Annotated in this window: 45 protein-coding genes and 1 pseudogene (2 of these 46 only partly in view); 37 read left to right on the top strand and 9 right to left on the bottom strand. The window is 67.1% G+C overall.

The genetic code is table 11. From position 1 onward, the window contains the following. Together F4558_RS14140 and F4558_RS14135 are read left to right on the top strand one after the other, a co-directional pair. Window positions 1-36: the final stretch of an exonuclease SbcCD subunit D gene (locus tag F4558_RS14140; protein ID WP_167944556.1), read on the top strand. 1,119 nt of this gene lie to the left of the window's left edge; 36 of the gene's 1,155 nt are visible here — the last part of the coding sequence; the start codon falls outside the window, past its left edge; the stop codon is at window positions 34-36. 31 nt (window positions 37-67) lie between these two features. Further along, a complete protein-coding gene (locus F4558_RS14135) occupies window positions 68-3,355 on the top strand; it encodes an AAA family ATPase (protein ID WP_209273290.1) in 3,288 nt (1,095 codons plus the stop codon). A gap of 557 nt (window positions 3,356-3,912) precedes the next feature. Here F4558_RS14135 and F4558_RS14130 read toward each other — a convergent pair. Next, window positions 3,913-5,040: a hypothetical protein gene (locus F4558_RS14130; RefSeq protein WP_167944538.1), complete on the bottom strand. Its 1,128-nt coding sequence runs from the start codon at window positions 5,038-5,040 to the stop codon at window positions 3,913-3,915. 628 nt (window positions 5,041-5,668) lie between these two features. Here F4558_RS14130 and F4558_RS14125 point away from each other — a divergent pair. The 11 genes from F4558_RS14125 to F4558_RS14075 all read left to right on the top strand — a co-directional run bounded on the left by F4558_RS14125 (window position 5,669) and on the right by F4558_RS14075 (window position 21,344). Next, window positions 5,669-6,616, top strand: a complete 948-nt coding sequence (locus F4558_RS14125) for a hypothetical protein (protein ID WP_245241326.1) — start codon at window positions 5,669-5,671, stop codon at window positions 6,614-6,616. Continuing rightward, window positions 6,613-7,152, top strand: coding sequence for a hypothetical protein (locus F4558_RS14120; protein WP_167944535.1), 540 nt, complete (start codon window positions 6,613-6,615; stop codon window positions 7,150-7,152). The genes F4558_RS14125 and F4558_RS14120 overlap by 4 nt, the downstream gene beginning before the upstream one ends. Continuing rightward, window positions 7,149-7,802, top strand: a complete 654-nt coding sequence (locus F4558_RS14115; protein ID WP_167944533.1) for a hypothetical protein — start codon at window positions 7,149-7,151, stop codon at window positions 7,800-7,802. The genes F4558_RS14120 and F4558_RS14115 overlap by 4 nt, the downstream gene beginning before the upstream one ends. Further along, a complete protein-coding gene (locus tag F4558_RS14110) occupies window positions 7,799-10,888 on the top strand; it encodes a coiled-coil domain-containing protein (RefSeq protein ID WP_245241325.1) in 3,090 nt (1,029 codons plus the stop codon). Before F4558_RS14115 ends, F4558_RS14110 begins: the two co-directional genes overlap by 4 nt. Next, window positions 10,885-12,177, top strand: coding sequence for a DUF2399 domain-containing protein (locus F4558_RS14105; protein ID WP_167944531.1), 1,293 nt, complete (start codon window positions 10,885-10,887; stop codon window positions 12,175-12,177). The genes F4558_RS14110 and F4558_RS14105 overlap by 4 nt, the downstream gene beginning before the upstream one ends. Window positions 12,178-12,650: 473 nt before the next feature. Further along, window positions 12,651-13,289, top strand: a complete 639-nt coding sequence (locus F4558_RS14100; protein WP_209273289.1) for a hypothetical protein — start codon at window positions 12,651-12,653, stop codon at window positions 13,287-13,289. A 66-nt stretch (window positions 13,290-13,355) separates the two neighbouring features. Continuing rightward, window positions 13,356-16,391 (top strand): TIR domain-containing protein, encoded by a 3,036-nt coding sequence (locus F4558_RS14095; protein ID WP_167944529.1) that lies wholly within the window; start codon window positions 13,356-13,358, stop codon window positions 16,389-16,391. Window positions 16,392-16,640: 249 nt separating this feature from the next. After that, window positions 16,641-17,237 (top strand): helix-turn-helix domain-containing protein, encoded by a 597-nt coding sequence (locus tag F4558_RS14090; protein WP_167944527.1) that lies wholly within the window; start codon window positions 16,641-16,643, stop codon window positions 17,235-17,237. 920 nt (window positions 17,238-18,157) lie between these two features. Continuing rightward, window positions 18,158-19,192, top strand: a complete 1,035-nt coding sequence (locus tag F4558_RS14085) for a CHAT domain-containing protein (RefSeq protein ID WP_167944525.1) — start codon at window positions 18,158-18,160, stop codon at window positions 19,190-19,192. Window positions 19,193-19,261: 69 nt separating this feature from the next. Next, a complete protein-coding gene (locus F4558_RS14080; RefSeq protein WP_167944523.1) occupies window positions 19,262-19,963 on the top strand; it encodes a TIGR02391 family protein in 702 nt (233 codons plus the stop codon). Window positions 19,964-20,669: 706 nt separating this feature from the next. Next, window positions 20,670-21,344 (top strand): HNH endonuclease family protein, encoded by a 675-nt coding sequence (locus tag F4558_RS14075; RefSeq protein WP_167944521.1) that lies wholly within the window; start codon window positions 20,670-20,672, stop codon window positions 21,342-21,344. Between the two features lie 57 nt (window positions 21,345-21,401). Here F4558_RS14075 and F4558_RS14070 read toward each other — a convergent pair whose 3' ends face one another. The 3 genes from F4558_RS14070 to F4558_RS14060 all read right to left on the bottom strand — a co-directional run bounded on the left by F4558_RS14070 (window position 21,402) and on the right by F4558_RS14060 (window position 22,175). Then, window positions 21,402-21,653, bottom strand: a complete 252-nt coding sequence (locus tag F4558_RS14070) for a hypothetical protein (protein WP_167944519.1) — start codon at window positions 21,651-21,653, stop codon at window positions 21,402-21,404. A gap of 130 nt (window positions 21,654-21,783) precedes the next feature. After that, entirely contained in the window at window positions 21,784-22,017 is a 234-nt protein-coding gene (locus F4558_RS14065) for a DUF8847 domain-containing protein (protein WP_167944517.1), read from the bottom strand. Further along, window positions 22,017-22,175: a hypothetical protein gene (locus F4558_RS14060; protein WP_167944515.1), complete on the bottom strand. Its 159-nt coding sequence runs from the start codon at window positions 22,173-22,175 to the stop codon at window positions 22,017-22,019. Before F4558_RS14060 ends, F4558_RS14065 begins: the two co-directional genes overlap by 1 nt. A 1,300-nt stretch (window positions 22,176-23,475) precedes the next feature. On the opposite strand from F4558_RS14060, the gene F4558_RS14055 reads away from it, so the two are divergent. The 3 genes from F4558_RS14055 to F4558_RS32350 all read left to right on the top strand — a co-directional run bounded on the left by F4558_RS14055 (window position 23,476) and on the right by F4558_RS32350 (window position 34,661). Further along, window positions 23,476-27,183 carry a LamG-like jellyroll fold domain-containing protein gene (locus F4558_RS14055; RefSeq protein WP_446685545.1) on the top strand — a complete coding sequence of 1,236 codons (3,708 nt, stop codon included), beginning with the start codon at window positions 23,476-23,478 and terminating at the stop codon, window positions 27,181-27,183. A gap of 231 nt (window positions 27,184-27,414) precedes the next feature. After that, entirely contained in the window at window positions 27,415-34,272 is a 6,858-nt protein-coding gene (locus tag F4558_RS14050) for an RHS repeat-associated core domain-containing protein (RefSeq protein WP_312877333.1), read from the top strand. Continuing rightward, window positions 34,269-34,661 (top strand): CPCC family cysteine-rich protein, encoded by a 393-nt coding sequence (locus F4558_RS32350; protein WP_167944509.1) that lies wholly within the window; start codon window positions 34,269-34,271, stop codon window positions 34,659-34,661. Before F4558_RS14050 ends, F4558_RS32350 begins: the two co-directional genes overlap by 4 nt. Window positions 34,662-35,054: 393 nt before the next feature. On the opposite strand, the pseudogene F4558_RS31635 reads toward F4558_RS32350, so the two are convergent. Further along, a pseudogene (locus tag F4558_RS31635) lies at window positions 35,055-35,258 on the bottom strand (copper chaperone PCu(A)C); the annotation flags it as partial. Between the two features lie 409 nt (window positions 35,259-35,667). After that, window positions 35,668-35,790: a DUF8832 domain-containing protein gene (locus F4558_RS32435; protein ID WP_512699262.1), complete on the bottom strand. Its 123-nt coding sequence runs from the start codon at window positions 35,788-35,790 to the stop codon at window positions 35,668-35,670. Between the two features lie 50 nt (window positions 35,791-35,840). Here F4558_RS32435 and F4558_RS14035 point away from each other — a divergent pair, with 50 nt between their 5' ends. Together F4558_RS14035 and F4558_RS31630 are read left to right on the top strand one after the other, a co-directional pair. Further along, window positions 35,841-36,323 (top strand): hypothetical protein, encoded by a 483-nt coding sequence (locus tag F4558_RS14035; protein WP_167944507.1) that lies wholly within the window; start codon window positions 35,841-35,843, stop codon window positions 36,321-36,323. A gap of 211 nt (window positions 36,324-36,534) precedes the next feature. Next, window positions 36,535-36,684 (top strand): hypothetical protein, encoded by a 150-nt coding sequence (locus F4558_RS31630; protein ID WP_245241323.1) that lies wholly within the window; start codon window positions 36,535-36,537, stop codon window positions 36,682-36,684. A 243-nt stretch (window positions 36,685-36,927) separates the two neighbouring features. On the opposite strand, the gene F4558_RS14025 is transcribed toward F4558_RS31630, so the two are convergent. Then, window positions 36,928-37,707 carry a transposase family protein gene (locus tag F4558_RS14025; RefSeq protein ID WP_167947446.1) on the bottom strand — a complete coding sequence of 260 codons (780 nt, stop codon included), beginning with the start codon at window positions 37,705-37,707 and terminating at the stop codon, window positions 36,928-36,930. Window positions 37,708-37,934: 227 nt separating this feature from the next. Then, entirely contained in the window at window positions 37,935-39,071 is a 1,137-nt protein-coding gene (locus tag F4558_RS14020) for an IS701 family transposase (RefSeq protein ID WP_167944506.1), read from the bottom strand. Between the two features lie 116 nt (window positions 39,072-39,187). Between F4558_RS14020 and F4558_RS14015 the strand changes: the two genes are divergently transcribed. Next, window positions 39,188-40,048 carry a class I SAM-dependent methyltransferase gene (locus tag F4558_RS14015; RefSeq protein ID WP_245241322.1) on the top strand — a complete coding sequence of 287 codons (861 nt, stop codon included), beginning with the start codon at window positions 39,188-39,190 and terminating at the stop codon, window positions 40,046-40,048. Between the two features lie 63 nt (window positions 40,049-40,111). After that, window positions 40,112-40,597, top strand: a complete 486-nt coding sequence (locus tag F4558_RS14010) for a YcxB family protein (RefSeq protein ID WP_167944505.1) — start codon at window positions 40,112-40,114, stop codon at window positions 40,595-40,597. Between the two features lie 12 nt (window positions 40,598-40,609). On the opposite strand, the gene F4558_RS14005 is transcribed toward F4558_RS14010, so the two are convergent. Beyond that, the gene (locus tag F4558_RS14005; RefSeq protein WP_167944504.1) at window positions 40,610-41,575 is read right to left on the bottom strand and encodes a LysR family transcriptional regulator; all 966 of its coding nucleotides are present in this window, start codon (window positions 41,573-41,575) and stop codon (window positions 40,610-40,612) included. Between the two features lie 70 nt (window positions 41,576-41,645). Here F4558_RS14005 and F4558_RS14000 point away from each other — a divergent pair, with 70 nt between their 5' ends. The 17 genes from F4558_RS14000 to F4558_RS32160 all read left to right on the top strand — a co-directional run. Next, window positions 41,646-42,677 (top strand): YeiH family protein, encoded by a 1,032-nt coding sequence (locus tag F4558_RS14000; protein WP_167944503.1) that lies wholly within the window; start codon window positions 41,646-41,648, stop codon window positions 42,675-42,677. A 340-nt stretch (window positions 42,678-43,017) separates the two neighbouring features. After that, window positions 43,018-44,178, top strand: a complete 1,161-nt coding sequence (locus F4558_RS13995) for an aconitase family protein (protein WP_167944502.1) — start codon at window positions 43,018-43,020, stop codon at window positions 44,176-44,178. A gap of 2 nt (window positions 44,179-44,180) precedes the next feature. Then, on the top strand, window positions 44,181-44,705 hold the full coding sequence (locus F4558_RS13990; RefSeq protein WP_167944501.1) for a LeuD/DmdB family oxidoreductase small subunit: 525 nt from the start codon (window positions 44,181-44,183) through the stop codon (window positions 44,703-44,705). A 190-nt stretch (window positions 44,706-44,895) separates the two neighbouring features. Further along, on the top strand, window positions 44,896-45,309 hold the full coding sequence (locus F4558_RS13985; protein WP_167944500.1) for a nuclear transport factor 2 family protein: 414 nt from the start codon (window positions 44,896-44,898) through the stop codon (window positions 45,307-45,309). Window positions 45,310-45,315: 6 nt separating this feature from the next. After that, window positions 45,316-46,041, top strand: coding sequence for an isochorismatase family protein (locus F4558_RS13980; RefSeq protein ID WP_167944499.1), 726 nt, complete (start codon window positions 45,316-45,318; stop codon window positions 46,039-46,041). Next, window positions 46,025-46,963 (top strand): polysaccharide deacetylase family protein, encoded by a 939-nt coding sequence (locus F4558_RS13975; protein ID WP_167944497.1) that lies wholly within the window; start codon window positions 46,025-46,027, stop codon window positions 46,961-46,963. The genes F4558_RS13980 and F4558_RS13975 overlap by 17 nt, the downstream gene beginning before the upstream one ends. A gap of 13 nt (window positions 46,964-46,976) precedes the next feature. Further along, window positions 46,977-47,849: a polysaccharide deacetylase family protein gene (locus F4558_RS13970; RefSeq protein ID WP_167944495.1), complete on the top strand. Its 873-nt coding sequence runs from the start codon at window positions 46,977-46,979 to the stop codon at window positions 47,847-47,849. Beyond that, on the top strand, window positions 47,846-48,589 hold the full coding sequence (locus F4558_RS13965) for a sulfite exporter TauE/SafE family protein (RefSeq protein ID WP_167944493.1): 744 nt from the start codon (window positions 47,846-47,848) through the stop codon (window positions 48,587-48,589). The genes F4558_RS13970 and F4558_RS13965 overlap by 4 nt, the downstream gene beginning before the upstream one ends. Before the next feature lie 167 nt (window positions 48,590-48,756). Next, window positions 48,757-49,617: an ABC transporter ATP-binding protein gene (locus F4558_RS13960; protein ID WP_167944491.1), complete on the top strand. Its 861-nt coding sequence runs from the start codon at window positions 48,757-48,759 to the stop codon at window positions 49,615-49,617. After that, complete coding sequence (locus tag F4558_RS13955; RefSeq protein ID WP_167944489.1) at window positions 49,614-50,471, top strand: ABC transporter permease; 858 nt, start codon at window positions 49,614-49,616, stop codon at window positions 50,469-50,471. Before F4558_RS13960 ends, F4558_RS13955 begins: the two co-directional genes overlap by 4 nt. 45 nt (window positions 50,472-50,516) lie before the next feature. Beyond that, window positions 50,517-51,416, top strand: a complete 900-nt coding sequence (locus F4558_RS13950; protein WP_167944488.1) for an isocitrate lyase/PEP mutase family protein — start codon at window positions 50,517-50,519, stop codon at window positions 51,414-51,416. Between the two features lie 13 nt (window positions 51,417-51,429). After that, window positions 51,430-52,806, top strand: a complete 1,377-nt coding sequence (locus F4558_RS13945; protein ID WP_167944487.1) for an FAD-dependent oxidoreductase — start codon at window positions 51,430-51,432, stop codon at window positions 52,804-52,806. A gap of 104 nt (window positions 52,807-52,910) precedes the next feature. Beyond that, window positions 52,911-53,954, top strand: a complete 1,044-nt coding sequence (locus tag F4558_RS13940) for an ABC transporter substrate-binding protein (RefSeq protein WP_167944486.1) — start codon at window positions 52,911-52,913, stop codon at window positions 53,952-53,954. Window positions 53,955-53,981: 27 nt separating this feature from the next. Then, window positions 53,982-55,691, top strand: coding sequence for a thiamine pyrophosphate-binding protein (locus F4558_RS13935; protein WP_167944485.1), 1,710 nt, complete (start codon window positions 53,982-53,984; stop codon window positions 55,689-55,691). A 1-nt stretch (window position 55,692) separates the two neighbouring features. Further along, window positions 55,693-56,619: an NAD(P)-dependent oxidoreductase gene (locus F4558_RS13930; protein WP_167944484.1), complete on the top strand. Its 927-nt coding sequence runs from the start codon at window positions 55,693-55,695 to the stop codon at window positions 56,617-56,619. Next, window positions 56,616-57,524 (top strand): NAD(P)-dependent oxidoreductase, encoded by a 909-nt coding sequence (locus F4558_RS13925; RefSeq protein ID WP_167944483.1) that lies wholly within the window; start codon window positions 56,616-56,618, stop codon window positions 57,522-57,524. The genes F4558_RS13930 and F4558_RS13925 overlap by 4 nt, the downstream gene beginning before the upstream one ends. A gap of 84 nt (window positions 57,525-57,608) precedes the next feature. Further along, a protein-coding gene (locus F4558_RS32160; RefSeq protein ID WP_167944482.1) for an IclR family transcriptional regulator crosses the window boundary here: on the top strand, window positions 57,609-57,671 show its 5' portion. 687 nt of this gene lie beyond the right edge of the window; only the first 63 of its 750 coding nucleotides appear in the window; it begins with the start codon at window positions 57,609-57,611; its stop codon lies off the right edge, out of view.

Below are 57,671 nucleotides of genomic sequence, written 5' to 3'. Positions count from 1 at the left end.
TTCGCACGCCTGCACGACGCAACCTCCGAGTCATAAGGGGCAAGCTATGCGGCCAGTGCTTCTGGAGATGACCGGCTTCGGATCGTTCCGTGAGCCGGCGACGGTCGACTTCACCGACGCGAACTTCTTCGCCCTCATCGGCCCAACCGGCGCCGGCAAATCAACCGTCATCGACGCGATGACCTTCGCACTGTACGGATCGGTGCCGCGCTGGGACGACCGGCGAACCGTCTCGCTGGCGCTGTCACCCGCGGTGAATAGGGGAGTCGTGCGCCTGGTCTTCGACGTGGGTGCCAGCCGGTACGTCGCCGCGCGCGAACTGCGGCGAACCCGCATGGGCGTCGGCATCCACAACGGCCGACTCGAGCGGTTGATCGATCCCACCCGGCTCGGGTCCACCGATGACGAGACCGAGTTGATCGCGGCCGACGGCAAGGTAAACGCCGCCGTCGAAGAACTCCTCGGGCTGTCGTTCGACCACTTCTGCTCCTGCGTCGTCCTGCCCCAAGGCGACTTCGCCGAGTTCCTCCACGCCAAGCCAGCCGACCGCCAAAAGATCCTCACACGCCTGCTCGGAATCGGCCTGTACGAAACCATCGGACAGCGCGCCAACGCCGAAGCAGCCGAGGCCAAGCAGCGAATCGGTTTCCTCGATGAGCAGATTGGCCGCCTCGCCACCGTCACGCCGGAGGCCGTGGGCGAGGCGAACCAACGAGTCCAGCACCTCACCACCCTGAAAAACCAGGTCGTCACGGTCCTGTCCGAACTGGCGACCGCTACAGCAGCGCTCGACGAAGCGCGGCGAAACACCGGACGGATCCGCGAGGAGACGCAAATACTCGGCGGCGTCGCACTCCCGTCCGACCTTGAGATACGCGCCGAGCGGCTGGCCGAAGCGACAGGCACCGCAGATCGGGCCACCGAGGCCTTCGCCGTAGCCGAGAAGGCTGACGACATCGCGAGGGCGACCTTCGAGACGGCGGCCGCGGAACGGGGTTTCCTCGAGCACGCGAAGCGCAACCACGCCGAGCGCTCACAACTCGAGCAACAGCTACCCGACGCGGAGAACGATCGCGCGGAGGCGGCTAAGACACTCGCCGCAGTCACCGCTGAACGCGATTCGGCGATACAGACGGCAGCCGCTGCCCAAGCGGCGTCAGAGACCGCGAAGACGGCGGCAAAGGCCGCGCGGGAACGCGTCGAAACGGCCCGGTCCCAGTACCAGAAGCTCAGCAGGCTGTCCGTCCCGACCGGAATAGATGAAATCCAGGAACGCGAGGCCTCCGCCAAAAGTGCGCTGGCGGCCGGCGGCCGACGCCTCGCCGAGGCGGAGAAGGCGGAATCTGACGCGCGGCGCGATGTTGAGGCGGCACCCACCCGTGGCGAACTGGACCAGGCCAAACACCACCACGCCGAGTTGACCAAGCTCGCGGCCGCGGAACCAGACCTGATAACCCACGTCGACCGCGCGCGAGCGGAGGTCACCGCGAGGCAGGCCGCACTCGACGAAGCGATCCGGACCGTTGATCAGGCTCGGCTGACCCGCAATGAAGCCGGGCGCGCCGAAGCCGCGTCAGTACTTCGGCCGTACCTCTTGGCCGGCGAGCCGTGCCCGGTCTGCGAACATCCGGTGGAGGAGCTGCCGGCACCCCTCGAACATGAGACCGTCGCCGCGACCGACAAGGCACTGGCAATCGCCGAACGGCACCGCGACACCGCAGCTCGGCAACACACTGCCGCTCTGGCACAGGGGCAGAAAGCCACCGACGCGCTTGCCGCAGCACAGGAAAGGACAGCCGAGCTCAGGCGAGCGCTCACCGGCAAATGGGCGGACGAGAGCGCCGTTGACGGCGAGCTGAGTCGTCTGGACGGCCTGAACGCCAGACTCAAAAATGCCGGCGTAACGCTCCGCGAGGCTCGAGCCGCTCACGAAACGGCCAGCCATGCGGTAGCGGCGCTTGCGAAGACGTACGCGGAGGCGCGGACAGCACTGACCGCCGCTCGGGATCCACTTGTCCCGCTCGGCGCGCCGTCCGTGGACGGCCTCGACCTAGCGGACGCCTGGCACACCTTGGCGAGCTGGTCCAGCCAAAAGGCCGAAGCCGACGCCAAACTCCTCCAACAAGCCGAAGCCGCGGCGCGCCAAGCCGACGCCGAGTCGTCGTCCATGGCGGGGCGTCTGAAGCAAGCGCACGGGGAGGTCGAACGCCTCGATACGGCGAGGGTAGCCGCGGAGCGTTCGGATCGAGAAACCGAACTGGCGCTTCGCACGAAGAATGACCGCCTGAGGACTCTGGCGGAAGCCCTGACCGCGGCGTCGAGCAGTGGGGAGGTTGCGGCCGAGCTGGCTCGGATCGACCAGCTAGAGGCGGAAGCCAAGGTCGCACAAGGGGAACTGAAGAAGGCCCGTGCCGGCCGCGACTCGGCCAATCAAGCGCTCACCTCCTTGAAAGCTCAGGAGCAGACGGCCTGGAAGGAACTTCGAGCGGCACGGGACTTGCTCGTTCCACTCGGGGCCCCGCCGGTTCAGGAGGAGGACCTGCGCACCGCCTGGGCCGAGCTCGTCGGCTGGGCCGAGCAGGAAGTCGGCAGGCGAGAGGTGACGTTCGCGACCGCCCGGGCTGCTCTTGCGGCGGCGGAGCACCACCGTGGCGAGAAGGAGCTGGCGCTTGGTCAGGCCCTCGGGCAGGCCGGAATCGCCGTCTCTCCTGCCTCCGCGGCGGACACGGTCTCCGCCGCCGTCGTTGCCGAGCTTGAGCGGGCGCGCGCCCACGTCCAAAGCCTCGAGGCGCAATTGTCGCAGCTGGCCGACCTGCGCTCCAGCCGGGAGAAGTCGCACGAGGAGCATGCCGTCGCCAGCACGCTGGGCGGCCTACTGCGGTCGAACGAGTTTCCCCGCTGGCTCGTGGCATCGGCTCTTGACGTCTTGGTCCAGGACGCCTCGGCGAGCCTCGCCGAACTGTCCGGTGGCCAGTTCAACCTCGCGCATGAGAACGGCGAGTTCGTGGTGATCGACCACAACAACGCCGACCTGCCTCGGCCAGTGAAAACCCTCTCCGGTGGCGAGACGTTTCAGGCGAGCTTGGCGCTGGCACTCGCCCTCTCGGCGCAGATCACCACGTTGGCCGCGGCCGGCTCCGCCCGGCTGGACTCGATCTTCCTGGACGAGGGGTTCGGAACACTCGACGAGGTGACCCTGGAGACAGTCGCCAGCACGCTGGAGAATCTCGCCAGCCAGGGCAATCGCATGGTCGGAGTAGTCACCCACGTGAGCGTCCTGGCCGACCGTGTCCCCGTGAAGTTCCGAGTAAGCCGCGATCAGTTCGGGTCAGCCATCATGAAGGACAACATCTGAATCAATCTTCGACCTTCTGATAATCGGTCGCCGCAGCGGTGTGAGCCGCATGCTAGGGGAGGGAACGTGCAGGACGCATTGCCAGGCGGGTCTTCGTTCAACGATGAGGATCGACGGTTTGACGTCGGTGTGACTGACTCGCGGCGGGCGATGGCGTACTTGGTGGCGCCTGGATCGGATGAATACATCCGAATCATGACCGAGGAGTCTGGAGCCCTGGAACCGGCAGCTATCGAAGTCGCAGGTCTCGGAGATGGCATGACCAGTTGAGCGCGTCTGCAAGGCGCCGCGCCTCGGGCATCGTCCGCGCTCCAGCGACCGCTGAGAACGTCGTCGAGGTCGATGGGGCACTGACCGAAGACCTGCCGATCCTGAACGCCTCCGAAGCTCTACTGCTCGCCCCGGGTCACGTGCTGGGGCCCTGACGGCCGGCGCGTCCTAAGTGATTCTCGGTCGACTCACCAACCCCGGCACGCCCGAGGCCGCTTCCGCGCCGAACGCCATCGACACGGTCATTAGTGAGTGCTCCGAGGGGCCGCGGTGATCGGCGGGACCGGCTACGCCTCCGGATCGGCTATGCCTCCGGGTTGGGCCCTGCTCGTGTTAAGCCGCTCGGGCCACGGGGCGACATGACAGTTGCCGGTGAGCACGCCGTTGACCGTCCAAGACTTGGTGACGTTCTCCAGGCAGCAGTACACCGGCTCGGCGAGGCCGGTCTTCTCGACCGCCACGACGGTGTCGCTTTCGAGTACGAAGCGCACCGGCTTGGCCTCGAACCGCTCGCGCTTTTCCAAGGTCAAAAGGTCGCGCGGGTCCATGCAGAACCGGCGCAGGCTTAGCCGGTAGAGCGGTGCCCGCTCGTCCGGCTTGAACGGGTTGTCCTGACGGTGCATTATGGCGACGCTCGTGATGACGCCTGCCTTGAGGAAGCCGGCGCGGGCGTCAGTTAGGACCGATTCGTTCTTGTTGAACAGCGTCACGACGCCCCGCTTGTCGACGTGCCCGTCGGCGGCGAGCCAGCCGGCCATGAAGCCGCGCCAAAACGATGCGGACTCCTCGATCGAAGGGAACTCGCGCTTCCAGGCCCGCGGCAGCCGGCCCACGTAGCCGACGCCGTCACCGTGAACCTGCACCCGGTGGCCGAACTTCTCGAAGATGGACAGCAACTCGCGCTTCTCATCGGCGTAGATCCGGATGTGCGCCTTGCCCGGCTCGCCGGTCGGAGTGTCGCCGGTGGTACCGCCGTCGCCATAGATGATGCCCCGCATGACGCCAACCCAGTAGTCGCCGTCCTCGGCCGGGCGCGGGGCCGCCATGACGGGGACCTTCTCGCCAACCAGGTCGAGGGTAGCCAACTTGGTGCGGCTGCGGACGGTGTACCAGAGGTGCTCCGCGGTCGAGATCACCTCACGGCCCGACTCGAACTTGACGCGGTAGGTGTCCTGCTCGCCGGCGCAGATGACCCTTGCAGGTCGCCAGGTACCGATCGACCTCCACTTGCGCTCGGCATAGTTGCAGGTGTCGGACATCGACAGCACCGCAACGTTCTGGCCGGCCAGGTCCTTGATCTCGCGCTCGCCTTCGCGGGTCGCGACCTTGGAACTGCCGACCACGGGATTAGACAGGAACCCGAGGCCCTTGACTCCGGTTTTCCACGAATGCCCGCCACCGGGGATGATCTTCATGCGAAGCATATAAACATAACGATGCTCGTACCCTCAGATCCACATGGGGGTCTGTCAAACGTTCGTTTTGTAGTCCCGGCGGAAGGCGGTAGGGCCCACGCGGAGCCGTTGGGCGGGCGGGGGGCGCCGGTAGGGGATGGGCAGAGTGCCAAGAAGTGGATGCCGCCCCGCTCGGCGCAGCTGCACGGGAAGGCTGAGAGCATCGCTATTGAGCCGCCCATGGCTATCCGTCACCGGGCGGCTCGAGGGCGAGGCGTCGTCCGATGATCTTGTCGTCGAAGGCCGGATGAACATCCGACAGCTTCGGCGTACGTAGGTTCTCCTGCTTGCTGGCTTACCGCGATATTGTCGACCTCCTATGAGCGATGCAGCGGCCTTGACGTTCGATGACTACGCTGCCGAATCGGCTGTTCTCGGGATCTACCGGCAGGTCTTCGCGGTGTTGGCGCGGAACGCCAATGCGATGGTGGATGACGCGGACTCGGTCGGAGTCGACGAGTCGATCTTGCAGGCGTTCGCTGACGCGGGGCCGGCCGGGATGACGATCGAACAGGCCGTGCTTGCATGTCCGGCGGTGCCGGCGGATGTGGTCCGGCGCCGGTTCGAGGTGCTGCGGTCGTACCGTGCGGTGACCCGGGTCAACGAGCGGCCGCACGAGATGTTCTACCAGGCGACGTTCGCGCCGTATGTGATGTTGCTTTTTCTGCGCCGGTTGTCGCAGACCGGGGGCCAGGCGGAGCTGCACCGGATGTTGTCGATGGCCCGGCTGGCGCTGGACGACGATGACACGACCCTGGAGGTGGTGCGCGAGCAGTTGCTGGAGATGACGACGGTTTTCCGGCTGCTGGCGAATCCGATCATGCAGTTGGCGAAGTCGGCGACGGTCGAGTCCTTGCGGACGCAGGCGCAGCCGCTGCTGGGTAACAGCGACCTGCTCGACAAGGCGCGGGTGTATCACAACGCGGCCGCGGACCGGCATCCGCAGTTGTTGCCGGAGTGCACGCAGCTCCGGATGGCGCTGGCGGCCTATCGCGACGCGTTGAACACCGCGGCCGGGCGGCTGCTGGCGCACGCTGGTAAGACGCGTGCACTGGGGTTGCTGCCGACCGAGCGGTGGCGCACCTTCGCGCGTGACAGCAGCACCGCGGGACTGGCCCGGGCCCTGGACGGTTTGCTGTTCGACGCGCCAGAGCCGTTTTTCACCGCCGACGATCTGCTGGACGCCGTGGAGGAAGGGCTGCAATCCGACACTGGCCGGGTGCCGCCGCCGCGACCGCGTGTCGACGACGAGCCTCCGCCGACGGAAGTCGACGTTGACCCGGAGGCGACGCTGCTGGCTCAGCGCGCGGAGGAGTTGCTTGCCGGGCGGGACGTGGTCACGGTGGCGCAGCTTCTCGCCGACGCGGGTGACTGGCCGACCGGTCGGCGAGTGTTGTCGGAGGTCACCGCGATCCATCTACGCCCGGAGCTGCCGTACATGGTGACCTGGGGTGATGGGTGGCGTGTCGATGTGACGTCCACGCGGACGTGGGTCTCCGACGGCTGGTTCCGCCGGGACCAGCAGGAGGCGGCGTGAACGAGCGTGATGCGGCCCTGTGGTGGGCGCGGATCCGGTCCGGCGGTCCGCAGCAGGTCTCCGCTGGCGGACCGACACCGGCCGGGCTGCGCCGTCTGGTGGAGGCTGACGCCCAGGCGGTATGGCTGATCCCGAACGTGCCTGACAGCGCGGGACCGGCTGTTCTGATCGAGTACGGGGTGCCGCGCACCTCGATGATGGACAGCAAGGGAACTCTGCGAGTACTGGCCGCGACTTTGCGGTGTTGCTGGCCCGATCCCGCGACGGATCCATGGCCCGGGCTGCCGGCTTCGACGACTCATGTCGGTCAGGTGTTGCAACGGCTGGTGCCGGGCCGTAACAAGGTGAGTCGTCAGCAACTGCTGTCCGCAGGGCTCCGGCGCCTATCGGTACCCGGTTGGGTCCTGCTGGAGGGAACGGACACGGTGCGGATCGGTCCGCGGATCGCGTCCTTCGGGTCGCTGGAGCTGAGCACTCTTCGGGAGCTGTGGCGGTTGATCCCCGACACCGCTGAGGACAGCTCGGAGGGGTCGTGAACCGCCCGAATTCGATCTTCGAAGAGGTGCTCGGGACGTTGCCCGATCGGCAGCGGGAGCTGGTCGAAGCCGCGTACGCGCTGCTGGAGCATGGCAGCGGTCCGGTTCATCGACAGTTCCTGCCCGCGCTGAGCGATGCGACGAGCCGCGAACGGCTGGAAGAGCTACTTCGCCGAACCGGCCGGACACTGGTGACGGTCGACCAGTTGCACTTCACGTCCGGGTTCGACGACGCCGTACGGACTGAGCTCACCGAGACGGGGTGGCAGCCGCTGTCGCTCGCCGACCGGGCCGTTCTGGTTCTGGTGCTGGTCCACTCGGTGGCGATTCCGCGCAGCGAGGAGCAGATCGCCGCGGACTCCTGGGAGAGCCCGTTCCCAACCAGGTTGCAGGACGTCACCCGTGACAGCAAGGTGCCGGTCGGCGAGGTCAGAGCGGCCCTGGGCCGGTTGACCGCATGTGGGCTGCTCCGAACGGTTCGCGGCGGCGACCACGACAGCGGATACGTCCCGGGCCCACAGTTGTCACGGCTGACGCCGGCCGCCCGCGAGCAGTTGCAGGACCAGTTGATTCTCGCCGCGGCACCCGACCATCCGCTGGCCGCAGCGATCCGGGAACGCCGGCACAACCGCGTGGGAGGGCAGCGTTGACGTCTGTAGCCGTGCCGTCGGACGGAGTCGTCGAGGACATCGTCGGAGCGCGCGTCCTCGCTGGCATCCAGATGGTCAACATCTCGCGGCTGTCGACTCACCCGGTGCCGATCACCGCTCGTGGACTGATCACCGTGGCAGGACAGGGGCCCTCGGATTCCAACGGTGCCGGCAAGTCGTCGTTCATCGCCGGACTGAGCCTGCTGCACGCCGACGAGCAGTGGCGGTTGCAGTCTGGGGCGCAGGCAGCGGCCGAGTTGCTGTTCACCGCCGAGCTCGCCGGCCAGGAGGCGATGCACGCCAACGCCGACCGGGGCTACCTGATCGGCGTGTTCGTGCCGCCGCAGGCCACCACGGCGGAGGAGCTGGATGCGTCGGCGTTGACGGTGTGGCTGCGGATCAACCGGCAGAGTCCGCACGTGGAGTTGCGGTGGGCCCATCGGCTGCACGTGCCGTTCGGTGACACGGAGGACGAGCGGGCCGGCGGCGCCGACGGCTTGTGGGACGCGCTGCCGCGCAGCAACGGCCGCACCGACATCCGCGCCAACCGGCTCGCCCGCACCCTGTACGGCTCGACGGTCAGGTGCGTGTCCTTCCTGTCGACCTCGGTACGGGCCAGCCCGACCGCGAACCTGCTCGCCCAGCCGCTCAACGAGCTGACCCCGGAACGGATCTTCGAGGCCATCGGTGCGCTGACCGGCCTGACCGCCGAGATCGAACAGGAACAGAAGTCCCGGGCCGAGGAGTACGAACATGCCGGGCGGGCCGCGCGGGCCGAGGAGGAGTACGAGCTGTGGGACGACCGGATGAAGGTGGTGGAGGACGGCATCGCCTCACGGGAGCGTGCCCGGACGTTGCTGGCCGAGGCGCGTGACAGCTGGCGAAGCCGTTGCGCCCGGCACCTGGTCGACGGCTTCCACGAATCCGAGCGGATCACCGTGGACATCGAGGCGAAGGAGCGTCGGCGCGAGGAACTGGACGCGCAGATCGGAACAGCCGGTGAGAAGGTCAGTCGGCTGTCCGACGACAAGGCGTTCGACGAGAGCTGCCGAACCCGGATCAAGACGTACGAGGATCAGAAGGCCGTCGAGAGCGCGCTGAAGGTCGAGCAGAATCAGAACGTCGGCTCGATCGAAACCCTCGGTGGACAGCTGCGGACCCTTCAAGCCGTCGCGGCCGTCGCTGACGGGCGCACCGTTGAACAGGCCGAGGAGGAGATCGCCGAAGCCGAGAGGATGGTCCAGGCAGCGGAGCGGATCAAAGGCCGTACCGAGCACGCGCTGCGGGTTGCCAAGTCGGCGCTGTCGGCGGCCGAGAAGGGCGAGGATGTCGCGGTCGCCCAGGTCCGGCTGCTACGGGCGAACGACATCACCGCTGCGCCGCTGGTCGACACGATCTCCTTAACCGAACAGCAGCGGCCCGTTTGGGAAGCTCGGCTGCTGCCCTATCGGCACGCGGTCGCCGTCGCTCATCACCAAGCGCAAGAAGCCGTCCAACTACTGGCCGCGTTACCTGGAAGCTTGCTGGTCGAGGCAGACCCGGCCGACCACCTGCTCGGGCCAGGCCTGCCGTCCGCCGCGAATCCCGACCTACCGGTGGGTCGATTCCTAGCGGCGTTGGCAGAGCGAGCCGGTGCTCCCGGGCATATCGATCCTGTGGCTGGTGTGCACGGGATCGCCGGTCTCCCGGAGGCCCTGACCGGTCGTGCTGGCCGAATCCGAGCCGCCCAGGATCAACTGGCGAGAGCCGCCGGCGAGGACGACGACGCTGACGAGGGGATCCGTGAGGCCGAACGGACCAAGAGCCGCGCCGACACACACCTGCGTGGCGCGAAAGCCGAGGCCGATGCTGGTGCGGTTCGCGACAAGGTGACCAAGCTCCGTAATCGCAACTCCGCCATTGAAGTGGAGCTGAGCAAACTCGACGGACCGTTGCGGCAGGCGAAGATCGGCTACGAGGCCGCTCTCGGTGAGAAAGCCGCCCGGGCCCAGCAGATCGACACGGCGAACCGCACTCTGGCCACCCTGAAGAAGGAACTCGAAGAGAACCGCACACAGTGGACCGCACTGCTCCAGCAGCGTACAGATCTCGATCTTCCCCGCCTGAACGCTCAATGGACCGGAACGGTGGGTACCGCCGAGCAGCACCTGCTCACGCTCGACGAGAGCGAGGCGATGCGGCCGCCGGCGGAGTGGGACGAGGTGTGCGCGCGGCTGGCAAACGAGGTGCGCGCCGCGTGCTTTCCGCCCGGTGACCCGGAGCAGAACCGGCCGGAGGAACTGCGCGTCGTCGACGAGCAACGCGCCGACCGGCGCACCGGAGGTGCATATGTGCGGCTGATCCCCGATGTGTTGCGGATCGTTGGGAACTTCCTGACCGATCATGAGCGTGTCGACCGGGAGAACGCCTCCCAGATCCAGCGGGAGCGGCAGGCGAAGACGATCACCCTGACTGGAGCGAAGGCCGCGCTCGACGAGGCTCGGCGAACGTCGGAGGCGTTGCGGTCGACTACCGCCAAAGCGATCAAGGCGAAGCTGCGGCAGGTATCCGACGAGTTCGACCGGCTCGACCAGACCTACGGCGGCTACGGCGGCAACCTCGACTTCCCGGAACCGGAGGCCCCCGCCGACCCGGAGAAGCCGTGGCAGTGGACGATCACCCCACGTTGGCGGCGCGGCGAGGGCAAGCCGCCGTCGTCGTACCGGCTGCGCGGCAACACCGCCCAGATGGACGACAAAGCCGTGAAGCTCGTCTGCGCGGCGGCACTCGCTGGCGCCCAGGACCGGCCGCTGCTGTTGGTCCTCGACGAACTCGGCCGCAACCTCGGCGCGGCACACCGCCGTGACGCCGTCGCCCTGTTCGAGAACATCGGCCGCGACCGGGCGATCAGCGTCGTCGGCGCCCTGCAGGACGACATGGAGAGGTACGCGATCGGCGCGTCCAGCCTCTACATCAAGCTGCGCCGCCCGTCCGACGTCATGCCGTACAACCAGGCACCGATCGTCATCGGCAGCGAAGCCGACACCGCCCGGGTGCAACTGCTCTCCGACTGGATGACCTCGTTCCGGCCGGAGCCGCAGACATGACCGACACCGACGGCACCACTGACGGGGAGCCGGATCCCGAGATCACCCTGAGCTGGATCCGCGACTATCCGGGCCTGGTCGCCTACGCACCACTGCCTCCCAGCGGCCGCTACCCCCGCGACAGCCGAGGCCGACCGAGACCGCGCTCGGCCCGGCTCCGCACCGCAGAACCGAGCGAGGCCCCCCGCCGACCGGAGGGCCTGCTCAGCGACAGCGACTGGAGCTGGGTCATCCGCAGCGAGCACAGCTGGGCCGGTGTCAGCAGCAGGTTAGGCACCGACGCGCTGCGCATCATGCTGGAACTCGCCGAATCCGGCTGCGTCACGATCGGCTACACCCTCAACGGCAACGCCCTGGCCCAGCCGCCACGCCGGGTGTACCCGCACCCCGACCTCACGGCAGCCGAGCAAAAGCGCCGAAGCCGCCGTCGCGACGACACCAGCACCCTTCGCGCCAGGGCGGAGCAGATCGCGTCGGCGCTCGCCGACGACTGGCCGGATGCCAGCCGGGCACTCCGTGATACCGATCATCCCGACCGGTTGCTGTGGGCGGTGCGCGCCGCCACCGACCTGGCCGAGGGCCGCAGCCACGATTCGCTTCGCGCCTTCGTGCAGAGTCACGCCAAGGACACGAAAGCCCGCGACGACGTGAACCATCTGCTCGCCTCGATGGGCTTCGACCACGAGACACTCATCGCACTCGGCGTGGCCCGCAACCCGTACATCGGGTGCGGCGGCCCGATCCTGCTGCACACGACCGACGGCTCCATCCTCGACCTGTCGGCGATGCCCGGGCCGCACGACATCCGGCTGAGCCCTCACATGCTGCCGCGACTGACCGTCACCGGGCCGGGCGATGTCCTGCTGGTCGTGGAGAACCGGCAGGCGGCCGAAACGGTCTGTGACACCCGGGCCGACCTGCCGGTCATCTGGTGCCACGGGCAGCCGCCCGACGCCGTCGTGTCGATGATCGTCCAGGCGACGCAGCAGACCTCCGCGGTCGTCATTTGCGCGGACGCCGACCTCGGCGGCGTCCGCATCACCGCCCGCATCCACGACAACCTGCCACCGGATACCACCATCCACGTCGTAGACGTCGGCACCGTGCCGCACGACGAAGGCCGGCCCTTCAACACCCACAGCCGCAGCCGCCTCCAGCAGCTCGCACAACGCCCGGATGAGGTCGGTGCCTTCGCGCAACGCTGCCTGCACCGGGGCTACGCGATCGAGCAAGAAGCCACTGCACGGGCCGCCCTTCAGGCTGTCTTGAATAGCCACCCACCTGCGTAAACTCTTCGACCAGATATGCCTCCGCGTCGGCCGTAGAGTGGAGATGGCGAATTCCACCGGAGCAGAGCCGCGAGACGTTTCAGAGCGCCGCCCGCCCTGAGTTGGGCAGCGGCAGCAAGCCACCGAGAGCCAGAAAGACTAATCGCACGTCGGCACGACAGGCACTGCGCCTGGCAGGGGTCAACGCGCGGACAGCGGCACAAAAGTAAATCGATCTTGAGTGGCGGTCCAGGACCTGGCATCTACGGCGAACCTGCTCGCCGTGACGTCGCTCTATTTTTTTGGCAGAAGTCGATGCCAGTCGCCAGCGGTACAAATGGACTATTCCTACACGGTTCGATCTGCTGGAGCGATTTCCCCACCGGCAGCGACGTGCATCTCGTCGGCGTGTGGACCCAGCCGCCGGACCGCGCCACCCTCGCGCATCCCCCGCTCGCCCCGGTCTGGTCGCTCCTTGGTCGGATCGACAGGCGGTGAAGCGGCGATTGACCGGCGATTCGCCGTTCGGCGACGATCAAGTCATGGCCGCCGCCGCGATACAGAGCATCGAACCAGCCGTCATTACCGCCTCGGCGAGTGTCGTGATCGCGGTGATCGTCTTCGTCGCGAACCAGCTCGCGTCTGTGCGCAACGACCGGCGCAAAGCGCGCCTGAGCCGGGTCGGCGATCAATTGCGCGAGCTGTACGGGCCGCTGCACGCACTCGTGTCGGTGAACGAGCACCTGTGGCGCACCATGCGAACATCACACCTGCCGGAGCGGGAAAAGCGGCACGCCAGCGCGATGACGGTCGACGAGTCCGAAGAGTGGATCCGTTGGCTCCAGCAAGGGTTGATGCCGGCGAACAAGCAGATGCGTGACCTGATCGTCAAGCACGCCGACCTGATCGCCGAGGATGACATGCCCGTACCGTTACATGACTTCTGCGCGCACGTGGCGTCGTATGAGGTGCATCTGGCCCGGCCGGCGGGGTCGCTGCCGCGGCAGGCGTTGATCGCGCACCCGGGCGAGCCGTTCGTTACGTACGTGCGGGACGGCTTCGCGACGCTCAAGAAGGAGCAGGCTCGCCTGCTCGGCGGCAAGGCCGGCGGGACCACGCCATCGGTGTCTTGACCCTGCCATGGTCGCACTGCGAGACTGCCTGAGCACAGGAAGTGATTCCGGCGTGGGGAGGTCGCCGTGTCCCCACCGGTCGACCACCTGAAGGTCTTCGTCTCATTCTCCAGCGGCGACGGCAAGCCGCACGCCGTCCGGCTGGCGCATTGGCTGCGCACCACGATGAACGCGAGCCCGTTCCTCTTCACTGAGCGGCCGCCGGGCGAGCACTTTCCCACCGTCATTCAGCGGGCGATCCGCGAGTGCAACGTCCTGCTCGCTTTGATGACTCCGGGCTATGCGGCGGATACCAGCGTCGTCTGCGCGCAGGAGGTCGGCAAGGCCCGGGAGCTGGACCGGCCGGTCATCCCCCTGCGGATGACGCCGAAGGCGGAGACGCCGTTGCAACTGAGTCAGATCACTCGGCTCGACCTCTTCACACCGCGCGCACCCGACTGGGCCGCTCTGCGCAAGCGGCTGCTGCAGCTCTCATCGCCGGAGTATCAGCGCACCCGGCTTCTGAGGGAACGCGAACTCTGGGCGCGGCACCACCCCGGCGACGACGAGTTCTTCGATCTCGCCGACCGGCAGATCGCCGACGAGCAGCGCCGTCTCGAGCTCGACGCCGACGACGACGCCGAACTCGAGACCGAGCTGGCCGTCCAACGCGCGGTCCGGCGCCGGCCACGCAGCACATCTGGACCGGGCACCCGCTTCCTGAGCAGGCCGCCGGCCGTGCCGCCGACCGAGTTCCAAGATCGCGTGACCGAGCGTGCCGCCCTGCTGGACGCCGTCCGAGACGCCAAGAGCCCGCTCGTCGTCCTGCTCACAGGTGAGGCCGGCAGCGGCAAGACGGCGATGCTGTCCAAGCTGGCGGACGCTCTGGACGGTTCGAACGACGAGGTGCGTTGGTTCGCCTACCTGCCGGCGTTCGGTCAGCTGGAGGTGTCGCCCGCGACGGTGCTGGGTGCGCTCGCCCGGATGGCTGACGACGACCGTGAGGACGGCCGCTGTCAGGAGATGCTGCGGGACGGTGACGTCAGCTGGCGCAGCGCGGCCAGCGAGATTCTGGACCGCCTCCGGCCCGGCCGCGTGGTGCTGGCACTCGATAACGTGGAGCGGATCGTCGACACGGAGGGACGGCTGACCGACACCGAGCTCGGACGACTCATCGAGACGATCCACCGCCGCGAACAGCAGTCCATCGTCCTGGTGCTCGCCTCGTCGTCGCCGATCGAGCTGCCGCTCCGGCGGTCGTCGGCCACCCGGATTGAGCTCGGTGCCGGCCTGGACGACAGCTTCGGCGCGGAACTCCTCAGGGCGATGGACGCGCGGGACCGCCGCGGGCTCGGCACCGCCACGAACGCCGATCGCCGATTCCTCTCCCACCTCGCGCAGGGTCACCCACGCACGCTGGAGCTCGTGACCGCCCTGCTGCACAGTGATGCCCGTTGCACGGTCACGACGCTGATCGAGTCGCTGGAGACCGAGCTGGGCGACGCGACGCCCGCGGCGTACCTGATGGACCGGATCCTCGACGTCCTGCCGGACCTGGACCGCTCGGTCCTTACCGCGCTGGCCGTCTTCGGCCAGCCGGTCCCCGCGGTGGCGGTTGACTTCCTGCTCGGCCCTTATCGTCCCAAGGTCCGCAGCGCCAGCACCTTGCAGCTGCTCAGTGCGCGACGCGTCATCCGTGCCGACGGCGACCGGTACTTCATCCCATCCGCGGACGACGCCGCTATCGTGCTGGGCGGCGTTCCGGCCGGGGACATTGACGATTACGACGAGGAGTCGTTCCACTGGACTTTGCTCGATCTCAGCGTCTGGGCAGCCGAGTATCAAATCTCGGTGGCGCGGGAGGATCCGCAGCGCGTCGAGGACCTTGGACCGCAGTTCAGCGAGGTCGAGCTGCGGATCCAGGCCGGTGACCTGAGCGGCGCGGTGCAGTCGGTCGAGGCCATGGACGACGGATGGCTCTTCGGATGGGGGCAAACCTACCTGCTCGCACCGTGGCTGCGCCGACTAGAAGGAGAGTTCACCAAGCCCGAGATGCAGGTGCCAGTGCTGTCCATGCTGGCTAACGGACACCTTCAGCTGGGCGAGTTCGCCGAGGCGGCGAGCCGCATCGGCACCGCGGCCGAGTTGGTGCAGTCGTTGCCGGTCGATCGCGTCGTCGAGTTCCACCTCCAGGCCGGCAGCGTCAACTATCAGTACAAGAGAGTTGAGGCGGCCGCCGGTCACTATGCCGACGCGTTTGCCCACACCACCCGCGACGACCAATGGCACGAGGCTGTCAAGGCGCGGTCGGGACTCGCCATCTGCGCCACTCGCACGGGAGACCTGCCGGGTGCCGAAAGTCACATCCGGGCTGCCCGCGACCTGCTGATCAAGCACCATGACAACAAGTCCCTGATGTCCGGGGAGCTGTGGCTGAACGAGGCTTGGCTGCGGGGATTCGAGGGCGACACCGACGCCGCCGAGAGCTGCTACATGGCCGCCCGGAAGATCAGCCGCGACCGGCGGCATCGCGACACGACTCTGGAAGGTTGGACCTATTGCGCCCAGTCCGCCCGAGACCTTGACCTTCGCCGATTCGACGACGCTCACATTGCAGCCCAGCGGGCGATCGACTGCGCGGCGCTGCGCAACGACAATCGCGTGCTGCGTGAGGCGAAAAACCGCATCGTTCTCGCGCTGCTCTGCCGCAACGAGTTGGCACCCGCCCTCGAGGAGGCGCGCTTCGCCACCACGGTCGAGCAGCGGCACACCGGGCTGCCGGCGTTCACGCTGCGGGGACTGGTCGAGTACCGCCTGGGTGACCCGAACGCCGGCGCCAGCTTTGACAAGGCCTATCGGTTGGCGGACGACTACCTGCGCCTTGAGAAGCAGAGCTTCGAGGTCTACGACCTCCTCGGCGTCGTGCTGCTGGTGCGCGCGATTGACGATCCGCTCACCTACGAGGAACGCATGATCGAGGCCTTCCAGAACGCGCGTCGCCTGACCGGCGCATCCGGGGCGGTGGGCCGGGTGCAGCTCCTGATCGACCAGGTTGCGTCGGTGTTGTCGTCGCCGGTGGTGGATCGCGCCAGGGCAGCGGCCGCCTCACTTCTTGCCGACTGAGGTGCCCTTCTTCTTGCGGCTCCGTAGTCGCTTGCGCAACTTCTTGATCGTTTTGGGCAGGCGGACCTTGGATTTCGGCGGGATGTTGGTCTCGTCGGTCATCGGCCCACCTCCGACCCGACGGTAAACAGGCGGTTCGCATGCGGTCCATGACGCATCGGCACCGTGCCGGGCCGGCCGTGGCAGGGCCTGACGCCAGATCAGGCGCGCCTGCGCGACGACCGTCGATGACTGCGGCACAGTTTGCCGATGATGGTGCGGGCAGCAATCTCCGATCCGCTTCCACTGCTGCGTACCGGCATCGCAGCCGCCCTGCGCCGGGACGGCCATCCGGTCGACGAGCCCGCCGACGTGCTGGCCTGGTGCTCCGACGAGGCACCGGTCCTGATCGTTATCGGCCTGACCACTCCGGCGCAGTGGGAGTTGCTCAGCGACCTCGGCCGGTCCCGTCCGGCGGCGCGGATCGTTGCCCTGCTGCCGGATGCGGCCGCCGCCACACGCGCCGTCCGGGCCGGTGCCACCGCAGTGCTTCCCCGTGACGTGACCGCTGAGCGTCTGCTCGAAGCCTGCCGGGCGGTCCGCCGCGATGAATCCGTACTGCCCGCCGCGACCGTCCGCGAGCTGCTGCGCCGCGCCGCCCGCTGGGACGACGACGTGCGCCTCGATGATCGCGAGCTGGGCTGGCTGCGGATGCTCGCGGGCGGAGCGACGGTGGCAAGGGTGGCGGCCCAATCCGGCTATTCCGAACGGATGATGTTCCGACTGCTGCGGGACCTCTATGCAAGGCTCGGCGTTGGCGGGCGCACCGAGGCGATGCTGCTCGCGCGGGAACAAGGCTGGGTGTAGGTCGCAGGATTCAGCATGATGGCGCCGTGACCGAGTGGGATCCGATCGTCGAGTCGTGCGACATCGCGGCGTCGCTTCCCGTCGGCGCCGTAGGAGGCGCTGACCGGCAGCGTGGCGCTCCTTTGCGGACGCCCCGGGATCGACCTTGCGGCTCGTCTCTTCACCGGCCGCGCTGCGACTTGCTGCTGGGTTCGACGACAGCCGCGCCGTGCTGATCAACGCTTCGAACTGCAGGTGTCCCAGCCCGAGCGTGGGCGAATCGACCGGCGCCGGTGGCTGGCGTACGTAGTCGGCCGGTGGGTACGGCAGGACTTGGCCGATGACGCAGACTCGGTAAAGCCGACGACGACCGACAACCGGCGAGTGACGGCTCGAGGCTGTTAGCAGCGGATCTCCTGCAACCAGCGCACATTCAGCTCAATATCGACGCGGCCCGCGCGAACCGGGTCAGGAAGATCTTGAGACTCGACCCGATGTGCAAGCGGGCCTGACCGCGGTGGCGGCCCAGGTAGGTGGCCATCGAGGCACGGAGAACACCCTCGTCGAAGGTGGTAGCGGCTTGATCGGAAGCATGCAAAGGCAGTCATGCCCAACGGTCCGCCACCCGTCGAGCCGAGCACCAGCGCGCTTGGCGCGGCAGATCAGTACGCGCGGTTCGGGGCGATGTTCGCGGATCCAGTGGTCGACATTGTCGGTTGTCCGGACGTTTTTGTGTGCGAGGTCGGCGTCGGGTCGGGTGAAGTCGGCATGCGGACGCATGGGCGCCGGATTCGTCTCAGCAGCCTTGCCCACAAGATCTTGTGGGCAAGGCGTCACTGCTGCCCCACATGTGTCGGCGTGTCGTACGCGTGTTCGCCTGTGTGGGCGCTTCAATGATCTATCCGTGGGGGAGATCGGATCGCCGTGACGAGGAGGGCAGCGTGCCGACGCCTGACTACCTGAAGGATCAGCTGGCGAAGCTGAAGAAGGAAGAAGCGGATCTGTCGAAGAAGCAGGGCGCGGAACGCACCGCCGCCGCCAAGCTCCGGGAGAAGGCTGCTACTAAGGCCGGCCAGGCGCAGCGAACCAAGGTCGCGTCGTCTATCCAGCGGTTAATCAAAGAGGCCAACCGGGCCGAGCAGGATGCTGTAAAGCACGACGATAAGGCTGCCGACTACGGCAAGAAGTTGGCCGCCGTGGCAAAGACGATCGCGACGACCTCGAAGGCGCTCACCCAGGCCGAGACCACCGCGACGAAGGCGCGCGACCGCGACGACCAGCGCCGGCGGCGTCGCGAACTAGCGCACGCTCGCGAGGTGGCGGCGGCATCCCGCCCGCGGTCTTCGGAGCCCGCGCAGCCAAAGGAAGAACCGCTGCGGGTCGCGTACCTCACCGCGAGCCCCGATGGCGAGGATCGGCTACGGGTCGACCGGGAGGTACGCGAGGTCAGGGAAGCGGTCAAGCGGGCCATCCACCGGGACCAGGTGACGATTGACCACTGGCCCGCGGCGACGTTCGACGACCTGTTCAACGCCCTCAACGACCAGCGGCCGCACGTCATGCACTTCTCGGGGCACGGGTCTGCCGGAGGGCTGTTCTTCGACGGCACTGACACGGACAACCCCGACGGTGTGGACGTCGGTTTCGCACTGTTGGGGCGGCTGTTGAAGGGTACGGATCACCCGCCGACGCTGCTCGTGCTCAACGCATGCGATTCGTATGATGGCGCGGAAACATTGCTGGAGGCCGTGCCGGTGATCGTGGCGATGGTTGACGAGATCAGCGACGCCGCCGCGAAGGCATTCGCGATCAAGTTCTACGCCGCTATCGCGAGCGGCCAATCCCTCGCCTCGGCGCTCGCTCAAGGTCAGGCCGCGAGCGAGTTCCTGACCGGCGAAGGGAACACTCCGGAGGTGCTCACGCAGCCGGGTCTGCGCCCGGCGGACGTGCTCCTGGTGACCGCCCCGCCTGCATGACACCGCCAGAGCCGGGGCGGTTCGTATTTCGTCGAACCGTCCGCGCTCCGATGAGGCAAGGAGAACAAGATGAGTACCCCCGCAGGGGAGATGCGTGCCGCCCGGCTGAGCGGACCACTCGGGCGTCACATGGAAGAAGTCGCCATCGTCCGCCGCAGCTCCGAGGGTGAGACACGTGTCGATGTCTTTGCTCTGATGTCAGCCAAGACGGCTACATTCCCGCTCGACACCGACCTTGAGGAGGGGGATCTCATCGAGCAGCGCCTTCCCTCGGGGAAGGCCAAGCTGTATCGAGCGACACGGGTGACCTACCACAGCCGGCGCGGACTTCCGGCATCCGCCCAACGCGTAACGGCCGAAATCGAGCCCGTTACAACTCGGCCCGCACCCGCTGACCGGCGGGTAGAAATCCCCGGGATGCACCCCACCGTGTCCCAGGCGGCAGGCGCGTTGTTCGCAGACGGTCACTACAGCAAGGCCGTATTGGCCGCTTTTCAAGCCGTGGAGCTGCAGGTCCAGACGAAATCCGGCCTGACCGAAACCGGTGTCCCGCTCATGCACCGCGCCTTCAACCCCCAGAGCCCGATCATCGACGTCGCCCGACACGACGGCCGCAACGCGCAGGACGAACGCGAGGGATTCCGATTCCTATTCGCTGGGGCGATGGCTGGCCTTCGTAATCCCCGGGCGCATGGTGCGGACCTGCCCGACTCCGAAGCGGAAGCGATCGAGTACCTGGCGTTGGCGAGTGCGCTGCTGCGCCGAATCTGATTTCGGATCAGAGCCCCGCCATCGGAGGCGATCCCGCCTCACGGTGTCTGGCCGGGTTGCCTGCCATCGCTGCGGCTCGGGCTTCGGCATACTCATCTCGGCTATGAGCGTGCGCGGGATCGGCTCGCTGAGGCGCGTGCGGCCGAGGCCGCTCTCGTGCCGAGATGGGTCCCGGGCGGAGGCTCGGGACCAATCAAGGTAGGTAATTTTCAGGCGAGCGGGATAGCCCCGACAAGGCGCAATCCGCGTTGGGTATCGGTTCGTGTCGATCCACGGAGTTGAACACCCACGCCACCAGTGCCCGAGGTGCCTGAGGACTGTCCGCGTCGCAGGCGGCGATAGCAACATAGTGACCCTTATGGTCGCTGTGCTCCAGCCCTGTAACGATCTTCGCGATTTCAGCGGCGTAAGCCCAGGCACTCTTGCCGGCTGCCCTGCCGGCGCAGCCGGTGCTCCGCCAGCCGTCCGGGACCTTCGCTGAAGAACTGGTCCTGACCGTCGAGGCCTTGCGATGTGCTGACTCGGCATCTGCTTCCCCGCCCCGACATCGCCGTCGGCCGCATCCCGCTCGACCGTGTGCCGGGGAACCAACGAAATGTCGGCCCTCAAAGTTTGTGACTGCGTCCTCACCTCTTCACAAACATGGCCTTCGATGGACATGATCCTCAGGGACGGTTGCCGTCCACCCCGTGTCGAGGAGGCCCCCATGCGGGTAACCCGAGTCTCTGCCCGTTTTTCACGCGCCACGCGCCACGCCGCCGCAGTCGTTCTCGCCGCGCTGGCCGGCGCCGGCCTGGTCGGCGTCAGCGCGCAGCCCGCGTCGGCCGCACCTCCCGGGATCCCGTCGAAGGCGACGGCCCAGTCGCAACTCAACGCCCTGACCGTGGCGGCGCAAGGCTCGACCAGCGGCTACTCCCGTGACCTGTTCCCACACTGGATCACCATCAGCGGGAGCTGCAACACCCGCGAGCAGGTCCTCAAGCGCGACGGCACCTCCGTCGTCGTCAACAGCTCCTGCGCGGCCACCTCCGGCCGCTGGTACAGCCCGTACGACGGGGCGACCTGGACGGCGGCCTCCGACGTCGACATCGACCACGTCGTGCCGCTGGCCGAGGCGTGGCGCTCCGGCGCCAACTCGTGGACGACCAGCCGCCGGCAGAGCTTCGCCAACGACCTCACCCGCCCACAGCTGATCGCTGTGACGGACAACGTCAACCAGTCCAAGGGCGACCAGGATCCCTCGACCTGGCAGCCGCCTCTGTCGTCGTACCGGTGCACCTACAGCAAAATGTGGATCACCGTGAAGTACAACTGGGGCCTGACCCTGCAGTCGTCGGAGAAATCCGCACTGCAAAGCATGCTCAACACCTGCAGCTCCTGACCTCGACCTTGGCCTGCGGTCTGCGGCCCCCCAGGGCTGCGGACCGCAGGTCGGACGCTATGCCTGCTGTGGCGGCTGGCTGTCGCCGGACTGCGTGCGCCACTGGCCGCCCGCGTCGGCGGCGAGCAGACGCTTGACCATGGCGAGCGCCTCGTCCTCGGTGTCGAACTCCCACCGCAGCACCCGGCCGGTCTCGCTGTCGCCGGCTCGGGCGGTGACCTTCCACCGGACCTCGCGGACGAGCCACACATCTCGGCGGCCCAGGCGCCCCCAGATCCCGTTCCACCAGCGTGCCGCCACATCCTCCACCAGCGAATCGTACAAGTGTTCGACCAGCGGATGGTGTTGGGTAGCGAGGTGGCCGGGCTGGGGTGGTGTCGTTCCCTGGTCGGAACACAGGCCGCTTTGGCTTTCGGTCGGTCGGCAGCCCATGCTGACGTCACTGGTCCTGGGGGAGAGGGCCGTCGTACTGGAAGGTTGGCGGGTCGACCTCGCCGGCGCAGCGGAGGTAGCGGTGCTGCACCGGCTGGCTGGGATGATCTCGGGCACCGAGGTAGGCGCCGCTCTGCGTCAGGAAGATGGCCTGTGGAAGGGAGCCGTCGTCGTCAACTTCAATGTGGGTGATGCGGCCGTCGGCGGGTCCGCCGAGCAGCCATACCTCGACGGCGGGCATCAGCGACTCACCGTCAGTGTGGCGGCGGCTGTCAGCAGCCTGGCGACGGCGGCGATGAGGGCGGCCGTCGCGCCGATGGGGCCGGTGACACCGGTGAGGTGCTCCAGTGGTGTGGGCCTTTCCGTGCGCCGTGATCGGCTGCGTTGATCCCGGGTCATAGCTGCGCTCCTTCGTCGTTGGATGGGACGTGGCGTCGTCCCCGCGCAGGTACTTCAGCAGTAGTGGCCCAGCCGATCAATGCCTGATCGCATCAGCTGTGGACAACTCAGGTCCCTGCGGATAGGCGGACGATCACTGCGGCCTTCTGAAATCATGCGCCGCTCGTTGTCGACCCCGAGCGAGGTGGGCCGATGAGAACGCCGTCATGGGCCCTCACGTGGTGACCGTCGCGCCATTGGCTTGAAGGTGGGCCGACAGGTCGAGGCGAACCGGTCTAGCTGCCGCTGAGCTGGGCACACACCGAAACAGCAAGCCATCTGCACCAATTTGGCCGGAATGATGGGAGCCGCGGCAGCGGCACTTGTCGGGCCCGAGGATCGGCTCGCATGGTGATCTGGCCGTCGCTCGCGGCGGCCGGATCGGGCCGGACGGCGCAGGACTGCCTGGGTGAGTGCCGCGCCGTCGCGGTAGTCGATATGCGCAGGAGGAGTAAAAGGGAGGAGCCTGGGATTGGATTCCCCGGCAGGCTCCCGGCGTGGTCAAAGGTTCCGAGCTGCCGGGGGAACCTCAGCCGGGCACAGCGAGCGCATGAGCCTCGGTCTCGCGAGAGCTCGACGATGGGCCGTAGATCTCGGGGCAGGGCTGGGGCCCCAAGTGTCGGCCTGACGGTGCCCCGCCAGTCGTTGTTGTTGCTGCCGCTCCAGCACGCAGGCTGCGTTCGAGCCTCCGCTCGTGCGCCGACGTGGTACGCCAGGTGCGGCGTCCACCCTCCGGCCAAGGAGCCAGTCTGCCCCTTCCGCGAGTGAGGGCAGCGCGGAGGGACGGGATCCTCGACCGGTCCTGCCCCGCTGCGCGGGGGTGCCGTGCGGCATTTAGGCAACGACAACGCGTACTTCGCATCAAGCAGTGACTGTGATGGAAGTCACTCAATAAATAAGGTTAACTGTCGTCGGTCACCTTCGGTAATGCAACCTGCTCACGGGCGTGTCGACCAGCCGGCGGTAGCCGCCGCCTCAGTCCGATGTGGACGGAAGGGGCGGTGGGCGGGCCTACGGGTCAGACCGTAGGGATGGGTAGCCCTATCGTCTCTGCCACTGCTTCTTGATCGATTGGACGTGTGGCATGGGCCGTCGGTGCCGTCGTGGGCTGGCTGTGTGGGTAGCGGCTGCGGTTACCGGCAGCGTGCTCGCCGTCCCTGCTGAGGTCAGTGCCGCTGCGGCGGCTCCGGCGTGTACGGGTGTCGCGCCTTCGGAGGCTGAGGCATCCGCCCTTGCTGTGGCGTGCGACGAGCAAGTTTTCGTGGACAGTTCCCGCACGGAGCTCGCTCAGGTGGTGGCGCAGCCGGATGGTCGACTTCGGTTTGAGTCGGCGGTGGTGCCACAACGAACCCGTAGGACTGGCCGCTGGGCGGAGATAGACCTCCAGCTCGCCGCCGGCTCGGACAACAGGTGGCGGCCGGCGATGTCTGTGGCTGACGTCGCTTTTTCCGGCGGTGGCGCTGGCCCGCTGGTGACGCTCAGGCGTGACGGCAAGGCGATGATGATGTCGTGGTCGGAGGGAGCCTTACCCGCTCCGGAGGTGGCGGCCGACTCCGCCACCTACCGCAACGTGTTGACCGACGTGGACCTAGTCGTGCGGGCGACGCGTACCGGGTTTAGCCACGCCTTGATCGTGAAGTCGGCGGCTGCGGCGGCGAACCCGGCGGTGCGCCAGATTCGATTCGCGTTGAGCGGCGATGTTGAGGTTAGCCCCGGGCCGGGAGGTGGTCTGCGCGCGACGGCCGGTAGCTCCGTCTTCGCCACTGCGGAGCCGGCGGTGATGTGGGATTCACGGACTGGGGCGGCAGCAGGAACATCTGCCCGTGGCCTGATGTCGGGGGCGGAGTCGACGCCGGCGGGTGCGGGTGATGCCGCTCGGGTGGCGCCGGTGGAAGTGGAACTGTCGGGTACCGATCTTGTGCTGCGCCCGGACGTGGCGTTGCTGCAGGCACCCGAGGCCGTTTTCCCGCTGTTCATCGATCCGGCGTGGTCGGTGTACAAGTCGAAGTGGGCCTATGCCACCAACAACGGCTCGTCGAACACCGACTACTCCACCGCTCGGGTGGGCTTGAGCCCGGAAACCGGGGCTCTGTACAGGTCCTTCTTCGAATTCCCAACGACTGCCAATGGCGTGTCACTGAAGGGCAAGCACGTCGAGTCGGCCCGCGTTCAGATGACCCTCACGCACTCCCACTCCTGCGACGACACGGTCTCGTCGATGTACTTCTCGTCAGCGATCAACGCGACGATGAAGGCCAACTGGGAGAAGATGTTGATTCCGACCTTCCTGGACGACGCCTCGGGGCATGCGAACGAGGCCGGTGGCTGCCAGACGATTCAACCGAACATGACGATGAACTTCTCGGGTTCAACGGTGACCGCCCAGTTGCAGACTGCCGCCACAAAGAGCTGGAACAACATCACAGTCGGGTTCACGGCGCGCGCCGCGAACGGCTCAGGCGAGTCCACGCAGGGACGGTGGAAGAAGTTCCTCCCGAACGACGCCAAGCTGTACGTGGACTACGACTCCAAGCCAGGTGCCCCTAATGGTCTGCAAGTGGCCGGTGTGGCCTGCCCTGCTTCCAGTGCTCTGACGATCGGCACACTGACCCCGAGCTTCTCGGCGATGTTTCCCGACGCCGACGGCGCGGACTCCCTGACCGGAACTTTCGAATGGATCGAAGTTCCCGCCGGCGGCATGGGCACAGTGACGGACGCGTCGCCCACCCGAAAGACGCCGCCGCCAAACAAGACCGGTATCACCCCGAACTCGCGTGCGACCAGCAACACGGTGACCGTTACCACTGGGCCCACGTACGCCTTCCGCGCCAAGGCCACCGACAGGGCCCCCTACTCCCTGACGGGCGACTGGTCGGGATGGTGCCAGTTCAGGGCGGACACGACCAAGCCACCGGTCACGGCGCGGGTCGTGACACTGCCAGCCGGACCCGGCCTGACGGGCAAAGTCAGGATCGAATCCACTGCCACGGACGTGGTCCGCTTCATGTATGGCTGGGACGCGGCTACGAGGGTGGTCACCGCGCAGGGCACGAACCCTAGGTTCGCCGAGGTGGAGGTGACGGCGGCGAGTTTCGGGCGCAACGTTCTGCTGGTCAAAGCCGTGGACGCCACATTGAACGAGGGTTACGGATCCGTCGAGTTCACCGTCGCACGCCCGTCGTCGGCCACCGCCAAATGGGGCTTGGAGACCTACCCAGGGATGAGTCAGGCCGCCGCGCTGGCCGATGGACAACCAGCTCCCACTAACTCTGCGCTTACGGCCACCAACGTGACGTGGTCCGACGACGTTCGCCTAGCCGGTGGCCAGACCGCGACCTTCAACGGGACGTCGTCGTACGCGCAAACCTCCGGACAGGTTCTGGACACCTCGAAGTCGTTCAGCGTGGCGGCATGGGTGCGACTGACAGACAGATCAGCGGACCGGACGGTGGTGACCAAGGATGCCACCGGATCCGCATCGCTGTATTTCCAGTACCAGAAGAGCACCGACCGGTGGTTGGCCCAGATGCCATCGGCGACCTCGGGCACGATCACGTGGTGGAACGCGACGTCCAGCTCGGTGCCCCAGAGCAGCGTCTGGACCCACCTGACCTGCGTGTATGACGCTGTAGATGACACGCTCAAGCTGTATGTCAACGGAAGACTGGAGTCGACCGTCAACGGCGTCGTGGGGTTCAATGACGCGACCCAGCCGTTCTGGATCGGTAGGTCGGGGTCCACGTGGTGGCAGGGCAACCTTGCCGATGTGCAGGTGTTTGACCGGGTCCTGGTGCCCCACGACTTCAGCGGCCAGTTGGCCGCCGATCCGCTGTCGGGCGGATTCAACGAGCCCGGGATACTGACGCCCATCCCCGTCGGCAACTGGGATTTCGAGAACGCCCAGTCTTGCTATGTCACTGACTTTCTGGATTCGTGCGAGGCGCCCGATTCGGTTACGGCATGGGACCGATGGTTGGCGCTGACTAAGGGCTCCGAGGTCGCAGCGGGTTACGGTGGCGGACAGGGCCTGTGGCTGGACTACCGGTACTTCCCCGATGACGGATTCGACGAGAACACGCAGGAGTATGCACGCAGCGCTATCAAGCTCGCTCCCCATACCGATGCCGACGGCAATGAGCTGAACGCGTGGCAAGAGAAACCCGTACTGCGTACCGATGATTCATTTACGGTGTCGGCCTGGGTTATGCTCAGCAGCCCGGTCGGAATGCGGACTGCGGTGTCGCAGCGTGGTACGCACGAAAGTGCCTTCTGGTTGAAGTATCAGTCCGATGTCGGCAAGTGGCAGTTCGCGCTGAGCGATGAGGACGTGACAACAACCTCCACGATAAGCGTGCGCTCAACCAACGCCGCCGAAAGCGAGGTCTGGACGCACCTCACCGGCGTGTACGACGCAGGGCGTAAGGAGATCCGACTCTACGTCAATGGTGTCCTCGAAGGCGTCCAGGCTGTGCCTTTCACTCCGATGACTTCAAATGGGCCGCTGCTGGTCGGTCGTGCATTGTGGCACGACCAGGTGATTGACCAATGGACCGGTGGCATCGACGACGTCGCCGTGTTCCAAGGCGCTATGACGGACACCGCCGTGGTCAACCTCTACAACTCCCGAATTCCAGCCACCCCAGGCACGAACCTGCTGGTCGAAAACGAAAGTCTGACCGCCGGTCAATATCTGCGCTCGGATGTCGGCAATTACCAACTACTCATGCAGGACGACGGCAACCTTGTGCTCAGTCAGGCGGGTTCTCCCATTTGGGACACTGAAACGTGGGGCAATTCCGGTGCCTACGCGACTTTGCAGACAGACGGCAACCTGGTGGTCTACCGCAGTGATGGCACAGCCTTGTGGGACACCTCGACTGCAGGCACAGCCGTGAGTCAACTGGTCCTGCGTGATAACGGTGATTTGGTACTCCTCGACCCCGGCGGAACGGTTCTTTGGCACCGGTGACTCGGCACTAGAGCATCCACCTGTCGACCGACGTGATTCGGATCGACCATGAAATCGAGCGCCGCCGGGGCGGTGACACCCGGTCGCTCCTATTCGAATGTCCCAGGCTTCGGTAGTGGTTGTGGAGAGGAACAGCTCATGTCGGCACGTTCTGCGGGCGGCCAACGGCGGTTGCGTCGGAGTGATCACGGTAAGAGCGGTCGGCGGTTGACGTTGGTCGGGTCGGTGGTCGTGTCTCTGGTGCTGTCTCTGGTGCCGTACGTGCCGGCGCAGGCGGCTGCACCTCGACAGCCGTCGAAGCCGCCGGCGGAGAAGCTTGACCGTGATGGCGGCCCGGTTGCCGGTGGTAAGGCCTGGCAGCAGAAGAGGGTGACCTCTGCCCCTGCGCCGGCCCCCAAGTGGCCTGCTCCCGCGGCCGCACGGGTCGAGCTCGCTGCGTCGTCGGCGCGTACGGCCGGCGGCCGCGGCGTGCAGGCAGGCTCCCTGCCGGTCTGGGTCGATCGGGGCGCCGGTAAGGCTGGTGAGCCGCTCGCTCAGCTTGACGTGAAGATCGTGGACCGGGCAACCCTCCCGCAGGCCCGGCGCGATGGTCTGATGCTGCAGGTGACCGCTCCGCAGGGCGCCCCGGCCGGCGTGGCGAAGGTGTCGGTCAACTACGACTCCTTCCGGTACGCGGCCGGCGGGTCCTGGGCGTCACGCCTACGCTTGTGGCAGGTGCCGCAGTGCGCAATGAGCACCCCCGTCAGCCCGAGCTGCCGGTCAGTACCGCTGCGCACCTCCAACGACACCGCCGCGGGTATCGCCACGGCCGACGTGAGCGTCACGTCGGCCACGGCCCTGTCCGCGCCTCTTCTGATGCTGGCCGCCACGTCTTCCGGGTCCGACGGCGACTTTGGCGCGACAGGCCTCGCCCCCTCGTCCACGTGGTCGAGCGGCGGGAATGCCGGTGACTTCTCCTGGAACTATCCATTGGGTGTCCCACCGGCGACTGGCCCGTCCCCGGCGGTTGGTCTGAGCTACTCGTCGGCGGCGGTAGATGGTCGGTCCGAGGTCACGAACAACCAGCCGTCGTGGATCGGTGAGGGTTTCGACTACTCCTCCGGCTACATCGAGCGGCGGTACGTGCCCTGCGCCGACGACATGAAGAACGGCGCGACCAACACGACGAGGACCGGTGACCGGTGCTGGCGGTCCGACAACGCGACGATGAGCCTCAACGGCCGCGGCGGCGAACTCATCTACCAGGCTGGTAAGGGCTGGCACTCCCGCGGGGAGGACGGCTCGAGGATCGAGAAGCTGACGGGTGCGACCAACGGCGACTCCGGCGACACTACTTACGGTGACGTCGGTGAGTACTGGAAGGTGACCACCACCGACGGCACCCAGTACTTCTTCGGCCGGCACAACCTGCCAGGCCAGTCGACCGGGACGAACTCCACCCTGACGGTGCCGGTGTTCGGCAACCACTCCGGCGAGCCGTGCGCAAGGAGCACCTTCACCGGGTCGGACTGCGTACAGGCGTGGCGGTGGAACCTCGACTACGTCGTCGACGTGCGCGGCAACACCATGTCCTTCTGGTACGGCAAAGAAACCAACAAGTACGCCCGTAACGACTCCGACTCCGACGACGTGACCTACGACCGCGCTGGTTACCTCACCCGCATCGACTACGGCACGTATGACCGAATCGCCGGGACGCACGGTGTCACCGAGCGCAGCACCACTCCGTACGCGCAGGTCCTGTTCGAGACGGACATGCGCTGCTTTTCCAACTGTGGCACCGAGGCCGCCCCGGTGGTAGCGAGTTGGAAGGACACCCCGTGGGACCAGGAGTGCAAGGCATCGGCCACTTCCTGCCCTCAGCAGTACTCGCCGACGTTTTGGACTGCCAAGCGGTTGAAGTCGGTTACTACGCGAGTGTGGGACAGTTGGGATACCACCAAGCCGGCCCCGGCCTGGCAGCCGGTCGAGTCCTGGACTCTGTCGCACACGTTCTCGGCGACGGCTGACTCCACACATGAAGGGCTGTGGCTGGACCGAATCGACCACGCGGGCCTGGTCGGCGGCACCATCAACCTGCCGCCGGTGACGTTCGAGGCGGAGTCACTACCGAACCGGGTCTACACCGAGCACGGCACCACCGACAACTGGCTGCGGATATCCAGCATCGTCACCGAAACCGGCGCGCGCATCAAGGTCGACTACTCCCGACCCGAATGCACCGCCGCCATCGTCGACACACTGGCACCGCACAGCAACACGAGGCGCTGCTACCCCGTTAAGGTGCCAGACCCGAACGACCCGTCTGGAAACAAGCTCATCACCGAGTGGTGGCACAAGTATCGGGTCGAGCACGTGGCCGAGGACGACGTGCAGCTCAAAGATGGACATCAATCGCCGACCAGGCACACCTGGTACGACTATCCAGGCTCCCCAGCGTGGCACTTCGACGACGATGACGGCCTGACCAGGCCGGACCGTAAGACGTGGGGGCAATGGCGCGGCTACGGCCAAGTCAACACCCGAGTCGGCGACGACGGAAGCCCACAGACGCTGACCAAGACGACGTTCCTGCGCGGCATGCACGACGACAAGCTCAACCCGTCAGGCGGCACCCGCAGCGTGACCGTGCCAGCATCACTGGGCTCAGAGACCGTGTACGACGAGGATCAGTTCGCCGGGCAGGTCCGCGAGGAGGTCCTTTACAACGGCGTCGACACCAAACCGGTATCGAAGACGGTGAACGTGCCATGGCGGTCGAATCCCACCGCGAGTCGCACCATCAACGGCGACCTCGTGGAAGCACGCTTCGTCAACACCCAGACGACCTACATCGGAACCGCCCTAGGCGTTGACGGTTCCCGAGGGTGGCGCACGTCCCGCAGCACCAGCAGCTACGACCAGACGTACGGCACCATCAACTGGTCACAGGACGACGGCGAGTTCCCGAAGGTCGGCGACGAGAAGTGCGTCAGCTACGCATACAACCGCAACGTGGGCAAGAACCTCACGCAACTGGTCAAGCAGACCACGACCACCGCGTTGGCCTGCGGCACAAGCCCCTCTAGCGTCGACGACATCATCTCCGACGCCCGCACCTACTACGACGGCGCGACCAGCGTCGACGCCGCACCCACCTTCGGATCGACGACCAAGAGCGAGCAACTCAAGGACTGGATCTCCGGCACGGGAACGATCTGGCAGACGACCTCCCAGGCCACCTACGACTTCGCCGGCAAGCAGCAGTCCTCCACGGACATCCGAGGCAACCTCACCACCACCACGTACACCCCACCCGTGGGCGGACCAATCACCCAGGTCACCAGCACCAACCATCTGAACTGGTCGTCGAAGGTAGAAACGAACCCCTACTGGGGCTCAAAGACGAAAATTACCGACCCCAACGCAAAGATCACCTCGGAGGTCAAGTACGACGCGCTCGGCCGCGTCGCCAAGGTATGGACGCAAGGATGGACGAGCGCCGCCAACCCGAACACCCCGTCCGCGCAGTACACCTACACGTTCGCTCCTGGACGCGATAGCTACCCCTACGTGACGTCGCAGACCCTGAACGCTGACGGCAACCACACCACCTCGTACCAGATCCTCGACGGTCTGCTGCGCCCACGCCAAACCCAGATGCCATCGCTGGGCGGTAGCGGCGACCGAGTCGTCACCGACACGATCTATGACGAGATTGGACGTCAGGCGGCGACCTACGCCGCCCACGCCGAGCCCGGCGCGCCGGCAGGCACCCTCTGGTGGGAACCGGACTGGTCCCTGCCCGCAGTGTCCAGAACTGTCTACGACCAAGCGTCACGTCCCACCAACAGCATCTTCCTCGCCGGCGACGACACCACGAACCTCGTCGAGCAATGGCGCACCGTCACCAGCCACGAGGGCGACCTGACCAAGGTCACACCGCCGGAAGGCGGAACCCCCACCACCACAGTCACCGACATCGAGGGCAGGACCGTTGCGCTGCGGCAACACACCACAGCCTCCGGAGTCAACGGCGCCTACCTCGAAACGACATACGCTTTCAACCGCAAGGGTCAGGCGACCAAGCACACCGACTCCGCCAAGAACGAATGGACCAACGAGTACGACGCCAAGGGCCGCCTCTGGCGCACCACCGATCCGGACAAGGGCACGGCGACCAGCACCTTCAACGACGACGACACTCTGCGGAAGACCGTCGACGCCCGTGGTGAGGCGCTGTGGTACGTCTACGACCAGCTGGGCCGCAAAACACAGCTTCGCGACGACTCAGCAACCGGACGACTGCGCGCCGAATGGAAGTACGACACCCTCTACACCGGACAGCCCGGATTTAAAGGGCAACTGACCCAAAGTATCCGCTACGACTACAACTCATCCGGCACAGCAAGCGCCTACAAATGGCAGGCGCGCGGATTCACCGAGCGCTACCAACCGACCGGGGCCAACTACGTGATCCCGCCGGTCGAGACCGGCCTCGACGCAACCTATCTCTATGGCTACGGGTATTCCCAGTTCACCGGCGCCCCGACAACCATCTCTTACCCGGCGGGCGGGGGCCTGGTCACCGAGCAGCTGACCACCGACTACGACGCCACGACCGGCATGCCCGTTCGACTGGACACCAGCCTGACCGGCTCCGTTGGCACCATGGCAACCGCCACGTACACCGCCTACGGCGAGCGTAAGAGCTCGATCTACAAGGTCCCAGGGAACAGTGATTCTTTCACCCAGGACATCGTCTACCGCGAGGAAGCTACCCGCCGGGTCGAACGAACCACCGTCGAGCGATCATCAAGCGCCGGCACTGTCACCGACCGTCACTACTTCTACAAAGACGCCGGCAACTTCGAATCAATCACTGACACCCCAGAGGTCGGTCAGGCAGACGTTCAGTGCTTCCGTGAGGACACCCTGGGCCGGTTGACGACGGCGTGGACTCCAAAGCCCGAGGTCTCCTGCAAGACGGATCCCACCGTCGGCAACTTGGGAGGGCCGGCGCCCTACTGGCATAACTGGACGGTCAACGACACCGGCAGCCGGCTTAATGAGACCAGCCGTACCAGCAGCGAGACCACCACCCGCGACTATGTTGTGCCCGATGGCGGTCAAGGCGTCGTGCGACCACACGCCGTTACCCAGATGACTACCGAAGCTCCCGGGCAGCCAGCGGTTGCCACCAGGTACGGCTACGACGGTGCGGGCAACACCACCTGCCGGCCCGCCGCCACCGTCGCGAACGACTGCGTCACGGGCGCCAACAGCCAAACACTCGGCTGGGACGCCGAGGGCAAACTCGCCACCGTCACGTCCGGCGGCGAGACTATCGAGACCAATGTCTACGACGTCAATGGTGTCCGGCTCATCCGCCGCGACACCACCGGAACCACCCTGTACCTACCCGGACAGGAGATCCGCCGCCAAGGCGGCGTCAACACAGGTACCCGCTACTACGACTTCGCCGGTGTGACCTGCGCCAGCCGTACCGCAGGCTCGGCGGTCACAGACCTGACCTGGCTCTACAGCGACCACCAAGGCACCCAACAAATCGCCATCAATGCCGGTACCCAGAAGGTGGACATCCGTAGACAGACCCCCTACGGGACCCCGCGCGGGTCGAACCCCCCCTGGGTCAACGGCAAGGGCTTCGTCGGCGGCGACAACGACCCCACCAACCTCGTCAACATTGGCGCCAGGCAGTACGACCAATCGCTGGGCCGATTCATCTCAGTCGACCCAATTATGAACCTCTCTGACCCTCAACAGTGGAACGGCTACTCATACGCCAACAACTCACCGGTCACTTCCAGCGATCCAAGCGGCCTAATCCCGGCCGACTGCGCCAAATACGGCTGCCCTGACTACCGAATGGGCGACGAAAAGGGAAACCGCCAAAACAAGCAGAAGAGCCCTGGCTGTTGGCCGCAATGCTCCAGCGCTGGGGCTCCGAAAAAGAGCACAGCACCAACGATCAACGACATCCGCGCCGGCAGTTTCCCCATCCCTGACAAGTACAAGACGATCCTCAAGGCCAAAGGCTACGAAGGCTCCGACAGGTACACGGTGGGCGACGTAACCGACTGGGCAGCTCAGAGCCGCGAAAACTACGTACTCGTATGCTCGGAAATCCTGGGCGGCGACCCCCTCGTCTGCGACGTACAAAACCCGTTGCTGCCGAAGAGAAGCGCCGTTCAGGACCTCATCCTCGGAGCCCTGATCGTCGGCGCGGTCGTTTGCCCTCTCTGCCTGGCTGAGGCGGCCCTCGAAGAGGGCCAGCTGGCAGCAACCGGTGCGATGATCGGGGGAAGCGGGCTGGGAGCCGTTCGGCAGTTCATCGGCATCAAGGCCGCCGCTGGGGTCGGTGCCCTCTGCAGCTTCAGCGGAGACACCGAAGTACTCATGGCTGATGACACCTCCAAGCCAATCAGCGAGATCGAAATCGGCGATGAGGTCAAGGCAGCCGACCCCGAGACTGACGAAGAAGCCGCCAAGCCTGTCACCCACCTATGGATTCACCAGGACACCCTCCAAAATCTGCTCATCGACGGCAGGATTCTCACCACCACCGAGGACCACCCGTTCTGGAACGCCACCGACCGCAGGTGGGAACGCGCCGACGAGCTAGACCCGGGCGACCTACTCGAAACCCCGGAGGACTCAAGAGCCGCCGTAGGCAGGTTCATTCCCAACACCGCCCGCGAAGACACGGCCTACAACCTGACCGTCGCCGACATCCACACGTACTATGTGCTAGCCGGCAACACGCCGGTACTGGTCCACAACACGAATGGCTGCGGAGTTCACAAGTGGACGAGCCAAACAAATCTCGACGATCATTTTGGTCGGCACGGTGATGAAATGGGGTTCTCCACGCAAGCCGAATATCGCTATGCCGCAGAGGACCTGATGTGCACGTGTGGTGGTCGTCGGCCTGGTGTGCAAATCAAGCAGGATGGAAACACGCGGTATTTCCTCGACCCGGAAACAGGGGAGTTCGGAGTCGCGAGCGACCGGGGAATTGTTACCTATTACGTGCCGGAGAATCCATTATCTCACTTTAACAATCAGCCCGGAGTGTCGATCCCATGACGCGGAAAGCCTATCGATCACCGTGCCCATGCTGTGGCCATCTCGTACACGATGACCGGCCAGGATCGTCCCTGATTTGCCCTGTCTGCTTCTGGGAGGACGACCAGGTGCAACTTCGCTGGCCGTTCTATCGGGGTGGCGCAAACAAGGTGTCCCTTGTAGAAGCTCAGCGAAATTATGGGAACCTCGGCGTCAGCGAGACGCGATTCGCGGATAAGGTCCGATCCCCAAGTCGGGATGAGGCACTAGATCGAGGATTTCGCCCTATCGACATTTCCGTTGATTCCTTCGAGGAAACGTCGGTCCAAGAGGAGTCCTGGCCGGAGGATCGAAGCGTCCTCTATTGGTGGCGACCGACTTTCTGGAGACGGCCAAAAGGCGAGGTGTAATAGGCGGCCCAACGCGAGATGGCGCCATTACGTTTCGTGCTGGCGCCACCTCGTTGTGCACTGCTGGTCGTGGCTGTTTTCGTGGGTTGTTGTCAACGTTGCTGTCAAGCAAATGCATCGATAATTATCGTCCGACCCCGCTGACGGGCAGGTAGTCCGGTGCCTCGGCGCGTAGCGTCGATCCCCGGAAGCCACAGCGGTGCTTGCTCGGTGAAGGGATCGTCATGGCCCGGTGCCCCGATGGCAGATCCCTGCCGCGCTTGAAGGATCGTTACGTCTGGCGGATACAGGTGGTCTATTACGTGGGCGCGTGCGCGCGGGCCGGAACGGCTGTAGCGCGTGCGCGCGCGGCCCGGCGTATGCCGGGCCGTACTTGATCCGGTGAAGCAATTCTAGCCCCTTGTCCGCGGCCTTCACCCACGGGTCACGAACCGTCAGCACGCCAGCAGCAGCGCTTGCCGACACCGACGGGCTCGGCTGCGCGGCCGACGACGAGTCCGACGAACCGCATCCGGCGGCACCGACCGCCACGAGCGCGGCGGCGACGAGGGCAAGGGCCGAGCGTCGGCGCGACCCGAAGCGGCTGGTGGTACGCATGAGTTCTTCCTCCGATGGTTGCGGCTGCATCGTTGGTCGGTCGCCGCAACACGAAAGTTCCGGGCTGACGGGGAATCGCCCGTACGTGGTGGCGGTCGACACGACGGACGCGCTGGCGTGGTGGTGGGACTTCTGGCCGGTTGGGCTGCTGATCGCTGGCGGACCTGTGCGGTGCCCGGGTGGGGTGGTGGCTGCCCAGGTCGGCAACCAGGATTGGGGCCAGCACCGATATCGCGTACAGCGCCGTCATCGATGTGGCCATCGACGCTGTCGCCACGCTCGTCGGAGCGCCGACACCGCGCAGCCGTGATCACACACTTCGTTCGGGTCTGGCAATACGTCCGTCGAGTATCAGTCGCGACGAAGTCGCCAGTTCCCGTAACGGGAGCAGTGAATAGCCAACCTTCGATCAGGGCACGTTGATCGTGTATTCGGCGGTGTGCACCTTCCCGTCGACTTGAAAGTCGAAGAAGGCCCGGTAGCGGCCGGAACTCGGGCTGGTCAGCCAGAACTGGACGGTCCCGTCGACCAGCTCCTGCCAACCTGGCGATCCGTGACGACCTGACGGTCCAAGCCCGATACATGTCCCTGCCTGAGGCCAGGCAGATCGGTGCGCTCGCCCTGTTCGGCGAGACCTATGACGAGACTGTCCGGGTCGTCGAGATCGGCGGCGAATGGTCCCGCGAACTCTGCGGTGGCACCCACGTCGACCGGTCGGCCCAGATCGGGGCGCTCGCCATCACCTCCGAGTCCTCCGTCGGCGCCGGACAGCGCCGGGTCGAGGCTGTGACCGGAATCGAGGCCTTCCGCTACCTGGCCCGCGAGCGGGATCTGGTCAACAGCCTCGCCGACCGACTCCGTACCCCGCGCGAAGAACTGCCCGACCGGATCACTGCCCTGATCGGCCGGGCGAATGCCGCCGAGCGCCGGGCCGAGCAACTGCAACTGCAGCTCACCCGAGAGCAGGCCCGGACCGTGGCCGGCAGCGCCGAGGACATCGCCGGAATCGCGTACGCCACCAGCACCGACCCCGTCGGCGCCGACCCCCGCCAACTCGCCATGTAGCTCGCCTCAGGTCGGTCAGGTGGGTCAGCACGCGGTGCGCCGCCGTCAGGTCGACGCGCAGCGCAGCCCTCGCCCGGGCAGCCGGGCCAGTGCCGCCGCCACCCGATCCGATGCTTCTGTGATCAATCACGTCCCCCTAACGACATCCGCGCGGCCTTGTTGCAAGATAACGGCAACAGTCAAATCAAGGCAGCAATGAGAGGACGTACCCATGGCCGTGTACAACCTGCCCGACCTGCCCTACGACTACGGCGCACTCGAACCCGCAATGTCCGGCGAGATCCTGGAGCGGCATGGCACCTACGACCAGTTCTCGGGGATCACGTGGGAACCACACGTGATGCGTGATGGTGGACGTTGAGCCGTTGGCCGAACAGCTTGATCCAGGGCATAGCGTGTGTGACGTGCGTGGACGTGTGGCGAAGCGTCCTGGGGGTCAAGGGGTCGTCGGTTCGATCCGGCCGTCCCGACGCAGATCAGGGGGCTGATCCGGATATCGGGTCGGCCCTTTCGCCGTTCTGGGGACCAAGATCAGTCACGTTGAAGCGTGCCTAAAGGATGTCTCGTAACTCGGTGAAGGCGTTGCCTGGCAACGGTGCTGGTGTCACCCCGCGAGGATGATGTTGTGGAGGTGGGCGATGCCGGAAGCGGTGTCGGTCAATGTGCTGGCGGCGCGGCGGTAGTCGCGCAGGATCTTGAAGCACTTCATGCGGGCCAGGGCGTGCTCGGCCTGTGCTCGGACGGTGCGGTGCTGTTTGTTCAGGTCCGCCTTCCACGGGGGTAAGTCGCTGCCGTCGCCGGGTTTGCGGTACGGGATGATCACCTCAGGGTTGCCGCGGTAGGCGCCGTCGGCCATGACGGGCCGTCCGGCCAGCTTCTGGTCGATGCCGCTGGTCCGATAGACGATGGTGTCGTTGCGGTTGCCGGGTTGCGGATCGCCGAGGGCCACGACGAGGCGGGTGTGGGCGTCGATGGCTACCTGCAGGTTCGTGCTGTAGCGGTAGTTCTTGCTCGGGGCGGCCAAGCGGTGATCGCGGGTCGGGATGAGGGTGCCGTCGACGATGGTGACCTGGTCGACCCGACGCCGGCGCACCGGTGCCAGAGCGAGCAGGGGGCCGACGGTGTCGATGACCCGATGCGCGGCGGAGTGCGACACCCCGAACAGCGGGCCGATCTGGCGCATCGTCAGGTTCGTGCGCCAGTACGCGGCGACCAGCAACACCCGATCAGCGAGGTCGAGAGACCACTGCCGTCCCGGCCGACCGTCGGCAATCGCGTCACCACCACGCTCGGCGACCAACCGGACCAGCCTGCGGAACTGGGCGGGCTGCAGCCCGGTGAACGGAAAGATCCACTCCTGGCGAGCCGCCGAGATCACCTGCACCCCAAGATGATCCACCATGGACCGACCACCAAGTTACGAGACGTCCCTTAGTACTGCAACGGCAGTTGGTCAGGGGTAGCCGTGTCGTCGGTAGTGGCAGGTTCGGGCTTGGTGTTGGCGTCTGCGGCGCCATCGGGACCAGGCCCAGACGTGCTCGGGTGGGTGAGTTGATCGCACTTTGAGTGCGGTGAGCAGTCTTCGGATCTCCGGTACGGTGTAGCCGATCATCATGTCGTCGCCGGTGCTGGATCCCCTTTTGCGGTAGAGGATCGGGCGACGGAGAGCCAGGCGTGGGCGGCCATGGACAGGGTGATGTGGGCGTACCAGGCTCGCCAGTCGCGGACCTGGTATTCGTCGAGGCCGGCTTCGTTCTTGGCCTGCTGGAAACACTCCTCGATCGCCCACCGCGCCCCCGCGATGCGGGCCAGGTCGAGCAGGCGGGTGCGGCGGGGTCCGTAGCAGACGTAGTAGGCGATCTCCCCGGTCGTCATGCTGCGCCTCGCGAGCAGCCAGTGCCCCCGGCCGGGTTGCCAGCAGATACGCACGGGCACCCGCGCCCACCAGTACTCGCGGGGCCCGTGTGCCCCGGCGCCGGCGGACAGCCGGCACCACGCCCGGGCCGGCAGCGCGGCGATGAGTTGGTCGGCGCGGGCGGTTCCCATCGTGGTGGTGATCATGTCGTCGTTGCGGCGGGTCGCGACCACATAACCCACATCCCGTTGTTCCAACCAGACCCGCAGGGATTTCGACTGCCCGTAGGCCTCGTCCATCGTCACCCAACCGACCGGCACCCCGGCGTCGAAGGCTCGGCCCAGCATCTGGCGGGCCATCTGCACCTTCGTGGCGAACTGCACCTCGTCCGGGATCCCCGCGGCCCTGCACCGGTCCCGGTCATCGGTCCACGACGCCGGAAGGTAGAGCTGCCGGTCGATCAGCGCGTGACCCTTCGCGGAACGGTAGGCAAGGAACGTCCCGACCTGGCAGTTCTCCGTCCGACCAGCGGTGCCGGAGTACTGGCGCTGCACCCCGGCCGACCGCGTGCCCTTCTTCAGGAACCCAGTGTCGTCGACGATCAGCACACCGGCCGGGTCGCCGAGGTGCTCGACGACGTAGTCCCGCACATCGTCACGGACCGCGTCAACGTCCCAATCCGCCCACCGCAGCAACCGCTGCATCCCGTCCGGCGACACGTCCCCGGCCTGCTCAGCAAGGGTCCAGCCGTTCTTGCGCCCCAAGCCGGAGACCAGCCCACATAGGTACTGCCGCGCCCGCCGCCGCGGCTCCGCGCGGCGGAACCGAGGCCCGAGCCGGGCATGCAACCGGTCCAACTCACCATGCCACTGATCGACATCAACGTCCGTCATAGGCAGACCAACGAACGCGAGCCGAACTCGATTCGCCTACTGCCGTTGCAGTACTAGCCAACCACCTGATCTGTGGAACGCGGGCCGAACGCAAATGGGCCGCTGTCCGCCAGCACGTGCAGCCCGGCCGCATCGTGGACATCGGCTGCGGCGCCGGGGCGGTGCTGGAACTGGCCGACCGGGAAGCCAGCCTGCACGAGAGCGACCTGATCGGCGTCGAGGTCGCCCGGCACCTCTACCAGGAGTGCGTGCACAAGAAGGCACAGGGCGTGTTCCGTAACGCCAACGTCTACTTCTTCCAGCGCAACGTGCTCGGCGGGGCGATCCTCAAGGACCGCTCGGTGGACACCACGCTCACCTTCTCCCTGACCCACGAGATCTGGTCGTACGGGCAGCAGTGGGAGTCGGTGATGCAGTTCGCCCGGCGTATCCGCGACCACACCGTACCGGGCGGAGTCTGGATCAACAGCGACGTGTGCGGCCCGGCCGACCGCAGGCGCCAGGTGATCCTGCGGCTCACCACCACCGACGGCAGCAACCCGCCGGCGCCCCGCACCGATCTCGCGGAACTCACCTCCGGCGAGGTCAAACGGTACGTCGAAGGGTTGTCGACGCGGGCGCGGCTGGACCAGTTCGCGACGGATTTCGCGTTCCCGTTCTCGTACCAGGCTCTCGACGACGGCTCGGTACGACTCGAACTGGGCGCCGCGATGGACTACCTGACCCGCAAGGACTACACCGACAACTGGCTGTCGGAGACGAAGGAGCAGTTCTGCGGCCTCGACTTCGCCGCGTGGACGGATCTGCTGGCCAGTGCCGGTTTCGAGATCGACCCGGCCTCGACCGCGATCCGCAACGACTGGGTGATCGACAACCGGATCGCCCCGGTGGCCTCGCTCACCGACCTCGACGGCCGGCCGCTCGACTGGCCGACCACCCACATCCTCACCGTCGCCCGTCGTCCCCGCAACGGGTGAGCGGCGGGCGCCGACGGGTCGAGCCGTCACCCCGGCCTGCTCGACGGGCACTATCGTGCTCACGTGCAGATCCGCTTCGACGTCCCAGCCGACCCCGCGTACCCCGGCCGGGTGGCCGCTGAGCTCAGTCGCGCCCGACTGCGCCGGCACGGTCCCGTCGGCGCGGTTCTGGCGGCGATCGGGGCGGTCGGGTTCACCGTCTCCCGAGCCTTCGGTTGGGGCGAGCAGACCTCGCCGCTGTGGATCGTGCTGATCCTGGGTGGCCTGCTCTCGATCTGCTACGGGCCATGGGTGCGGTTGCGCGCCCGGCGCCGCTCCAGCCGCTCCGCGGTCGAGGGCGCCTACGAGATCACCGAGAACAACATAATGATGCGCAGTGGCTCGGAGTCCGGCGGTATCGCCTGGGACGGGGTCACCCAGGTCAGGGAGACCCCCGACTTCTGGATCGTGTACGTCGGTCGGATGCCGGCGACCGTGATCCCACGCTGGTTGATGTCGGCCGAGGACGCCGAGACGTTGCGAGCCTTCCTGGCCGGTCGCGGGCTCTGACCCCGTACGCGGTCAGGAGCGGGCCCAGCCCGACGCGTTCCGCTGGTCCCTGGTGCCCATGCTGCGTCGGGCCGGTGGTGTCGCGGGGGAGTTCTCGATCGCCTGCAGCAGTGCCGTGGCCGACCCGGTGAGCCGCCGACCGCGCGGCCACACCGCGCGGAGGTCCCGCCGCAGGGGCAGGTCGTCCACCGGCACGGTGACCAGGTGGCCCGTTGTCAGTTCCGCCTCGACGGCGTGCCTGCTGAGCACTGCGGGCGCGGTGCCGGTCATCGCCGCGCCCTTGACGGCGGCGTTCGACCCGAGGGACAGGTGCGGCGGCGCCGGGTCCAGGTCGCGCAGGGCCAGCTCCAGCGTCTCCCGGGTGCCCGATCCCTCCTCCCGCACCACCAGCCGGGTGCGGGCCAGTTCGGCCGCGCGCAGCGGGCGACGAAGGCGTGCCCACACGTGTTGCGGGGCCACGACGACGACCAGGTGATCGTGCCCGACGATCCGGTGGTCGAGTCCGTCGGGCACGCTCGGCCCCTCGACGAACCCGATGTCGACGCTGTCGTCCGTGACCAGCATCCGCGCGACCTCGGTGGAGTTGACGACGGTCAGGCCGACCTGCACGTCGGGCTCGCGTTGGGCGAGGCGGTGCAGCCACCGGGGGAGCAGGGCCTCGGCGACGGTCATGCTCGCCGCCACCCGCAGGTGCGCCGCCCGCGCGTGGCGCATGGCGGTGAGGCTGTTGTGGAACTCGTCGGCGACGGTCAGCAGGCGCAGCGCCCACGTCATCACTACCTGTCCGTCGTCGGTCAGCACCGAGCCGCGCGGGGTGCGGGTCAGCAACGGGAGCCGTACCTGCCGTTCCAGCGCGGCGAGACGTTTGCTCGCCGACGGCTGGGACATGCCCATTTCGCGCGCGGCCTGGCCGACGCTGCCCAACTCCGCCACCCGGACCAGCAGGCGCAGCGACACCAAATCAGGAAGCAGGCTCATAGCCACAGGCTATGAGCTGTGCTGCGATCGATGGCTACTGGACCTGCCCGGATCACTCGAAGCTGTCTGCATGGTGATCAAGGACAGGGCCACCGTCGCCCCTGCTAGTGCCCCCCGTCCCGGCCGGTTCGTCGGCCTGCTGCCGGGGTTGCTCGTCGCCGGTGTCGCCGCGGGCGGCGGGTATCTGGTGAACCATTGGTTCGGTGCCGTCAGCCCGCTCGTGGTGGCGATCATGCTCGGCATCCTGCTGACCGCCTCCGGCGGCTACCGCCCGTGGCTGCAACCCGGTCTGCGATTCGCCGCGACCATGCTGTTGCGGATCGGGCTGGTGCTGCTCGGCCTGCAGCTGGTGCTCTCCGATGTCGTCGACCTCGGCGTCGGCCCTCTGGTCGTGGTGGTGCTGGGGGTGGCCGTCAGCTTCGTCGCCACGCGTTGGGTCGGTGCCCGCCTCGGCCTCAGCGCCGAGCGCTCACTGCTCGTCGCGACCGGCGTGGCGATCTGCGGCGCCTCGGCCGTTGCCGCGATGAACCAGGTCGGCGACGGCGAGGAGGAGGACGTGGTCACCGCCGTCGCCGTCGTCACCGTTCTCGGCACGCTGTCCATGGTGGCCCTGCCGGTGCTTGGCATGCTGCTCGGTCTCGACGAGGTGTTGCTCGGCCTCTGGGTGGGCGCGAGCGTGCACGAGGTCGGCCAGGTCGTGGCGATCGGTGGTGCGGCCGGAGCCGCGGCACTGTCGGCGGCGGTCGTGGTCAAGCTGTTCCGGGTGCTGCTGCTCGCCCCGCTCGTCGCCCTGGTGGCGATCGGGCGTCGAGCCGGGCGGCGGACGGCGGGCGATGCGGGTAAGCCACCGATCCTGCCGTGGTTCGTCGTCGGCTTCGTGGCGGCGGCGGCCCTGCGGTCGACCGGCTGGCTGCCGTCCGGCGTCCTCGACGTCGGGACGGTGGCAGGGACGATTCTGCTGGCCGCCGCGATGTTCGCGCTCGGGGCCGCGGTCGACCTGCGCGCTGTCGCCCGCGGTGGCCGGCGGGCGTTGACCGTCGGCGCAGTCGGCACCGTCGTCCTGTCGACAGTCACTCTGGCCGGTCTGGTGCTGACCACCTGACGCGGGGCGGTGCCTTCGGGTTGCCTCCGACTGGCCTGCGGGACGGACCTGGTCCCCTACCTGCACAGACCAGGATCCGGGGCCGCTCACCCGGCTCACCGGCACGGGGTATTGACGCGATCATGCGACTACCCTATTTTTGAGTCACTTATCTCCAAGCATCTCAAATTTTGAGTAGCAAGATGGCTGGTGCCATCGAGCTGAACGAACGAGGAGTGCCGTGGGGCAGGCGATTATCGAGAAGATCCTGGCGCGTTCGTCAGGAAGGGCGACTGTCGCTCCGGGCGACTATCTTGAAGTGACCACATCGTGTCCGACGGTCATGGCCCCGCATTCGGCAATGGACAAGGGTGCCGGGCTCATCACCGAATGGAACGCGAAGATCTACGACCCCACCAAGGTGATGCTGGTCGACGGCCACCTTGGCGCGACCGCGTCACACGGGGCCGCCGAGAAGCGCAAGACACTGCGGGACTGGGCCGCGAAGGTCGGGGTTCCCGAGGAGAACATCTGGGATCTGGGCCGTTCCGGCATCGAGAACATGGTGGCCGTCGAGCAGGTGTGGGCGCGACCCGGTGAGTGCTATTTCCAGGGCGTCAACGGCCACATCAGCACCGCGGGCGCGCTCGGCTCGTTCGCCAGCGCGCTGTCGTTCGGCACCGCGGCGTACCTGCTGTGCGGGGTCAACTGGGTGAAGGTGCCGCAGACCATCAAGCTCGTCGTCACCGGCGAGCCGCGGGCGGACTGCACGCCACGTGACGTGTCCGAGTACGTGCTCGGCCAGCTCGGGCCGTCCGGGGCGGTGGGGGCCATTCTGGAGTGGACCGGCCCGTACATCGACTCGCTGGACATGGAGGGCCGGTTCGCGATCTGCTCGCAGGCGCTGTTCACCGGCGCCTGGACCGCGATCATGAATCCCGACGACACCACGATGCGCTGGGTGGGCGAACGGATCGACACCTCCGGTCTCGAGCCGCAGTCGAGTGACCAGGACGCCGACTTCGCCGCCGTCCTGCACTTCGACGTCGACGGTCTGACCCCGCGGATCATCCCGCCGCCGCAGCGGCACGAGATCCACGATCTCAAGGACTATCTCGGCATCAAGATCAACCGGGGGTTCATCGGCAGCGACGCCAACGGCTGGCTGAGGGACATGGACCACGCCGCGCGCGTGCTCAAGGGCAACACGATCGCCCATCACGTCATCCTCAACATCACCCCGGGCACCCCGCGGGTGCTCAAGGGCGCTGTCGCGTCGGGCGCGTTCAGCACGTTCCTCGAGTCCGAGTGCGTCGTGCCCACGCCGAACGAGGGCATGGAGTGGGGCGCGAACACGCCGCTGACCGACGGCGACGTCTGTATCGCCAGCGCCCAGACGAACTACCCGGGCCGGATGGGGGGCAAGACCTCGCAGATCTTCCTGGCCAACCCCGCCGTCGTTGCGGCGTCCTGCATCGCCGGCGAGATCGTGGACCCGTACGAGTATTTCGAGGGGAAGTGACGATGCGCGGCAACGTCTGGAAGTTCTCGGGAATCCTGGACGTCGACTGGGAGATCTGCTCGTACCTGCTGGTCCGTCAGCTTGCGGACAACGGGCCGGTCACCGAGGAGATGCTCGGCGAGCACTGTCTTGTCAACGTCGACCCGGACTTTCCGAAGAAGGTGCGCAAGGGCGACTTCGTCGTGGCCGGCCCGAACATGGGCTATGGGCACGACCACGACCACGCCTCGATGGCGCTCAAGGGGGCGGGGGTGGCCGCGGTGCTCTGCGAGAGTTCGGCGCCGTACTTCCTGCGCAACTCGATCGATCACGGGCTGCCGGTCATCGAACTGCCCGGCGTCATGGCCGCGGTGGAGAGCGGCGACGACCTCGAGGTCGACCTGCGGGCCGGCAAGGTGGTCAACCACACCCGGCCGGGAAGCGAGCTGACGTTCACCCCGTTGCCCGACTTCCTGCTCGACGTCCTGGACGCGGGTGGCATCTACCCGATGCTCAAGCCCCGCCACGAGGGCAGCGCCGACCGCTAGAGCCGACGCCAAGGCAGCGCCGGCCGCTAGAGCCGACGCCAAGGCAGCGCCGGCCGCTAGAACCGACGACAAGGAAGCGCCGGCCGCTAGAACCGACGACAAGGAAGCGCCGGTCGATGGGGCGCTGCGCACCGACGAGACCCGCGCACGACGCGCGATTGCCGATCGCCCAGCACAACGAGGTGGCATTGTGGCGAGAACCGAGGAACGACATGACGCCGGGACCGAGGTCCAGCGCGTCCTCGAGTACCTGCGGCATACCGAGGCCGGGCGCCTGGACGAGGCGCGTGCCTACCTTTCCCCGCGAGTCCGGCACACCTTTCCGGGTGGCCGCGAATTCGCAGATCTCAGCGAGTGGTTCGGCTGGTTCCGGGCCCGGATGAGACGGGTCCGCAAACGCGACCACGAGATCGACGTCTGTCACGCGGCAAATGGTGACCTGGTCATCTACGTCCGCGGGTTCCTGGAGGGCGAAACGACCTCCGGGCATGCCTTCGACGGCGTTCGCTTCATCGACCGGTTCGTCGTCTCCGCCGGCCAGATCGTCGAACAACAGGTCTGGAACGACCTCGCGGCCTGCGGTGTCGAGCCTGAAGGAAAGTGAGAAACGGTGTCCGGACAACCATGGGAAGACCTGCTCACCGCCGATGACCTCGCGGTCATCGAACGCGGCGGATATGGCAAGAAGGCGGGCATGGGCGACAGCCCGGTGCTGCTGTTGATCGACTGCCAGTACAACCACATCGGTGCCGACGCGCCGATCCTGGAGCAGATCGACGAGCATCCCGCCGGCGGCGGAGCGACGGCCTGGGCGGCGGTACGGCGCATCGTGCCGATCCTGGAGGAGTTCCGCCGGCAGCAGCGGCCGGTCATCTACACCCGGTACTGCTTCAGCGAACGGTCCGCACGGTACGACTCGTTCGCCGCGAAGCGGGGCAAGAACATCGCGCGTTTCGTCGACGGTGCGCCCGGCACCCGGATCGTGGAGCCGCTGACGCCCCGCGAGGACGAGCTGGTCATCGACAAGGTGCACGCGAGCGCGTTCTACGCGACCGCACTGCTGTCGTCGCTGATCCGGTTGCGGGCCGACTCGGTGATCGTCGCAGGCGTGTCGACGAGCGGCTGTGTGCGCGCCACCGCTGTCGACGCGCAGAGCAACAACTTCAAGGTCACCGTGGTCAGCGACGGCGTCGCCGATCGCATCGCCGCCTCGCACAAGGCGTCGCTGCTGGACCTGTGGATGAAGTACGCCGACGTGAGCCCGTCGGCGGACGTCCTCGACTACCTGAAACAACTGGAAACAGCCCGGGAGGAGTCCGATGGGATACCACGCTGAGCGGGTCCGCTACAGCCCGATCGTGCAACGCCCGCCGGTCCGCTGGCCCGGTGGCGCGCGGGTCGCGGTCTGGGTCGCTCCGAACGTCGAGCACACCGAGTACCTGCCGCCGCCGAACGAGCACATGGACCCGTGGCCTCGTACGCCACACCCCGACGTCCGCGAGTACGGCTTCCACGACTACGGCAACCGGGTCGCGTTCTGGCGCCTGCTGAAGGTGCTCGACCGGCACGGCATCCGGGCTACGGTGTCGCTGAACGTCGGCGTCCTCGACCACTTCCCCGAGATCACCCAGGCGATGGTCGAACGCGACTGGGACTACATGCTGCACGGCGTCTTCAACACCCGCTACCTGTACGGTGCCACCGCCGACGAGGAACGGGCGTTCTACCAGGACTGCATCGCCACCGTGCAGAAGCACACCGGCAAGACGCCGAAGGGCATGCTGGGGCCGGCGATCACGGGCACCGTCCGGACCCCGGACCTGATGGCCGAGGCCGGCCTCATCTACCACGCCGACTGGATCCACGACGACCAGCCGGTGCCGCTGGAGGTCTCCGGCGACCGCCGAATGATCTCCATCCCGTACAGCTACGAGCTGAACGACGGCCCGCTGCTGAAGGCGAACGTCGACGGCGCGGAGTGGGCGGAGATGTGCAAGGCCCAGTTCGACCGGCTCTACCGCGAAGGCGCCCGGACCGGCATGGTGATGCCGTTCTCGGTGCACCCGTTCCGCATCGCGCAGCCGGCCCGGATCGACTACTTCGAGTCGGTGCTGGAGCACATCCGCCGGCACGACGACGTCTGGCTGACCACCGGCGACGAGATCGCCCAGTACTACCTGGACCACCACTACGACGAGGCCGTCGCGCATCTCGCCGAGATGGCCCGATACACCTCGGGGAGGCGGCATGCCGGCTGAACGCGTTCCTGGAATGGACCACGGACTGTACGAGTGGTCCGTGTTGCCCGACCGGCCGCGGCTGGTCTGGCCGGACGAGGCCCGGCTGGCGGTCGGTGTCGTCGTCCAGTTGGCCTCCGCCGACGAGGACGTCACCCCCGGCCTGCGGGCCGCCTCGCTCCTGGGTGGCCTGGGCAAACGTCCGCATCCGGACGTGCCGCTGCTGGCCCACCGGGCGTACGGGCACCGGGTGGGGGTGTTCCGGCTGCTCGACGCGTTGGAGCAGTACGGCGTCCCGGCGACGGTGGCGATGGACGTCGCCACCGCCACCCGCTACCCGTTCCTCGTCGACCACGTGCTCGACCGTGGCGCGACGATCGTGGCGGCCGGGCGGTCCGCCGTCGACCTGGTCAGTGAGCAGGCGGCGGAGGAGGTCGAGCGGGCGTACATCGCGGACACGCTCGACGCGCTGGAGCGGCTGACCGGGACCCGGCCACGGGGCTGGTACGGCCCGGAGTACAGCGAGTCGACGCGGACGCCGCGGCTGCTCGCCGAGGCCGGCGTCGGGTACACCCTGAACTGGGTGAACGACGACCAGCCGTACCGGATGACCGACGGTCTGGTCGCGTTGCCGCCCACCTACGAGCTGGACGACGCCAACGCGCTGCTGCAGCGCAAGGTGACGATCAGCACCTATGGCCGGATGCTCACCGACTCGTTCGACGTGCTGTACCGCGAGTCGTCCGACTCCGGCCGGCTGTACCTGCTGCACCTGCGACCGTGGATCACCGGGCAGCCGTTCCGGATCGGCCAGGTGGAACGAGCGTTGGCGCACGTGGCCGCGCACCGGGAGGTCTGGCGGGCCAGCACCGACGACATGGTGCAGGCGTTTCTGCAGCCGGCTTGACCGGCCTGATTCCTGACGCATCACTTCTGATTCCGGTCGCGGCCGTCGTCCTGGTCTCGTCCGCGGTCCAGTCCGCGACCGGATTCGGATTCTCGATCGTCGCTGTTCCGTTTCTCGCAGTTCTGCTCGGGGTGCGGGACGGGGTGGTGGTCAATCTCGTGCTGTCGATGATTGCGAACGCCGCAGTCACGGTACGCGTGCGGCAACACAGCTCCGTCCCGCTGGTGCGGACGATGGCATTCGGCAGCATTTTCGGCCTGGTTCCCGGAATGCTGGTGCTGTACAACGCCGATGTTCGAATGTTGAAGATAGCCATTGCAGTTCTGGTCACGATCGTCGCGGTGATCCTGCTGACCGGCGCGCGGTTTCGCTTGCCGCAGCGGCGAGCGACAAGCGTGGCGACCGGTGTGGCCAGCGGCTTCCTCGCCGGCAGCGTCGGTCTGGGTGGTCCTCCCTTGACCGTGTACCTGGCCGGCCTGGATCTCGGCAAGGTGCGCTATCGAGCAACCATGTCGACGTATTTCACTGTGCTCAACATCGTTCTGGTGCCGGCTCAGGTCGTGGTGTCGGGCTTGTTTCGCATCGTGCTGTGGTCCCTGTTGTTGCTGCCGGCGGTCGTGGTCGGTGGCTGGCTGGGTGAGCGGCTGTTCGTTCGTCTGGGTGAGTCCGTGTTCATCCGAGTGGTGACACTTGTTGTTCTCGTGGCTGGGCTGGGCGGACTCCTCACCACAGGTATTTAGAAATTGCGCTGATGAGATCTTGACTACACCGCCTGGTGAGCAGAATATGGGCACAGACCAGGTCCGCGTCTCACATATCAACACGCTGTGGTAGCGGAGCGGGCTCCTACCTCTGGATCGCAGCCGCGCCGGCTCTGCCCGATCGACCCGAGATTCATGGAGTGCAGATGAGACCTCAGCTCACCTCACCGGCCAACGGTGAGCGACCCGCCGCCACGGCAGCCGACGGCACCGCCGGCGTGTCGATCGGCCTCACCGGCATCCGTCACGGATTCGCCAAGAACGGCCGGGTCGTCCGAGCACTGTGGGACCTCGACCTGGACATCGCACCAGGCGAGTTCGTCTCCGTCGTCGGCCCGTCCGGCTGCGGCAAGACCACACTGCTGACCATGGTGGCCGGCCTCGACCGGCCCCGGGTCGGCGCCGTGACGGTCGACGGCAAGCCGGTCACCGGGCCGTCCAACCAGGTGGCCTACATGCTCGCCCGCGACGCCCTGCTGCCCTGGCGGACGGTCCGCGGCAACGTCGAGTACGGCCTCACCATCCGGCGAATCGACAAGGCCGAACGCCACCGGCGCAGCACCGAATGGCTGGACCGGGTCGGTCTGCGCGACTTCGCCGACGCCCGCGTCGGCGAGCTGTCGCAGGGCATGCGGCAACGGGTGGCGGTGGCCCGCACGCTGGCGCTGCAGCCGTCGATCCTGCTGATGGACGAGCCCTTCGCCGCGCTGGACGCGCAGAACCGGCTGATCCAGCAGCAGGAGTTCCTGAAGCTGTGGGAGCGGATCCGGTCCACCGTCATCCTGGTGACCCACGATCTGCACGAGGCGATCATGCTCAGCGACCGCGTCGTCCTGATCAGCCACCGTCCCGGCCGAGTCATCGCCGACCTGCGGATCGACCTGCCGCGCCCACGCGGCCAGGAAGTCCGCCACAACCCGCTGTTCGAGAAGTACTACGACGATCTGTACGGGTTGCTGACCGCTGAGGTGCGGGCACAGGTGACCGAGGTGGAGGAGCAGCGATGAGCAAGGTGACCGGCAGTGTTCTCGCCCCCACACCCACCGACGAGCAACAGTTCGACAACGGGCTCCTAAACGGGGTCGCCAGCCGACGGCGCCAGGAACGGGTGCTGTCCTGGAGCCTCCGGGTGATCGTCTTCGTCGTGTTCTCGCTGCTGTGGTGGAGCCTTTCGGCGACCGGGTTCGTTAACGTCAACTTCGTCAGCACCCCGTGGGACGTGACCGTACGCATCGGCGAGATGCTCGTCGACCCCGAGGTCTGGTACGAGATCGGGCACACCTTCCAGGCCGCCCTGCTCGCCCTCGCCATCGGCACCGCGCTGGGCGTCTCCTGCGGCCTGCTGTTCCACCGGGTGCGGGTCCTGGCCACGGCACTGAACCCGTTCATCACGCTGTTCAACGCGCTGCCCCGACCCGCGCTCGCGCCGCTGTTCATCCTCTGGTTCGGGCTCGGCATCACCGCCAAGGTCATCGTCGGCGTCAGCATCGTCTTCTTCATCCTGCTGCTGAACACCATGGCCGGGATGGCCATGGTGGACCCCGACATCCGGCTGCTCACCGACTCGCTCGGCCCCAGCCGCTGGCAGCGGTTCATCCATGTCGAACTGCCCACCGCGTTGCCGAGCATCGTGGCCGGCCTGCGCCTGGGCGCCGTCTACAGCGTCCTCGGCGTCGTCGTCTCCGAGATCGTCGCCGCGTACCACGGCCTCGGGGTGCTCATGGTGCGCTCCGCGAACTCGTTCGACATCACCGGTTCGATGGCCGTGCTCGTCCTGATGGCCGTGTGCGCCATGGTCCTCGACTTCGCGGTGCGGCTCGTCCAGCGCCGGGTCGGCTCGGCCGACACCCGCCTGCTGTAACCCCGTCCGGCCACCACCACATCGACTCGCGGGAGGCACGTCCCCATGGCAGCCCCATCATTCCGACAACTGCTGGCGCGGCACGACGGCAGCAATCCACTTCTCGTGCCCGGCGCCACCCACGCGTTCATGGCGAAGCTCATCCAGGACGCCGGCTACGAGGCGCTCTACGTCAGCGGCGCGGGCACGGCCGCGACCATCTTCGGCCTGCCCGACGTGGGCCTGATGACGATGACCGAGCTGGTGGAGAACGTGTCGCGGATCAACGACGCGACGAACATCGCCATCTTCGCCGACGCCGACCAGGGCTTCGGCAACGCGGTAAACGTGATCCGCACCGTCCGGGAGTACGAGAAGGCCGGCGCCGGCGCGATCCAGATCGAGGACCAGTCCTTCCCGAAGAAGTGCGGCCACATGGACGGCAAGAGTGTCGTACCGCTGGCGGAGATGGTCGGCAAGATCCGGGCCGCCTGCGACGCCCGGACCGATCCCGAGACCGTCATCGTCGCCCGCACCGACGCCCGCGCCACCGAGGACATGGACCGGGCGGTGCGACGCGCCGTCGCCTACGCGGAGGCCGGCGCCGAGGTCATCTTCCCGGAGGCGATGCGCACCGAGGAGGAGTTCGCCCAGATGGCCCAGGAGCTCAAGGGCGTACCCCTGGTCGCCAACATGACCGAGTGGGGCAAGTCGCCGGTCGTCGACGCCCAGTCACTGGGGGAGATGGGCTACACAGTCGTCATCTTCCCGTCGGCGCCGATGCGCGCGGCCCAGCAGGCGATCGTCGACGTGCTCACCGAACTGCGCGAGCGGGGCACCCAACGCGGCCTGCTCGATCGGATGTACCACCGCAAGGAGCTGTACCGGCTGGTCGGCCTCGACGACATCTACGCGGCGGAGGAGCGGTACATCCCCGCTCCCACCCCCGACGCGGCGGGGAACTGAAGGAGAGACTGACGTGTCAGAGGCGGACCAGTTCGACGTGATCGTGGTGGGCGCGGGCGCTGCGGGCAGCATCGCGGCCCTCGTCGCCGCGCAGCGCGGCGCCAACGTGCTGCTGCTTGAGAAAAGCGTGCTCCGGGGCACGAACGCGCAGCTCAGTGGCGGGTTCCTGCAGGCGGCTGGGACGCGCTATCAACAGGAGATGGGCATCGAGGACAGCCCGGAGCTGATGATGGCCGACATCATGAAGAAGAACGGGGGTGTGGCGAACGTCGACGTGGTCGCCGAGATCTGCCGTCGGTCCAAGGACTACATCCACTTCATCGCCGACCACGTCGGCCTTGAGCTGCACGTCAACACCACGATCAAGTGGTACGGCCACAGCGCCTTCCGGATGCACGCTGGCCCGGCCGAGAAGGGCAGCGAGTTGGTCGCTCAGCTGCGCCGCGCGGTGGCCGCCGAGGAACGAGTCACCCTCGTCGACGAGGCCCGGGTCACCGGCCTGCTGGCCGAGGACGGCAGGGTCACCGGCGTGACCGCCGGCATCGGCGACGGCACGGCCGAGGAGCTTCGCGCGTCCGGCGTCGTCCTCGCCTGCAGCGGCTTCGGCAACAACCGGCAGATGCTGACGCAGTACTGCCCGGACGCGCTGGACGCGGTGTACATCGGCTCGGAGACCAGCACCGGTGAGGGCATCACCTGGGGCATGGCGCTCGGCGCCGACGTCGAGTTCATGTCGGCGTGGCAGGGCCACGCCCACGTCAACCCGAAGTACGGCACCCATCTCTCCGGCGGGCTGCCGTACCTCGGCAGCATCATGGTCAACCTCAACGGCGAGCGGTTCGCCCGCGAGGATCTCGGCTACTCGGAGCTCACGCCGGTCATCCTGGCGCAGCCGAGCGGGATCGCGGTGGAGATCTTCGATCAGCGCATCGTCGACGCGCTCTGGACCAACGGGGTCTTCCGCGAGGCCTACGACGCCGGCGCGGTGCACCGCTTCGAACGGCTCGAGGACCTGGCCGCGGCCCACTCGCTGCCCGTCGAGACGGTGCGGCGCACCGTGGCGGCCTACAACGAGGGGACCAGGGGCACCGCGGCCGACGCGTTCGGCCGGGAGCCTTCGGGCACCCCGCTGGAGGCGCCCTGGTACGGCTCCGTCGTCACCGGCGGGATCGCGCACACCCAGGGTGGCCTGCGAATCGACCCGGCGGCCCGGGTCCTGACGCCGGCGGGTCAGCCGATCGCCGGACTCTTCGCCGCAGGCGGCACGGCGGCCGGTATGTCCGGCCTCGGCGTCGCCGGTTACACCTCCGGCAACGGACTTTCACACGCCTTCACCACCGGCCTCATCGCCGGCGAGTCTGCATCCGCGCCGGTGGTCTCCTCCACCTGAGCGGCGTCACGCGCGCCCGACGGGCGTTGCGCGAGCACCATTCCACCTCTCCGCAACAAACCGGCATCTGCTGGCGGCTTCGTGCTGCCCGGAAGGACAGACCGATGAAGACAAGACTGCGGCTGATCGCAGCCCTCGGCGCGGCGGTGCTCGCGCTGACGGCGTGCAGCTCCGGCTCCGGATCGTCGAACAAGGACGGGCTCTTCGAGTTCACCCTCGGCTCGTTCAACGGTGAGATCTACGTCCTCGACTACGTTGCGGACAAGCAGGGCTTCTTCGAGGAGAACGGGCTCAAGGCCAGTTTCATCTCGCCCCAGCAGGGCGGCGCGTCGGCGAACACGCTGTTCCTCGGCGGCACGCTCAAGGGCTGGCCGGGCAACCCGGCCCCGATCATGCAGAACATGGCCAAGGGCGAGGACATCAAGATCGCTGGTTGGCTGGACAACTGGATCCCGTTCGGAGTCGTCGTCCCGGCCGACTCCGACCTGGCCGCGCTCAAGGACCGTCCGTTCGCGGAGAAGATGCAGGCGCTGCGCGGCAAGAAGATCGGCCTGACCGCGATCGGCTCGCTCGTCTACCAGTCGCTGATGGCCGGTTTCGCCTCCGCCGGCATGACCGACAAGGACGCCACGATCCTGGCCGTCGGCCAGCCGGACAGCGGGATCGGCCAGATGGAGGCCGGTCGCATCGACGCCTACGTGACCTACTCCCGTACCGATGTCGGGGTGTTCGAGCAGCGGGCGGGCGCGGTGCAGTTCGCCTCGCTGACCGGCGAGGAGGCCCCGGAGAAGATCCGCGCCTACAGCTCCTACGCGCTGCCGGTGCTCAACAGCCTCGCCACGGAGAATCCCATGGTCGTCAGCGGCTACGTCAAGGCGCAGAAGCAGGCGTACGACTGGACGAAGCAGAACATCGACCAGGCCGCGCAGATCGTCGCCGACCAGGTCTACAAGGGTCAGTACAAGGAAATCATCGTTCCCGCGCTGAACGAGATCTTCAAGCAGGAACAGCGCTACGACTTCAAGGTGAACCCGCAGTCGTGGGACAACCTGTCGAGCCTGGTGGTGGAGCTCGGCATGGTCGAGGAGGCCAACCGGAACTCCCTGGAATACGCCAAGGTCGTGCTCGACGAGGCCAAGGCCAGCTGAACCCGCTTACCGCAGAAGGAGCATGGTGTGAGTACTCGTAACGGTGGACAGCTGACGGTCGAGGTGTTGCGCGCCCACGGCGTCGACACGGTCTTCGGCCTGATCGGCTCGGCGACGATGGAGCTGTTCGACGCGCTGCACGACGCGGAGGACATCCGTTTCATCGGGGTCCGCGACGAACGTACCGGCGTGCACATGGCAGACGCCTACGCACGGACGACCGGCCGGCCCGGGGTCATCCTCGCCGGGCAGAACGGCCCCGGCGCCACCAACCTGGTGACCGGGCTGGCCCAGGCGATGCGCGCCTACTCCCCGGTGGTGGCGCTGGCCGGCGCGACCTCGACGGAGCACTACCAGCTGGACGGCTTCCAGGAGATCGACCAGCACGCGCTGTTCACGCCGGTGACCAAGCGGACGTTCGACGTCGTGCAGCGCAAGCGCCTCGGTGACCTGTTGACCCAGGCGTTCCGGACCGCGCTGAGCCCGCGTCCCGGCCCGGTGCTGGTGAACCTGCACCGCGACGTGCTGGCACAGGAGTTCGACGACACGGTCAACCCGACCCCGCTGCGCCGCACCGAGGGGATCGAAGGGCTGCGTCCGTTGGCACCCGCCGGCCTGGTGGCCCGCGCCGCCGACCTGCTGCGTACCGCCGAGCGTCCGGTGATCGTCGCCGGTGGCGGGGTGAAGTTCCGCGAGTGGGAGCCGGTCGCGGCGCTGGCCGAGCTGGTCGGCGCGCCGATCGTCACCTCGGCGGGGCACGGTGACGCGGTGCCGTCCACGCACCCGGCCTACGCCGGGCAGATGGGCCCGCGCGGAAACGTCGTCGCCACCCAGTTGGTCAAGGACGCCGACGTCATCCTGGTGCTGGGCAGCCGGCTCGGCTTCAACTCGACGTTCTTCTCCTACGACAACATCAGCCGGGACGCGCAGATCATCCAGGTCGAGATGGACGCGACGGCGCTCGGCCGCTACTTCCCGGTGGCGTTCGGCGTACTCGCCGACGCGCCGGGCTTCGCCGGGCAGGTGACCGAGGCGCTCGCCGGTCACCGGCCGGGCGCGGCCGTGAGCGACTGGTTCGACACCTTCACCGCTCGCCGTCGGGACCTGTTGGAGCAGCGGGAGCGCGAGGGCGACGACAACGCCACCCCGATCCAACCGACCCGGATCTGGAAGGCCCTGCGGGCCACGTTGCCCGAGGACGTAATCGTCACCCTGGACGCGGGCACCCTCTGCCTCCAGGCGCACGACGTCCTGCCGTACCGCCAGTCGCCGGCGCTCATCACGCCTGTCGACTTCGGTCTGGTCGGTTTCTCGTTCGCGGCCGGTCTCGGCGCCAAGCTGGGCAACCCGGACCGCACAGTGGTCAGCCTGATGGGCGACGGCGGTTTCGGCATGGTGACCAGTGAGATCTCCACCGCCGTCCAGTCCGGCATCAACACCACGGTGATCGTGCTCAACAACGGTGTGTGGGGTGCGGAGAAGGCGTACCAGCGGGACTTCTACGGCGGGCGGTACATCGGCGCGGACGTGGTGAACCCCCCGTACGACGAACTCGCCCGCCTCTACGGCGCGCACGGTTTCGCCGTGGAGAAGCCGGACGACCTGGAGTCGACGATCAGCGAGGCGATTGCCAGCGACCGGTTGGCCATCGTCGACGTGAAGGTCGACCCGGACGCCCTCTACAGCTTCCGGCGCGACTCGTTCAAGCACCGGGCCGGCACCGGATCGGGGTCCTGAGATGAGTGCCGCACGGTCGCTGGAGACGCCGGTCGGAGTGATCGGCACCGGGCAGCTCGGAAAGGTGCTCACGGATCGGTTCCTCGGCGCGGGCTACCAGGTCGTCGCCTACGACATCGATCCGGCGGCGCTGGAGCGGCTGCACCCGGACGTCACGCGGGCCTCGGGTCCGGCCGAGGTCGCGGCGACCGCCCCGACGGTCGTCACGTGCGTGTCGGATCCGGCGGCCGTGCGGGACTGCATCCTCGGCGACGGGGGCGTTCTCGACGGCGCCTTCGCGCAGACGCTCGTCATCGAGATGACCACCTCATCGCCGGAGACCACCCGCGAGGTCGGGGCGGCTCTGGCTAGGACCGGGGCGGCCATCGTGGACGCCCCGGTCAGTCGGGGGGTGCCGGCCGCCATCGAGGGCACGCTGTCGGTCTGGCTCGGCGGCGAGAAGTCGGACGTGGACCGGGCGATGCCGTACCTGACTCCGCTGGCGACCGACATCCTGCATGTCGGTCCGCTCGGCGCGGGACATGCGATCAAGGCGGTGAATATGATGCTCATGGGCGTCAACCTCATCGCCACCGCCGAGGCGGTCGCGGTGGCTGGCTCGTACCGCGTCGGGCTGGATGCGTTCCTCGATGTGCTCAACGCGTCCAGTGGAGGCAACTTCATGACGAGCAACCACTTCCCGCGGTTCGTGCAGAGCGGCAGTTACCGCTCGGCGTTCAGCGCCGGGCTGATGCGCAAGGACCTGCGGGTGGCGCGCGACCTCGCCGAGGAGATGGGGGCGCCGGCGCTGTACGGCACCCGAGCGTTGGAGATCTACAACCTGTACCTCGCGCAGCCGGACGCGACGGCGGACGACGACAACATGCTGATCGTGCCGTTCCTGTGGAATCTGCTCGGCGCCGATCAGGGGACGGAGACCGGCTCATGACGGATATGACGGTGGGCCTGATCGGGCTCGGCGCGATGGGCGGCGGGATGGCCCGGCGCCTGATCGACAAGGGTTTCCCGCCGGCGGTGTTCGACATCGACTCGCAGAAGGTCGCCGAGCTGACCGAGCTGGGTGCCCGCAGCTGCGCCAGTCCGGCCGAGGTGGCGGCCGTCGCCGACGTGACGCTGCTGAGCCTGCCGAACTCGCGGCTGGTCGAGGCGGTCGTGCTCGGCCCGGACGGTGCGCTGGCCGGCGCGCGGGCCGGCACCGTCGTGGTGGACATGTCCAGCAGTGACCCGGACAGCACCCTGGCGTTGGGCGAGCGGTTCGTCGAGGCGGGCGTGGAGTTCCTCGACGCTCCGGTCAGCCGGGGCGCGCGGGCGGCCCGGGACGGCACGATGTCCATCCTGGTCGGCGGTGCTGCGGAGACGCTCGCCCGGGTGCGGCCGGTCCTCGACCAGTTGGGCACCGACATCGTGCACGCCGGCCCGCTGGGCGCGGGCCATGCGGCCAAGGCGCTGAACAACCACATGTCGGCGACGGCGCTGCTGGCCGCGATGGAGGGGTTCTTCGTCGCGGTCAAGGCCGGGGTGGATCCGGAGTTGGCGGTGACGGCGATCAACCAGGGTAGCGGTCGCAGTCACATGACCGACGTGCGCTTCCCGCTGTACTACCTGCCCCGCCAGTTCACCTCGAACTTCGCCCTGGGCCTGATGGAGAAGGACTGCCGGATCGCGGCGGAGATGGCGGCCCGCAGTGGGCGGCCGATGTTGCTGGGCGCGTTGACGAGTCAGCTCTACCGGGTGGCGATGAACCGGGGCATGGGTCCGGCGGACAACACCCGGGTCCTGGAGTTGATGGAGGAGCTGCTGAACGCACGACTGTCGGCAGATCCTGCTCAATAGCCGAGCATCAAGTGGTCTTCTGTCTCGACATGTAATCGAAGTGCTAGGATCGGCCTCACCACGGGCGGAACGGGATGGTGCAGCGTGTACGGAAGCTCGACGGTCGACAAGGCGGTCGACGTGCTGATGGCGGTGGCCCAGGCGCGA

It is taken from the genome of Micromonospora profundi (genome assembly GCF_011927785.1).
In the GTDB taxonomy this organism is placed as follows: domain Bacteria; phylum Actinomycetota; class Actinomycetes; order Mycobacteriales; family Micromonosporaceae; genus Micromonospora; species Micromonospora profundi.
The sequence above is the reverse complement of the archived record's forward strand: the minus strand, read 5'-3'. Positions and strand labels throughout refer to the sequence as shown.

Coding starts and splice junctions, on each gene's coding strand:
- F4558_RS14135 (WP_209273290.1), top strand. CDS start 68: ATGACCGGCTTCGGATCGTTCCGTGAGCCGGCGACGGTCGACTTCACC.
- F4558_RS14130 (WP_167944538.1), bottom strand. CDS start 5,040: ATGAAGATCATCCCCGGTGGCGGGCATTCGTGGAAAACCGGAGTCAAG.
- F4558_RS14105 (WP_167944531.1), top strand. CDS start 10,885: ATGACCGACACCGACGGCACCACTGACGGGGAGCCGGATCCCGAGATC.
- F4558_RS14090 (WP_167944527.1), top strand. CDS start 16,641: ATGATGGTGCGGGCAGCAATCTCCGATCCGCTTCCACTGCTGCGTACC.
- F4558_RS14080 (WP_167944523.1), top strand. CDS start 19,262: ATGAGTACCCCCGCAGGGGAGATGCGTGCCGCCCGGCTGAGCGGACCA.
- F4558_RS14075 (WP_167944521.1), top strand. CDS start 20,670: ATGCGGGTAACCCGAGTCTCTGCCCGTTTTTCACGCGCCACGCGCCAC.
- F4558_RS14065 (WP_167944517.1), bottom strand. CDS start 22,017: ATGCCCGCCGTCGAGGTATGGCTGCTCGGCGGACCCGCCGACGGCCGC.
- F4558_RS14060 (WP_167944515.1), bottom strand. CDS start 22,175: ATGACCCGGGATCAACGCAGCCGATCACGGCGCACGGAAAGGCCCACA.
- F4558_RS32350 (WP_167944509.1), top strand. CDS start 34,269: ATGACGCGGAAAGCCTATCGATCACCGTGCCCATGCTGTGGCCATCTC.
- F4558_RS14035 (WP_167944507.1), top strand. CDS start 35,841: ATGTCCCTGCCTGAGGCCAGGCAGATCGGTGCGCTCGCCCTGTTCGGC.
- F4558_RS31630 (WP_245241323.1), top strand. CDS start 36,535: ATGGCCGTGTACAACCTGCCCGACCTGCCCTACGACTACGGCGCACTC.
- F4558_RS14020 (WP_167944506.1), bottom strand. CDS start 39,071: ATGACGGACGTTGATGTCGATCAGTGGCATGGTGAGTTGGACCGGTTG.
- F4558_RS14005 (WP_167944504.1), bottom strand. CDS start 41,575: ATGAGCCTGCTTCCTGATTTGGTGTCGCTGCGCCTGCTGGTCCGGGTG.
- F4558_RS14000 (WP_167944503.1), top strand. CDS start 41,646: ATGGTGATCAAGGACAGGGCCACCGTCGCCCCTGCTAGTGCCCCCCGT.
- F4558_RS13995 (WP_167944502.1), top strand. CDS start 43,018: ATGGACAAGGGTGCCGGGCTCATCACCGAATGGAACGCGAAGATCTAC.
- F4558_RS13990 (WP_167944501.1), top strand. CDS start 44,181: ATGCGCGGCAACGTCTGGAAGTTCTCGGGAATCCTGGACGTCGACTGG.
- F4558_RS13975 (WP_167944497.1), top strand. CDS start 46,025: ATGGGATACCACGCTGAGCGGGTCCGCTACAGCCCGATCGTGCAACGC.
- F4558_RS13970 (WP_167944495.1), top strand. CDS start 46,977: ATGGACCACGGACTGTACGAGTGGTCCGTGTTGCCCGACCGGCCGCGG.
- F4558_RS13960 (WP_167944491.1), top strand. CDS start 48,757: ATGAGACCTCAGCTCACCTCACCGGCCAACGGTGAGCGACCCGCCGCC.
- F4558_RS13955 (WP_167944489.1), top strand. CDS start 49,614: ATGAGCAAGGTGACCGGCAGTGTTCTCGCCCCCACACCCACCGACGAG.
- F4558_RS13950 (WP_167944488.1), top strand. CDS start 50,517: ATGGCAGCCCCATCATTCCGACAACTGCTGGCGCGGCACGACGGCAGC.
- F4558_RS13940 (WP_167944486.1), top strand. CDS start 52,911: ATGAAGACAAGACTGCGGCTGATCGCAGCCCTCGGCGCGGCGGTGCTC.
- F4558_RS13930 (WP_167944484.1), top strand. CDS start 55,693: ATGAGTGCCGCACGGTCGCTGGAGACGCCGGTCGGAGTGATCGGCACC.
- F4558_RS13925 (WP_167944483.1), top strand. CDS start 56,616: ATGACGGATATGACGGTGGGCCTGATCGGGCTCGGCGCGATGGGCGGC.